The sequence below is a fragment of the Vibrio sp. nBUS_14 genome (assembly GCF_051201655.1).
Taxonomy (GTDB): domain Bacteria; phylum Pseudomonadota; class Gammaproteobacteria; order Enterobacterales; family Vibrionaceae; genus Vibrio.
Map to the genome: position 1 here is coordinate 1,556,392 of NZ_CP179206.1, position 57,671 is coordinate 1,614,062.

Here is a 57,671-nt window from a genome sequence, read left to right on the forward strand (position 1 = left end):
AGAGCCTGCTGGTGGTTACTTCGTGTGGGTACGTTTCTCTCCTTATTTCGATAGCCAACAATTCCATCAATTAGCGATTGCTCAAGGTATTAGTGTCGCATCTGGCGATTTGTTTAGTGAGCAGGGCAGAGTAGACAACGCGATTCGATTGAACTTCTCTTATGAACTTACAGCAGAGAAAGAGCAAGCGCTGATCCTACTTGGCAAACTCGCGTATCAACTGATGCACTCTTGAAACAGATTCTCTAACGGCTTATCTCGTTTAACTGTGAGAGGGTAAAGGTCGAAGTTGTTCATAAAATCTTAAGTCACTCATAAAAAAGACAATGATTCCAACTGTACGGATTGTTTCCGGCGTAACTGTACACCTAATTGACCAGATAGTTGTGGTTTAATAACGATAGACCAAATATTGGAGATACCGTTATGTTGAAAATGACTGTGGGTAAGGAAGTTAAGCTGATCATAGTTGCTATTGTGTGTGCACTTCTGTTAATCCTCGGCCACGTATTATTGGCAAAAACATTCGCTGATATGGCTTGGGCAGAATACACCACTGCCGCAATCCCATTTGTTATGATGGCAATCTGCGGTCTCGCGATAAAATACGCTATCGACCGAGATGTCGATTAGCCTTTGAATAATGAGTCTCGGCTGGTGGTACGCAGAAGTATCTGTAGTCTCGTTTTATTCCGAATATAAAAAAACCTCCGCAAGTGCGGAGGTTTTTATTTGTTCTTAACTTTTAAATTCGATTAAGGTTCGAATTAGAAGTTCGCAGAGCGTGGTGTACGTGGGAACGGGATAACGTCACGAACGTTGCCCATACCTGTTACGTAAGACACTAGACGCTCAAAGCCAAGACCGAAGCCAGCGTGAGGTACTGTGCCGTATTTACGTAGGTCCCGGTACCAGCTCATGTGCTCAGGGTCAATACCCATACCAATCATGCGCTCGTCTAGAATGTCTAGACGCTCTTCACGTTGTGCACCACCGATGATTTCACCGATGCCAGGTGCAAGTACGTCCATAGCTGCAACTGTTTTGCCGTCGTCGTTTAAGCGCATGTAGAAAGCTTTGATGTCTTTCGGGTAGTTCTTAACGATAACAGGAGCTTTAAAGTGCTCTTCTGCTAAGTAACGTTCATGCTCAGAAGACATGTCGATGCCCCACTCAACGTCGAATTCAAATTTCTTACCAGAGTCTAGTAGGATTTGGATTGCGTCAGTGTAGTCAACTTGTGCGAAATCAGCGTCTACGAATTGCTCTAGACGAGTGATTGCTTCTTTGTCGATGCGAGAAGCGAAGAATTCAAGGTCATCACGGCGCTCTTCAAGAACAGCAGCGAAAACGTATTTAAGCATGTCTTCAGCCAGTTTCGCTACATCGTCAAGATCTGCAAACGCAACTTCAGGCTCAACCATCCAGAACTCAGCTAGGTGGCGGCTTGTGTTTGAGTTTTCAGCACGGAACGTAGGACCGAACGTGTAAACTTTGCTTAGTGCACAAGCGTAAGCTTCAGCATTAAGTTGGCCAGATACTGTTAGGAAAGTTTCTTTACCGAAGAAATCTTCGTTGAAGTCAACTTTGCCTTCGTCAGTGCGAGGTAGGTTTTCCATGTCTAGCGTAGATACGCGGAACATTTCACCAGCGCCTTCTGCATCAGATGCAGTGATAAGCGGAGCTGAGGTCCAGAAGAAACCTTGCTCGTGGTAGAAACGGTGAATCGCTTGGGATAGACAGTTACGTACACGTGCTACTGCGCCGATCACGTTGGTACGTGGACGTAGGTGAGCAACTTCACGAAGGTATTCGATAGAGTGACGTGTCTTAGCCATTGGGTAAGTGTCAGCGTCTTCAACCCAGCCTACAACTTTTACGTCAGTTGCTGCTAGTTCGAAGTCTTGACCTTTCGCAGGAGACTCAACAATCTTCCCCGTTACTTCAACAGAGCAGCCAGTTGTTAGCTTTAATACTTCGTCTTCGTAATTATTAAGATTATTAGGAACCACGGCCTGAATCGGGTCGAAACAAGAGCCGTCATAAATGGCAAGGAAAGAGATTCCAGCTTTGGAATCACGACGTGAACGGATCCAGCCGCGAACAGTTACTTCACTGTCTACCGCTAGCTTGCCGCCAAGTACGTCTGTTACAGGCGCGTAAGTCATGTTGATTTCATTCTCCATTGAGGGACAAATTCAACTCAAAGTCTCTAGCATTGCAGCAAATAAACCGTTATTTGAACAATAATTAGCCGAAACATTGAGTTGTATAAACTTTTAAATCGATTGAACATATTACCTGTCATACAGACAGCTTCAACCTTTATTCTTGCTCGGCGAAAGAAATATTTTGTCTATCGAGGATAAAAACCAATAAGGGCTGATTTTTTACTCTATTTTCTGCATTTCAACGAAGAGTTGTCCCTTTGGTCTCTCAGTTGAAGACTAACTCTTACGGCTTTCAGAATTGGATAGCGTGAACTGATTAATCAGCGACTCGAGATGATCAGACAGCTCTTCCAAATCATGACTGATCCCGCGCGTCTCTCCGGCTGATTGCGAAGTATTATTGGCATGAGAAGTAATGGTTTCGACTTTGTATTGAACATCTTTAGTTGCGAGTGTGGTGGATTGTGTTTGCTCTTGGATATTTTGAGCATGTGCTAGCACTTGCTTCATCTCTTCGACCACTCCATTCATGTCATGCGACAGAGCTTCAACATCTGTTGAGCTTTGATGAGCTTGCGCGCAAACACGGTCGGCAGAAGTTAGAGACTCCTCACTGCCTTGTTGGAATTGGTGAATAATCGATTCAATGTTGCTAGTGGCTTCAGCCGTTCGTGAGGCGAGGTGACGAACTTCATCGGCAACGACAGTAAAACCTCGGCCTTGTTCTCCTGCTCGAGCGGCTTCAATAGCAGCATTTAAAGCAAGAAGGTTGGTTTGATCGGCAATGCCTCGAATCACACTCAGTATAGAAGACACTTCACCCGTTTGTTCATTGAGTGTCAGTATTTTGTGTTTTACTTCTTCAATACTACTAACCAAACTTTTGATTTCGCTACTCGCATCGTGTGCTTGATTGGCACTTTTACACGCGACATCGGCGGTGTGATTGATCAATTCGGATGCTGTTAACGTTGCTTGCTCCACATTCACTTGTTGAGCCTGTATCCCTTCCACATTGTGCTGTACTTCAGCGGTTTCACTTTGTTGATCGCTGGCGGCTTTTTCCGTGATTTGAGCAACGTTGGTTAACTGGTTGGCAGAAGCATTGAGCTTATGTGAGGTGTCTTGGACTTTGACCAAGCTGTCTGAGACTGTCCCCATAAAGGAATTAATCGAGCTGGCTAAGGTGCCAACTTCATCGTTACTTTGTTCAGGCAATCGAGTGGATAGGTTTTTATTCTCGCTGACCTGTGTCATGAAGTAGGAAGTCCGTTGAAGAGGGCGAACAATAATTTTACGAATTAAGCCCATCGTCAGTACAAAACCAACGAAGGAAATCACCGCCATAATGCCAATGGCCGCGATGGTTTGAGTGTCAATCAAAGAATTGACATGGTTTAGATTGTATTCAAGACGTATTGCGCCAAGTACTTCACCTTCAGAAGCCATATGACAAGCGACACAATTAGTTCCACGGTAGTTTTCACTCGACTTCATCGGTAGGGCGATAACCAAGCCTTTACCCCATTCGGCAGAGAAAGGCTCAATAATGGTTTCGCCAGCTAGTGCCCGTTTATCAATATCATCAACTGGTTTCTGATTTTCGTTACCCGGCCCGTAGAGCTTACTAACCGCATCAGCACGTAATACACGTACGTTTTCAATTCCTTCTTGAGCTAATGCTTTCTGACGTAAGGTTTCTTTTTGCGCCATCGTGCCAGTGAGCATCATCATATTGAGACTATCGAAATAGTTGCTGGCTTTATCATGAAGTTGTTCACTCAATACTGAGTTAACTAGTTGTTTTTGTTGTGAGTATTGAAAATACGTCGATATGACGAGCAGGAATGTGAATACGATGGCGAGAGCCACTAGGATTTTGACGGTGATTGTTGAGCGCATAGGGTAGTCGGTTTTTATTATTTATAATGACGCGCATACTTTAACGGGAAGAACATCTACTCCCTATGGGGTATAACGAATTGTGTGACCACACTCCGGTTGTGGTTATGTTTCTGTGATGTAGCGAGTTTGTGACCCTGTTCTTTAGGGTTTGAACTGGAGTCTATCTTTAAATTTGAAGGGTAGAGAAGCCGAATAAAATACATGACTTAAATAAACATATTCAGCGGTCTGTCTTTATACTGGGCCAGCGCTAATATTAAAATCCACCTGCCAGAACAGGTGGATTTTTACTTTTACTTTTACTTTTAGTTTCAGGCGTCGATTGATAGTTAGCTGACGGTTGAAAGGGGAATGGCGTCAGAGGTTGATTTCTCTAATCTGATGGCGATAAATTTCGAGGTAGGGGTATAGGTTCGTTCACCATAGCTGTCTAGAGGAACCAAAGGGTTTGTTTCAGGATAGTAAGCGGCCGCCTGACCTTGTGGAACGTCATAAGCCACCAAGGTAAACCCTTTCACTTTTCTTGTTACACCATCTTCCCAAAGTGACACCATATCGACCTTGTCATTCGGTTTAAAACCTAGCTTCAATATATCAGCCTCATTGATAAACAAAACTTCGCGCATACCAAAGACACCGCGGTACCGATCATTCAAGCCATATAACGTGGTGTTGTATTGGTCATGGGAACGTATGGTTTGCAAGATCAAATCGGGTTTATTGGCACCTTGTAACACCGCTTCATTAATTAGCTGTTTTGGCAGTTCATTGGAGCCAAATTGCGCTTTACCGCTGAGGGTGTTCCATTGACGATTTGCGGCAGGGTTGACTAAATGAAACCCACCCGTTTTTTCCAGCTTCTGATTGAAGTCAGTAAAGCCCGGAATCGTATCTGCAATGAGATCTCGAATATGCCCATAATCTTGAATGACCCAGTTCCAATCTATTGGATGGCTGCCCAGTGTGGCATTGGCAATACCCGCGACAATGGCTGGTTCAGACCGTAAATGCTCTGATCGAGGTTCGAGCTGTCCGTAAGAGATGTGAACCATGCTGAAGGTATCTTCGACGGTGATGCCTTGTGGCCCATTAGCTTGAGTATCGATTTCTGTACGTCCTAAACATGGCAGAATCAGGGCATCTTGACCGGTAACAAGATGAGAGCGATTGAGTTTGGTTGAGATATGAACGGTTAGGTCACAATTTTTCATCGCCAGATGCGTGCGAGGAGTATCGGGTGTGGCTTGCGCAAAATTACCACCTAAACCAATAAAGACTTTAGAGCGTTTTTCTTCCATCGCTTTAATCGCTTGTATGGTGTTGTGGCCTGCATCTCGTGGGGCATTGAAGTTAAAGCGGCGTTCAATGCTATCAAGAAATTGGCTTGACGGTTTTTCATCGATACCCATCGTACGATCGCCTTGGACATTACTATGTCCCCTGACAGGTGATAGCCCAGCACCTGGCTTACCGACGTTGCCGCGCAACAATTGCACATTGGCTACTTCTTTGATGGTTTGTACTGAATGACGATGTTGTGTTAGGCCCATAGCCCAACACATAATCACTTTTTCTGAGCGGCGGTACATGTCAGCGACCATTTCTATTTCGCTTAAAGCTAACCCCGATTGTTCAGCGATATGCTCCCATGTTGTCGCATCAACTTCTGCTAAGTATTCATCAATACCTGTGGTGTGTTCGCTGATGAATTTACGATCAAATATGGCTTTTCCTTCGGTTGCGAGCGCATCACGCTCCCATTGCAGCAAATATTTAGCCATCCCACGAAAGACCGCCATATCACCACCTAATGCTGGTCGTAAATAAGCGGTATTGGTTGGTTTTGAACCATTGCTTAACATTTCAACCGGAACTTGAGGATTTTGGAAACGTTCAAGTCCACGTTCTTTCAATGGGTTGAAACAGATCACTTGCGCACCGCGTTTTACCGCTTCACGCAAGGGTTCAAGCATGCGGGGGTGGTTAGTGCCTGGGTTTTGCCCGAGCACAAAGATTGCGTCTGCTTTTTCAAAGTCGTCAAAAATCACGGTTCCTTTGCCTACACCTACCGTATCTTTCATGCCAATTGCACTTGCTTCGTGGCACATGTTTGAACAGTCTGGGAAGTTATTTGTTCCAAACGCACGGACGAAAAGTTGGTACAAAAATGCCGCTTCATTACTGGCTCGACCCGAGGTGTAAAATTCGGCTTGATGCGGTGAGTTGAGTTGCTTCAAATGCTTAGCGACCAGCGAAAATGCTTCGTCCCACGCGATTGGAATATAGTGGTCAGATGCAGCGTCGTACTTCATCGGATGGGTTATTCGACCTTGGTATTCCAGCCAGTAATCTGTTTGTGATGACAAGGATGTTACGCTGTGTTCAGCGAAAAAATCAGGATCCACAACTCGATTTGTGGCTTCCCAGTTCACGGCTTTTGCACCGTTCTCACAGAAGTTTACTTTACTGCTGTGTGGGGATTCACCCCATGCGCATCCCGGACAATCAAAACCACCGTTTTGATTCGTTTTAAGCATTGTTCGAATGTTTTTGATGGCATTTTCGCTGCCCCACCAACTCTTAGCGACGGATTTTAACGCCCCCCAACCACCAGCAGGACCTTTATATTTTTTTATTTGTTCTTTTTGGCTCACAACTGCACTCCTCACACGTGGGAACGGCAGTAAACAAGGGAACCGGTAAAAACAGGCGCGTTATAAAAATAAGGCGGGAGTAAAACGGTTTTGATTATTTGATGTCGATACCTGTTTACTGCTTTGAATATTCAAAAATAGACCGGCTGATTTTTTGCCATGATCTAAATCAAAGGTTATGTCGCTAATGGGCAGTACGTCCAATTGATATTGCCGACTAAGTGATAAATAGAATCTATCATGGCGAATAAATATGGAAAGTGTCGCTTTTGTCACAGTGATAAATAGACTTGTCATAGTGATAAATAAAATTTATTAGCCAGTGCGATATGAGTTCTATTTTGTGAGAGATTCGTCGATCAGGCTTGGTATATCTGCGTCTCCATGATAGTTGTTGTCTATCACGCTATAGATATTTTAGATTTGACCTGTATTTAAATTAGGCATACTTTGATTTAAATCAAAAAATACCGTTTTATTTTAGCTGTAGCTTTACAGGTTGAGTTATTTCCCGTGATAGCTCTGTTCAATCACAGAGAACAGTGAATGTACGACGAACGCGAAGACGACGCTTCATTTCAAGGTTTTACTAATCATTCATGGATATAAAACAACTTAAGTATTTAATCGCTTTAGATCAAACGAAACACTTTGGTCAGGCTGCGACACTTTGCCATATTACTCAGCCTACGTTGTCGATGAGGATAAGGCGGTTAGAAGAAGAATTAGACCTCGAATTGATTTCAAGAAGTCAACGTTTTGAAGGGTTTACCGAAGCGGGTGAACGTATATTGGCTTGGGCAAAGACAGTTTTAGCGGCTCATGATGGTTTACAAGCTGAAGCGGCTAACTGCCGTGGTCAACTGGTCGGCTCGCTAAGAGTTGGCATGGTGCCTTTAGCCAGCCAAAACCCGATGCAGTTAATTAAGCCGTTAGCAGAAAAATTCCCTGAACTTCGTTTTCAAATTTTGTCGATGACATCAGAGCAGATCATAGACCAGCTCAATCGTAACCAACTTGATTTAGGTATGTGCTACACCGACCAGATCAATACGGCTTATTTTGACGTGATAGAAATGAACTCGACGGATTTAGGCATTCTGTATGACAACCGATTTTTTGATTTTGCTGAGTCGGAAGTCTTATGGGAATCACTGAATAGCATTCCTTTGGGGCTTTTGTCTAAAGGCATGCATTATCGTCATTCGATTGATTTGAGTTTCGGCAGTAAAGGCTTAGTTCCGCAGACTTTGATTGAAAGTAACTCTACGTTTCACTTGATCCAAGCCGTTACCAGTGGCTTGTGCTGTGCTGTTATGCCGCTTAACTCTGGATTGGAAGAGCTCAATGAACAACTGCGTATCGTACCGATAGAAAAAGCAGTGGTGCATTCGCCTTTGGGTCTACTTAAGCGAAAACAAGAACCTTATTCGGCACTCACTGATCAGTGTTTTGCTGAAGCAAAACATTTGTTTAATCAGTGATATTTGTTTAGTCAGTGGCGTTTTCAGTCTGAGTCGATATCGTCAAGCTGACCGTCTTTCCGGGTGATTTTATGAGATGTATAACTCAATCCTATATTGAACTGCCTGATTTTAATCAAGCGCCTCCACAGCCCAAGGCCATGAGCTATCGCGAGCTTACGGGCTATAGCATGGTGGTGGATGCACCTCTGGCAAACGAATCTGCATTGGCGATCAGTTATAACGGGATCAGTCAGGCGGTTATGATGGTGACGCCAGGCCACATGGAAGACTTTGTGCGCGGTTTTAGTTTAAGCACCGGTATCATAAAAAGATTCAGTGAAATTCGTGATATTGAGATTGGTGCTAATGGTAAATCTCATTTTGCGCAAGTAGAAATCTGCAATCGCGCTTTTTGGGAAATGAAAACTCAGCGACGTAACTTAGCTGGAAGCACAGGTTGTGGTTTATGCGGTGTTGAGGCGCTTGAACAAGCACTTCCGGATTTGGTTCCATTGCCATCGTCATTACCACCCAGTCCACTGGTTTTTGAGGGGTTGAGAGAGCGAATTGCCAAACATCAAAAAGCAGCCAAAATATCTGGTGCTTTACATGCCGCTTTGTTTGCGAACTCGAAAGGTGAAGTTTCACTTTGTCGTGAAGACATCGGCCGCCACAACGCACTGGATAAACTCATAGGAGCGATGGCCATGAATGAGATCAACCCTAAGTCGGGGTTCGCCATTATGACGAGTCGTTGCAGTTTAGAGCTTATCCATAAAGCCGTGCGTGCTGAAATCGCAACCTTGGTTTGTTTGTCGGCTCCGACCTCATTGACGGTCGAATGGGCAAGACGTAATCGCTTAAATCTGATTCACTTACCAAACAGCAGTCCACCTCGTTTATATAGTCCTGCGCCTTAATGTAATGTTTTCGTTTGGATAAAAAGAGAGACCATGTTTTCTCTCTTTGGTTTTTATTAATAATGATTATAGTTTTATGCAGTTTGGTGGTTAATTTATGATCAAACAGCTGTTTTGTTCAATTTAATAGCAGAAATTGTGGCTATAGCGTTGTGTTTCGAGGCTCATTCGATAAGATAAAAAGACCTCTAATGCTAGGGGTAGGGCAGCAACGGATACGCTGCTTCAAATACTATGGAATGTGACTCAATTATTGGACACATACATGAAATTCAAGATTACATCGCCGATTATTGAACCTACGGAAGGTTCACCACATCAGTTAACGCTCACTCACGCTTCTCGTTTTACCTCTTTTAAGACAAGCTCCCCTTTGAACGCCCTGTTCGACAACGTCTCTGCACGCTTCTTTACTGCTTATCGCTCCTATTGTTATTCGTTTTATAACTTTATTTCTATCTGAACTCCTTTGTCATCCGCTTGATGTATGAAGACTCACACCTATAAAAACTAAACAAATAAGTTAAAAATAATGAATATTAAAATGATGGGTAGCTCCCTAATTATCGCTGGTACCGCTCTCGGTGCTGGTATGCTTGCGATCCCAATGGTATTAGCTCAATTCGGATTGCTTTACGGCACACTGCTGATGGTTCTGATTTGTTTCGGTACCACTTACGCAGCACTATTACTTCTAGAAGCGACCATCAAAGCTGGTGGCGGTCTAGGGTTGAACTCTATTGCTCGAAAAACTCTGGGCAAAAAAGGGCAGTTGATTATCAACGGCCTACTTTACGCGTTATTGATTTGCCTTTTAATGGCTTACATTCTGGGCGCGGGTGATTTACTGAGCAAGTTACTGTCTAACTTTGGCGTTGTGATCACCGCGACCACGAGCCAAATCGTGTTTACCTTACTTGCAGGTGCCGTCGTCGCGAGTGGCACCGGTGTCATTGATAAACTGAACCGTGCATTGTTCTTTGTGATGCTTGCGAGCCTGTTTGTCACTATGGCCTTTTTAGCGCCGAACATGACTCAAGATAACCTTATGCAGGTGACCAGTCATGATCACGTCGATCTAATCAAAACCAGTGCAATCCTGTTTACTAGCTTTGGCTTTATGGTTGTGATTCCAACCTTGGTTTCTTATAACCACGAAGCGACAGACAAACAGCTGCGTAATATGGTGATTGTTGGTTCTTTGATCCCACTAGTGTGTTACCTGTGTTGGTTGTTTGCGGTAGTAGGTAACTTGAGTGAAGAGCAATTCAGAAGCTTCAAGAATGTCTCAGATTTGATGGCGGCGTTTGAGGCACAGTCTCCTTGGGTAGGCAATGTTCTTTCTACCTTCACAGGTTTGGCACTGTTAACTTCTTTCTTTGGTGTGGCGATGGCGCTGTTCAACCAGAATAGAGACATGTTCAACCAAAACACTGCGGTTACTTACTGCATTAGCTTCATCCTACCGCTGGCTGGTTCACTGCTTGCTGCAGATAAGTTCTTACAAGTGTTGAACTATGCAGGCATCATCTTAGTGTTCTTGGCTGTGTTTGTTCCTCTGGTGATGGTTCATAAACAACGCTTGATGAAAGTTGCTGATGATAGATACCGCACGGAAGGTGGTAATGCAATGATGGCATTCTCATTGCTATTTGGTTGCTTCTTGCTTATCTCACAAGTGATTTAATAAAACAATTTGGTCGGTTGAATAAATCAGTCACCAAACTTCAGCTACAAAAGCTTTAGATACAAAAAAAGGAACGCATCGGCGTTCCTTTTTATTATCTGCTTATTAAAAGCAGATTGATTCAAAGGCTATTAACAAACTAATACTAATTAACAAACCACCTTAACTGCCAAACCACCTTGAGATGTTTCACGGTATTTAGCGTTCATGTCTTTACCTGTTTCTAGCATTGTTTCGATAACTTTATCTAGAGAAACAGTAGGAGCAGAAGAGCGACGAAGTGCCATACGAGTTGAGTTGATTGCTTTCACTGCAGCAATACCGTTACGCTCGATACATGGAACTTGTACTTGGCCTGCAACCGGGTCACACGTTAGACCTAGGTTATGCTCCATGCCGATTTCTGCAGCCATACACACTTGCTCAGGACTACCACCCATAAGTTCAGCAAGACCAGCAGCAGCCATAGAACATGCCACACCAACTTCACCCTGGCAGCCAACTTCAGCGCCAGAGATAGAAGCGTTGCGCTTGTAAAGACCACCGATCGCGCCAGAAGCTGCGAAGTAACGGATGTAGTCTTTCTCTGTCACTGTTTGGATGAACTTATCGTAGTAAGCCAATACAGCAGGGATGATGCCACACGCGCCGTTTGTTGGCGCCGTTACTACACGACCGCCCGCTGCGTTTTCTTCGTTTACTGCGAAAGCATACATGTTCACCCAGTCAATTACGGTCATTGGATCGTTGGTTGTTTTTTCTGAAGTGATCAGTTGTTGTCGAAGTGCCGCTGCACGACGAGGAACACGCAGTGGACCAGGTAGAACACCTTCAGTATTCATACCGCGATCCATACACTCACGCATCGTTCTCCAGATATTTGCGAAGTACGTACGAGACTCTTCGTCTGAGTGGAACGCTGCTTGGTTTTTCATAACCAGTGTACTGATAGAAAGACCGCTTTCCTTACACTGATTAACGAGCTGTTCTGCTGTTGTGAATTCGTAAGGTGCTTTAATAGGGTTTTCTTCTTCTTTGCCGAAGTTCTCTTCGTCAACAATGAAACCGCCACCAATTGAGTAGTATGTTTTTGAGTATGCGACATCGTCATCAACCCAAGCATGAATGCTCATGCCATTTTCATGCAATGAAAGGTTCGAAGTATGGAAGTTCATTCCGCCATCTTTAGGGAATGAAACAGTATGACAGTGCATACCAACAGGTAGACGTTCAGTTTCTTCTACTCGAGTAATAAAGCCCGCGATAGAGTCGATATCTACTTTCTCAGGAGTATTGCCAGCAAGACCCATGATTATAGCGATATCTGTGTGGTGACCTTTCCCTGTCAGTGATAGTGATCCATATACGTCCACGGTGATTTTAGTGATGTCGCGCAATTTTCCCATTGAACGTAGGTCATCAATAAATTCTTTACCCGCTTTCATTGGTCCAACTGTATGTGAGCTCGATGGACCAACACCGATTTTATAGATATCAAATACACTAATCATTGCGATTACCTCAAAAAGAGAGCCTCCCAAGGGGAGTAGGGAGGCTCATTTATTATCATTATATTTTGTGTTTAATCTCACGATATAAGATGAAGATCATCTTATAAAAAGTGCTTTAGATTAAAGAGCGCCGTAGATTACAGAACTAATAGCCGCTAGACCACATAAAGCTGTAAAGATTTGCACAGGTGCTGATGTTTTGTACTTAGCCATTGCTGGTACTTTTTGCATCGCAAATACAGGCATTAGGAACAGGATAGCTGCAATCATTGGTGCACCCATTGTTTCAATCATACCTAGGATGCTTGGGTTAACTACCGCAACAATCCAAGTTGTAACAACGATGAACGCTAGAGATGCTTTCTCAATCGTGCTGATTGAAGAACCAGAGCGAGACTTGATTAGACCAACAAGGCCTTCATGAGCACCTAGGAAGTGACCGAAGTAGCTAGAAGTGATTGCTGCGAACGCTACTAGAGGACCCATGTAAGAGATAAGTGGAGACTCGTGAACGTTAGCTAGGTAAGAAAGTACCGAGATGTTTTGCGCTTGTGCTGTTTCTAATTGCTCTGGAGATAGAGAAAGCACTACAGAGAATACGAAGAACATTACAAAACCCATCAGCATCATTGCTGCGCCACCAGTGATCGCGTCAGTTTTTTTAACTGCGTCATCACCGTATACACGACGTTGCTCCTTAGAGAACTGAGAAATGATTGGGCTATGGTTGAAAGAGAACACGATGATTGGAATCGCAAGCCAGATAATAGAAGGCATTGAAGACCATTCTGGGCTTGTTTCCATCATTGAAGTGTTCCATTCAGGAACTAGGTAGAAAGACAGCGCTAGTAGGACGAATACTAGTGGATAAACCATTGCTGACGTTGCTTTAAGCATCAGTTCTTTACCGAATACAACACCTGCTGTCATAGCAAGGATCAGTGCACCAGAAAGAAGAGGACGTGGAATAGATTCCATACCCATTTGGTTTACCAGGAAAGAATCAACCGTGTTGGTGATACCAACACCGTAGATAAGAACGATTGGGTAGATAGCGAAAAAGTAAGCAAAAGTAATAAGGTTTGCGCCAGTCTTACCGAAGTGCTCTTCAACTGTGTCTGTAATATCAGCTTCAGGGTTTTTAGCCGACAGTACGAAACGAGCTAGAGATTTGTGTGCGAACCAAGTCATTGGTGCCGCGATTAGAGCTAGGATAACTAATGGCCAAAAACCACCCGCACCAGCTTTGATTGGAAGGAATAGTACGCCAGCACCAACTGCTGTACCGAATAGTGATAAACACCAGGTAAAATCTTTATAGTTAAACTTGCTTGAATCTTTAACGGCATTTACCGAAGAAGTTGTTGTGTTCATGTTAAATTACTCATTTTTTGGGAACAGGAAATAAGTTGGGGCTAATTCTGCAGAATTTTCTTCTACAAAAAATAGATCTTAATCATGTAATGAAACGGCGTGTCACATGATATGCGAAAAACGGATTTTTGATCACGAAATTGGCGTGCTACAGCTGATTTATGTTTATGCTATATATTAGTTTTTTTTATGCGAAAGGCGGAGTTGTTCAGATTTATACCAGGGAAACGTTTGCGTAAAGTTGCATTAATAAATCTGTTCCATAGAAAGGTTGGATTTTGTTAACAGAGATTAAAAAAAACATAGTTGCTATGTAGATTATTGCACAACATGCTGCTGCAGTGATTGGATGATTTGAGCCGTAACGCCCCATATTAGGTGCTCTTCGAAGGGCATGGCAAAAACACGGTGTTGGATTTTCTTGAAATTAACGGTGTGGCTATGAAGCTTGGCTTGGTCCAAAACATAGGTGGCAGGAACCTCAAAAATAGAGGCAACTTCGTTCTGATCAATAACCGCTTTGTAATCAGGATCGACCATTGCAATAATCGGTGTCACAGAAAATTTACTAATGGTGCTCAATGCTGGTAATTGCCCAACAATTTTAACCTGATCCGATCGAATTCCTACTTCTTCGTGCAGTTCTCTTAATGCAGTAAATTGCATAGAAGGGTCCGATTGTTCATGTTTTCCTCCAGGAAAGCTGATTTGGCCAGGGTGGTGCTTAAGATGTACTGCTCTTTTAGTAAAAATGACATGTAAACCGTCTTCTCTTTCAACCAAACCGACCACTACTGCCGCTTTGCGTAGTTGTTCCCCACTAATATGAGAAATACGCCTTACAGATTCAGGGTGGTAGCCAACTGTTGGGTTAAGTTGGAACTGTTGAAGGAAGTTATCTCGGTTCATATCATGCCAATATATTGATTATTATGCCTTTAAGTATAGGCATAACCCGTAAGCTAACGCCAATCTTGGTGTAAATCGGGTCTAATTAGTTAACAAAGCGTGTCTGTTTGAGTCTCAAACCTGTCTATCTTGGAAGTTAACCGCTTATGAGTCGGGCTTTTGGTTTCAAATTCTTGCTTTTTGCTATATTCAATATGGGCATATGAGTAGGTAACCGTTATCAATGTCATAAAGTTAAGTGATAGAGCCAATAATTTTGATTAAGAAATTGATAACAAGAACTTAGTGACTCATTCTAAAAAGAAACAGATCAAAAGGTATGAAATGAAAGGAATCATATTCACTGAATTTTTAGAGCTTGTTGAAGATAAGTTCGGACTAGAGCTTTTAGAAGAAGTTTTACAAATGTCTGAAGACGAGGGGATTTATACGTCGGTAGGTAGTTACGACCACAAAGATCTCGTTAAACTCATCATTAACCTAAGTAAAAAAACAGATATTGATACAGCCACTTTACAACGCGTATTTGGCCAGTCCGTATTTAAGAATTTGTTGGCTTCTTTACCAGACAAAGCTAGCTTGGCTCACAGCAACACTACCTTCCAATTTATCCAACATGTTGAGCGTTACATCCACGTAGAAGTGAAAAAACTTTACCCAGACGCTGAACCACCTGAATTCAGTTTTATTTCGACAACAGAAGCTCAACTCGTCTTTGATTACAAAAGCGCTAGGTGTATGTCGCATGTGTGCCTAGGGCTAATAGAAGGGTGTGCTGAGCATCATGGTGAGTCTATTTTGGTAGAGATGACGCCACAGAATGATGATCAAAGTGTGGTTAGGTTCAATTTAAAAGTAGAAAAGTAATATGAGCTTGGCATCTGCTATAGAAAATAAGCTAAAGCGGCAAATTGCAGCAAGAAAAGAAGCTGAGAGGCTGCTGGAGCAAAAGAGCTTAGAGCTGTTTGAGGCGAATCAACAGCTTGAGTTAGCTTTGCGCCAGTTAGAGAAGCGTTCAAACGCCAATATACGTCGTATAGAATTCCAAGAACAAATCGAAAACCTGTTGATAGACTTCGGTCGGGCTTTCCTCAGGAATGATTTGGATGATGTTATGTTGTCTGAGTTAACGATGAACGTGACTAATAGCTACCTGATTGAAGCTAGCCGTTTGATATTACCACCTATGTTACTCCCAGAGCTTCAAACTTGTGATTACGGCGATGAATCGGTTGGCGAACTGGATCAAAACATTCAGGAGCCTCAATGGCAAGGTGATTTACTAATGGTGCCTTTAGAAGTAGAAAACGAGATTGTCGGTGCGCTGATTGTTAAGGTCAATTTATCCGACCAAGATTACGAATTTATTCAAAGCCAACTCTTATTGGTCACTGACCTAATTTGTAGTGCAATCACCCATCAATTAGCTATCAACCGAAATATTGAATCGCGTCAACGAGCCGAAGAGTCTGAAAGGGCAACGCGTGACTTTGTGGCGATGATCAACCATGAACTAAGAACCCCGCTAAACGGTTTATTAGGCAGTGCTGAGTTGATCAGCGATACCACACTGAACAGCTCTCAGCGTGAGATAGTGAATAACCTCAGTCAGTCTGGCGAGTTTCTGAGAACCATCATTAATGACTTACTTGATTACAGTAAGATTAATGCGGGCATGTTAGATCTTATACCGAAGAAATTTGCATTACATGATCTGAGAAACACGATTGAGAGTATCTTCGTCAATCGCGCCATTGAGAAGCAGCTTGAATTCAATATTAGTGTCGCTTCCAACATGCCTTCTCATTTCCAAGGTGATTTAGAACGTATCACTCAACTGTTTGTGAACTTAATCGGTAATGCGATTAAATTTACGGAAGAAGGCCATGTGAATGTTGATATTGAATGGGACAAAAACCAATTTGTTTTCTCTGTTGAAGATACTGGGGTCGGGATTGCCGAGTCTGCATACAAAACGTTGTTTGAACCGTTTACGCAGGCCGATAATTCAAGTAGCCGAAATTATGAAGGTACTGGACTGGGTTTAACGATTTGTCGCAAGTTAGTGGCTCTGATGAACGGCGATATTGGCGTTACCAGTGTGGTGGGTACAGGCACTCGATTTACCATTTCAATTCCTCTTCAAGTTGTCGACATGCCAACAGAGAGTGATCGAGTCGCGATAGGATTCGAATCAGAGGGCGAACTGTCTTTACTTAAAGTCCTAGTGGTGGACGATATTAAGATGAACCAAATCATCATCCAACAGATGCTGAGTAAATATGAGATAGAACCGACCATTGCAGGTAATGGAGTCGAAGGACTGGAACTCGCCTCAGATAATGAATATGACATCGTGTTTATGGATTGCAGGATGCCAGTCATGGACGGTTTTGAAGCGACACAAAAGCTCAGAGAGAAAGGTTACACCAAGTCTATTGTGGCACTCACTGCCGGAACGACGCTTGAAGAGCGTGAGCGTTGCATTAAGTCTGGAATGGATGACATCCTCAGTAAACCCTACACCTCGAATGATCTTAAAGACATGCTCAAGAAGTGGGGTATTGCACCAACTGCCGTTGTTTAGTGTTAATACATCCGTATTGGCTCTTATCCAAAAACAGAAAACCCTAAGCTATCTTGGATGGCTTAGGGTTTGTTTTATTTACGGTCTTAGATTGGCTAACACGCCACAAAGTTGCGTTTGGGTGTTTACCGATTTAGATCAGTACTCTTCAAGTACAGGTAAGATACGACTCAATTTATCGAGTGTTTCTTGATACTCAGAGGCACAATCACTATCAAATACCACGCCACCGCCAGCCCACGCATAGAGGGCATTATCTTCCGCCACTAACGTTCGAATCGTAATACTGGTGTCCATTCTGTCATTCCGGCTGATATAGCCAATACTGCCACAGTAAGCTGAACGTCGATGGGGTTCTAACTCTTCAATGATCTGCATTGCACGAACTTTCGGAGCACCCGTAATCGAACCTCCAGGGAAGCAGGCTCTCAATAAGTCAGTCGCGGAGTACTGAACATCCAGCTCTGCTCTAATGGTACTGACTAAGTGGTGCACGGCAGGGAAGCTTTCGATATCGAACAATTTAGGGACGTTAACTGAGCCTGGCTTTGCGACTCTACCGATGTCATTGCGCAGTAGGTCGACGATCATCAGGTTTTCAGCCTGATCTTTTTCTGCTGCTGTTAAGTCTTGAGCATTGGCGTTATCAATCATAGGGTCATCAGAACGAGGGCGTGTGCCTTTGATCGGCTTAGTTTCAATGGTGCCACTATTGAGCTCTAAGAATCGTTCAGGGGAGACACTTAAGATTGCAGCGTGTTCAAGACGAATAAAACCAGAAAACGGCGCCGAATTGTATTGCTCTAACTTTTCATAAGCGAGCCATTCGCTGCCTTGGTAATCGGCACGAAAACGCTGAGCAAGGTTTATCTGATAACAATCACCCGACAACAAGTACTCTTGAACGTTATCGAACTTATTGGCATAAGTCTGCTCTGTCATGTTGGATTGCCATGGGGTGGTTAATCCAAACTTCTGATGAGCTTGTTCGTTTTGCGATGGTTGCTGAGTTAACCAATCCCAATGGGTATCAATGTTTTGCCCAACAAGGAACGCAGCTCTATGTTTATGATCAACAATCACAGCCCATTCATACAATCCAACCGCCATGTCTGGCGCAGAAATATCACGCTTAGCAAGAGAGGGTAGAGCTTCTACTCGTCGCCCTAAATCGTAACTAAAATAGCCTAGAGCGCCGCCAATGAAAGGCAGTTCAGGATGCTCACTGGTTGCGGGTAGCAATTGCTGTTGGTATTGGTCGAGTAGTTCGAAAGGGTCTGACTCTGAAACCTCGCACGTCTCATTAACACTAACGGTCGTTTTTGCACCGATTGTCTCGAAGGTGGCGATGGGTTGAGCAACTAAAATGTCGTATCGACTATCGACGTGGCTTTCTGAGGCAGAGCGTAATAGCATTGCCCACGGCACGCTTTGAATATGAGAAAACAGCTGTTTAGCTAAAGTTGATTGATATTCAAGCGGCTTGATTTGGATAGAGCGAAATTCGTTGTTATTCATTTGTTTAATTTGTGACAAAGAGTTCGATCACTGCATGGCGTGTGAGAGAAAGCAAGAGTATCATAAATTGAAAATAAAATGGGTTCTTGATTAGAACGGTGCAAACCACATGGCTTAGTTTAAAGCTATGCAAGCGATTGCTAAAGCAACTAAATACAGCTCAACATAATAAAAAGCTAAGCCAACTAATCCTGTGAGACAAAACAGTCAAACCAAGAACCCAAATAGAACCAGAACAATAAAGAGGCATGCAATGACGGTTATTCGTAAGCAAGATGTGATCAGCAGTGTCGCTGACGCACTTCAGTACATTTCTTATTATCACCCTTTAGACTTTGTCCAAGCCCTAGAAAAAGCGTACGAGAAAGAAGAGAGCCAAGCAGCAAAAGATGCGATCGCTCAGATTCTGATTAACTCGCGTATGTCTGCGGAAGGCCATCGGCCAATTTGTCAGGATACGGGTATTGTTACTTGTTTCGTGAACATCGGTATGGATGTTAGGTGGGAAACGGATCAAACAGTACAACAAATGGTTGATGAAGGCGTTCGTCAAGCTTACAACAACCCGGATAACCCATTGCGTGCATCTGTCCTAATGGACCCTGCAGGTAAGCGTATTAATACTAAAGACAACACGCCAGCGGTTGTTCACATTAATATGGTTCCTGGCAACAAAGTTGAAATTCAAATCGCAGCAAAAGGCGGCGGTTCTGAGAACAAAACTAAGATGGTTATGCTGAACCCTTCTGATGATATTGCAGAATGGGTAGAGAAGACGCTACCAACAATGGGCGCGGGCTGGTGTCCACCGGGCATGCTAGGCATAGGCATTGGTGGTACGGCTGAAAAAGCAGCGGTACTAGCAAAAGAATCTTTGATGGAACACATCGATATTCAAGAGCTTATCGACAAAGGTCCAGAGAACGCTGAAGAAGAGCTTCGTTTAGATATCTTCAACCGTGTCAACAAACTGGGTATTGGCGCACAAGGTCTTGGCGGTCTAACGACTGTGGTTGACGTGAAAATCAAAACAGCACCAACTCACGCTGCATCTAAGCCTGTTTGCTTGATCCCGAACTGTGCGGCAACGCGTCACGTACATTTCACATTAGATGGCAGCGGCCCTGCAGAGCTAACACCACCTAAGTTAGAAGAGTGGCCAGATATTACTTGGGAAGCTGGTGCAAATACACGCCGTGTTAACCTTGATGAAATTACTAAAGAAGACGTTCAAGAGTGGAAGACTGGCGAAACGGTTCTTCTATCAGGCAAGATCTTAACCGGTCGTGATGCTGCTCATAAGCGTATTCAAGGCATGCTTGAAAGTGGTGAAGGTTTACCAGAAGGCGTCGACCTAAAAGGTAAGTTCATTTATTACGTAGGCCCTGTTGATGCAGTCGGCGATGAAGCGGTAGGTCCTGCTGGCCCAACAACGTCTACTCGTATGGATAAGTTCACCGACATGATGCTAGAAGAAACCGGCATCATGGGAATGATTGGTAAAGCAGAGCGTGGTCCTGCAACCGTTGAATCAATCAAACAACATAAATCGGTTTACCTAATGGCCGTTGGCGGCGCCGCTTATCTTGTTGCAAAAGCAATTAAGAAAGCACGTGTTGTTGCGTTTGAAGATCTCGGTATGGAAGCAATCTACGAATTTGAAGTTGAAGACATGCCAGTAACGGTAGCGGTTGATTCTAATGGCGTGAACGCACACCAAATCGGTCCTGATACCTGGAAAGTGAAAATTGCAGAAGCTGAAAAAGCCAAATAAGAATTGTCATCAGCGTTTGAATTCACGACTTTTCATAGAAAGTTAAATACAAACGTGCAGCATTATCTGCACTTTTGTCTTATTATCAATGATATAGTTATAAACACATCGTTTGATATAAGAACATAGGAGAAAGGAATGCCTCGTTTTATTCAGATCCTACAGATTATCTTGGCAGTGGTGATTGGTAGTTTCATTGGTTACGATATGATCTTGCACGGAATCAGCATCTTTAACGAAAAGTATGTAACCATCACATGTGTATTATGGTTGATTGCTGAGATAACATTATTTGTTATCTACAAGCTGATTGAAGACGATTAGTCCGACATCGTATAAAAATTTCAAAGCCCCTGATTATGAATGTAGTCAGGGGCTTTTATTCATCTAGCATTAAGAATGTGTATTGCATACTAATCACATAAGCAAAACTATCAATATTTAAACTATCCCAACAGGGAAAGAACATAGGCTTGCCTCTTTATTATCATAATCAGCCAGCCTAACTATCACGGAGTCGTTCAAATGAAACACCTAACTCAAGAAATGAGTGACTTTATAAGCAGAGGAACGGATTCTCACATTAGAGTAGCGGTCACGGGGCTTTCTCGTGCGGGTAAGACAGCCTTCATCACTTCGCTGGTTAACCAACTTCTTCATACGTCTACTCACAAGAATTTACCGCTCTTTTCATCGATGAGAGATGGAAGGATTATTGGTGCTAAACGTATCCCACAACACAACATGATGATCCCGCGCTTTTCGTATGATGAAGCGATGGAGTCGCTAAACGCGCAGCCACCAGAATGGCCAGTACCGACGCGTGATGTCAGTGAAATTCGCCTAGCCATCAAATATAAGCCTGCCAAAGGCGCGAAGAAGCTGCTGAGTAAAAACAGCACTCTTTATCTCGATATTGTCGATTACCCGGGAGAATGGCTGCTTGATTTACCGTTATTGGATATGGACTTTGATACGTGGAGCCAATCCCAATTCGCAGCATTAAAAGGCGGTCGAGAAATCTATTCACAAGAATGGAACGCGATGCGCGGTGATATCGATTTGTTGGCCGGTGCTGATGAAAAGAAACTGGTCACCATTGCCGATAGTTATACCCAGTATCTGCATACTTGTAAGAGTAACGGACTGCATTGGGTACAACCGGGGCGATTTGTATTGCCGGGTGAGCTTGAAGGCGCGCCTGTCCTGCAATTTTTTCCGTGTACTGCTCCTGAGAGTAAGTTCTCTAAAACGAGTAACTACGCAGTGCTAAAAGCGCGTTATGAAGAGTATCAACAGAAGGTTGTGAAAGCGTTCTATAAAAATCATTTTTCTACGTTCGACAGACAAATCGTGCTGGTGGACTGCTTGCAGCCACTTAACGCGGGTTATGACTCTTTCATGGACATGCGTGGTGCGTTAGAACAGTTATTGAAGAGCTTTAAGTACGGTCGAAGCAATATGCTAAGACGCTTATTTGCCCCGAAGATCGACAAGATTTTGTTTGCTGCAACCAAGGCCGATCATGTGACTCCGGATCAGCATCCGAACTTGGTCTCACTGTTACAGCAGATGGTCCACCCAGCTTGGCAACAAGCGGCGTTTGAACATATCGACATGAGTTGTATGAGCATCGCATCTATTCAAGCAACGAGCGCGGGTTATATCTCGTCAGGTTCAGGCAATGTTCCAGCGTTGCGAGGCGTAACCTTGGATAACGTGCCTCAAACCATGTATCCGGGTGAGGTGCCGCGTAAACTGCCAAACAAACAGTATTGGGAAACCAACCAGTTTGATTTCACGAGCTTTAGGCCAATGGAGCAACACTCCGATGAGCCTTGTCAGCATCTAAGAATCGACAAGGTCTTAGAGTATCTCATTGGCGACAAGTTGAAGTAATTGAGGCAATCAGTATGAGTGAATTAAAAACGAAACAGGTCTTTGATGAACCGTTGAAGACCTCGTTCGATGAGCCGGATAATAATGAAGTGAGTCCAGACTTAGGCGCTCAACAGCTGTTTACGGAACAAGAGAAGTTTGTGCCTGTTGCCCCACAAGTGGAAAACGACCTTGATGGTGACACTGAGCTGCAACTGGAACAAGTGATTCGACCCAGCAAAAAGAAGAAGTGGTTTGGCACGGGCTTACTTGTCGCTTTCACCGGTCTGGTAGGTTGGCAGGCGATTGACTCTGTCATTACTGCTATTCAAACCGCTGATTGGCTCGCTTTAGGTTGGGCAGGCTTTATCGCAGCTATTGCTTCATTGGGTTTAGGCGCAATAGGCAAAGAGCTGTGGAAGCTGCGTTCTCTGAAAGACCATTTCAGTGTGCAAGAGCAGAGTGAAGAGTTGTTACAAAGCCAAAGCGTTGCTAAGGGCAAAGCATTCTGTGAAAACATTGCCAAGCAGGGCGGTATAGTTGCTGAGTCTCCTTCGTACGATAATTGGAGAAACAGTATTAATCCTGCGCACAGCGATGCTGAAGTGTTGGATATGTACGATGCGTTGGTTGTGAGTCAGCAAGATAAGGTCGCGACTCAAATCGTCACTAAGTTCTCGACGGAATCCGCCGCCTTGGTTGCGGTGAGCCCATTAGCCGCAGCAGATATGTTGCTGGTGGCGTGGCGCAATTTCACCATGATAGACAAGCTTGCCAACGTTTATGGTATTGAGCTTGGCTATTGGTCTCGCATCAAGCTGTTCAAGTTGGTGTTAATCAACATGGCTGCGGCTGGTGCGAGTGAGCTGGCGATTGATGCAAGCATGGATTTAGTCTCGATGGATCTTGCTGGTAAAGTATCAGCAAGAGCAGGTCAAGGCCTTGGTGTTGGTATTCTTACTGCACGACTTGGATTAAAAGCGATGTCATTGCTTCGACCTATGCCTTGGCACAATGATCGAAAAGTAAAACTATCCGACCTCCGCAAAGCCGTTCTTGCTGAAATAAAGCGTATTGCTCTCAAATAAAGCATTGAAAGCTCAATAGTTTGAGAAGAAGAGTAAACATATGTTTACTCTTCTTCTTGACTGAACTCAGAGCTTAATCCACACTACTGTCAACTTATCCTGACACCTAAAATAGGACTATTTGTGCGTCTTGAAGTATTGTGTGAAGACAGACTCGGCTTAACGCGTGAGTTGCTCGATATCTTGGCCTCAAAAAGCATTGATTTAAGAGGAATCGAAATTGATGTTAAAGGCATAATTTACCTAAACTGCCCTGATATTAATTTTGATGCTTTTAGTGAACTTATGGCTGAAATTCGCCGAATTTCAGGTGTGAAGGATGTACTTAAAATCCAATTTATGCCGAGCGAAAGGCATAATACTGAACTGATTGCTCTGCTTGCTAACCTGCCAGACCCAGTGATTGCGATTGACCTTAAAGGTTCAGTCGACATGGCGAACCACGCTGCATTGAACCTATTCGGCAAGCAAGAAGACGAAGTCATCGGTGAGCCGTTAGCGACGTTTGTTCCTAGCTTTAACTTTGCTCGCTGGATCGAAGGTGATGTAACGCGTCATCGTGAAGTTGTAGTGTTAGAAGGTTTGGACTTCTCTATTGAGATTCTGCCGATTTATCTTGGCGGTGACGTTAACGAAGCAGTACTGGCGAGCGCAGTAATGACGATTCGTTCTTGTAATCAAGAGATGAACTCGCCAGATTCAATCCCTGAGCAGAACAACCTAGGTTTTGAACACTTTGTTGGTGTCTCTAATCGCCATAAAGCCTTGATCAGTCAAGCTAAGAAATTGGCTATGCTGGATCAGCCTCTACTTATTGAAGGGGACACAGGTACGGGCAAAGAGATGTTGGCTAAAGCGTGTCATAACCGTTCGAACCGAGCGTCCTTCCCATTCTTGATTCTAAGCTGTGCATCAATGCCTGATGACGTGGCTGAAACTGAATTGTTTGGTCATGCACCGGGTTCATTCAATCATGAACAAGGTCATAAAGGCATTTTTGAACAAGCGAATGGTGGTACGGTATTTTTAGACGAGATCGGCGAAATGAGCCCTCATCTTCAAATCAAACTGCTGCGTTTCCTGCAAGACGGTTCATTCCGACGCGTAGGCGAAGAAGAAGAGATGCACGCTGATGTTCGTATTATTGCATCAACGCGCCATCGTCTTTCTGAATTAGCAGACTCGGGTTCGTTCCGTGAAGACTTGTTCTACCGTTTGAATGTACTGACTCTGTCTATCCCTGCATTGCGTGAACGCTCAAACGACGTAGCGCCACTGTTGGAAATGTTCGTTGCGAAATACGCGCAGCAATTAGGTATGTTAAAACCAAAACTGAATCAAGAGTTGATCGACCAGCTTGGTAATTACCAATGGCCGGGCAACATTCGTCAGTTAGACAACATGGTTCTACGCGCACTAACAGAGTTGGATTCGGACACGTTAACTGTTGAGCAATTCCACTTGCCTCAACTTGAAACCATGGCGGCAGGAATGGCGAATCTAAGCTTAGATGGCTCTCTAGACGAGATCATGAAAGACTATGAATCTCAGATTCTAGAGAAGCTGTATCAGTCGTTCCCATCGAGCCGTAAGCTAGCAAAACGTCTTAATGTTTCTCACACCTCAATTGCCAACAAACTTCGCGACTACGGTATCAGAAAGAACTGATTGAATGAGAACATGATTATGGAAGATTTGAGCACACCAGAACGCATTTATAAGCGCGACGGAAACCTGATTCTACGCACCGCTGAAATAGACGATGCGAACATGATCAGTGATTACTTTCAAACTAACCGAGATTACCTTGAGCCTTGGGAACCGATTCGTGAAGATGCGTTTTTTGATAGAACGGGTTGGGCTCAACGTCTGATTAAGTTGAATGAGCTTCATAAAATGGGGCTAGGCTATTACTGTTTGCTTGTTAATGATGACACCAACGCAATGTTGGGCACCATTTCATTCAGTAATCTATCTCGATTCCCTTTCTATGCGTGTAACGTTGGCTATTCACTGGCTGAAAGTGCACAGGGCCATGGCTACATGCGCAGAGGCTTGAGCATGGCCAAAGACTATATGTTTGATGTTCAGAACATGCATCGTTTGATGGCCGGTTATATGCCTCATAATGAGCGTAGCGCTAGTGTGTTGGAACATTTAGGTTTTGTTCGTGAAGGTTTTGCCAAAGATTATTTGCAGATCAACGGTAAATGGGAAGACCATATACTGACTGCACTCGTTAACCCGAACTGGAAAGATAGACGCGCTGTTTAGAGACCAATAGTCATTAAGCGTAAGTATCAATTAAACGTAAATACAGATTTAGAGGCAGTGACGAACATAGATAAAATGAAACCGTCACTGTATCAAAAAGAGCATATAGGCATGGAAATCCATAAGCCTAAGAAGAAATTTGAGGAATTTTGATGTCATATACAACTTTGGACGAATACCAAAGAAAATGGATTTTTACTCACCAGTCGATGCCATTACCAGCAGAGGACTTGGAAAAGATTAAACCAATGACACAGGCAAGGGCATCTCAGTTTTGGAAAGAGAACGTAAGCCCTCAAAGTCCTGATGCTGAGAGACTAAGTTCGCAAGACTGGCCAAGTAAGGCATCCAATTGGAACGAAGAGATCAGCTGGATGGCAAATTGGGAAGCCGATGAGCCTGAAATGCCAGAAGAGATTCTTAACTTCATTGATTGGCAAGATGACGTAACTATCTATTTTTGTTATGAAAAATACAACATTCTTGAAACTAAGTGGTCGGTTTTTAAGAAGCACTGGAAGAACTTTTTATTCTACGATGATGGCCCAATTTTGCTAGGTCGCCGTCGTTCAGAAGCACTTTGGTTTGCAACAAACGGTACCGTTAAAATTGGTAACCGAGCTTAAGTAAGACATTACTTAATCAAGCCAATGTTAGATAAACGATTGATAATAAGCGAGCTCTGAGCTCGCTTTTTTTGTACCTAAAGATCGCCAAAGATCATTGATAAATACACGCCATTTGAAGCCGATTTCTGATGAGGGTTTTCGTTAGCTTAGAACTGATATTTTACGAAATTGAGATCGCTATCTCATTGGGTTGGTTGATGTTTTGTGGGTTTGGGGTATCTTTATATTACTGCCTTAGTGGAGGTGAAGTATTATGATTTGGGATATTCTCGAACGTGTAAATAAACTTCGCAAGGAAGCAATGGAGGATCCGGATTTTCTGGATTCGGCAAAAATGCATGAGCAATGGCTTTTAAGCGAAACTCATAATCAATCTAAGAATGGAGAAAAAGAGAAGAAACCGAAAAAGTTATCAGATATCTATGAAAACACCGAATTTCCTATTAACCCAACCGGAACAAAACATTAATAATGATTAACTGCAATATGGCTAAGGCTCTTAACCAAAAAGCGATAAGTCGATTAAACATACCAGCCTTAAGCCACCAATAAAAAAGCCACTTTCAACGAACCGAAAGTGGCTTTTTTCTTTCTCGTTAGCTTTTTACTCATTAACAACTAAAGCTAATCGTTTCAAAGCTAGCTATTGATCAGGCTTAAGCCGCTTGGTAATGCATCACCAAACACACGCTTAGACTCGCTCTCAGAAAGCTCAGTGACTTCACTTACTAGCGTTAGCCATGAATCAGGTACCTTGCTTTGCTTGAGCTTCTCAAGAACTTGAGCACGGTAGTCATCAGAGATATCGAACTGTCGATCACCCGTCTTACGACAAATCATCACAGCCGCGAAGCCAATCATCTGCTCTTTCTGCCAATTCTGATCAAGCAGCTTTGGTAACCACTGTTCTGCTTGCTCTCTTGGGATTACGCTGTGTTGGCTTCCGTATAACGGTGTACGAGACGCTAAGCGACCCAGAGCCCACCAGTGAGCCTGTTCGAACTGATTATGGTTAATCGCTTTGCTTAAGAACCAAGTTGCTAATAGAACCTTGTCTTCTACTTCAAGTTGCTCAAGTGATGCTGCCAATCTAACCATGGCCTCGTAACCATTGTCTTGTGCATCTTTAGCCGTTTTAGGGTTCTTCATTGCACCTGGGTGAAGGTACTTCGCGATATCAGCCAAGATGGTCTCTTGCTGCTCTTGATTCAGGCCACCCGCAACACGACGCCAGAATACCCACCAATCTGTCCAACCTTGATGGTTCTGGAATTGGATGTTTTGTTGGTAGAGCCCCCAAATTTGTTCAATACGCCATGAGTCGGTTGGATCACCAAAGCCAGGTCGCAAAGAGTAACCCGCTAAACGGAGCCAGTTCTTCTCGTGTGCTTTAGAGCGACGACGGCGTTTACGACCTAAAGATAACGAATCAAACAGGTGACGGAGAGTAGTAAAGTCCCACTCTTCGCGCTTGCCAAGTCGCTTCTCGAGATCTTTGGCCAGTGTTTTGATCTCTTTAGATTCAGCACTTTTCTTGTTGCCGCTGTACAGGCGAGAAATCAACTCCTTACATTCGTAGAGCCTTGGATGAAGTTTAGAGTTATCGGATTCATCGCCTTGCTTGTTTCTGACTTCGAACTCAAGCAACCAACGCTTGGTGTCATCTTCCGTACTTACACATTCCATTTTCAATGTGCCGACTTCGGTTAACTGACAAGCGAGCAACACTTCAACACGCTCTTTTTGGTTGGCTTGAAGCTCTGCGGTGCCTGACCCTTCCAGCGTTGAAAGATAAGGCGGGAGAGGGGAGAACAAATCAGCGTCGACATTGACCATCACACCATTTTGAATGGCGGTGTCGTGAGCAATTTGATCGTGTGTTGAAGTCAATAGATTGAAACGTACCGGCTCACCTAAAGTCAGTGAGAAACGACGGCTGTTCAAACGTATTTCTTGGCCTTCTTCTGTCCCTTTGGCAAGCAGACAAAGTGCTTTGCCCATCTTGTTCTTTTCTTGTAGATGTAAGAAGTAAGAACGAGCCGCACCGCCACCGATTTTCAGCTGTGCACCACGGCGAGCTTTACCAAAGGCTACTGCACCAAGGGCTACAGACCAGTCAGGGTGAGGGTTATCTAAGACGGTGATTGGCGCACCGTTCCAATTACCAAGTAACTGAGTAATACGTTCAGTGACAAGCTCACTGTTGAACACACCACCGTTGAGTAGTACACCAACAGGTATCGCTGGTTTTGTCTCATCAAACTCGATTGTGCCAGATTTCTCTAGTGCCGCTTTTGATACTTGCTGGTGTGTCGCTATGAATTCGGCAACGTGCTTACTTACCGCAGGATCTGCTGCATAGGGTAGGCCGAACTCTACAACCGCGCTACGGCGTTTGTCTGGCACTTCAGTGAACTCAGAAAGTGGGAAGAAACCTTCCAGTGCAATCTGATGAACTTCTTGTTTGGTTAAACCAATACTCTTGGTACCGCCAAGCAGTTTTGACCCGCTACCCAGCATGGTGATCTTCACATCGTCTGGTGCATTAGCAGAAAGCAGACTCTCTTTTGCGGCGCGAGTTTGTTGAATAAGCTTGGTTAAGCTTGAGGCATTCAACTTTTTGTTTTGATTGAAGCGTTGCTCTGCAAGGTGAGCAAGGGCTAAATCGAGGTTATCACCACCGAGCATTAAGTGTTCACCAATGCCGATACGGTCGAGTGCGAGTTCTTGGTCATCGCCATTGTTTGCGTTGAAACTTGCTTCGATCAAACTTAAATCGGTGGTACCGCCACCAACATCACACACTAGAATTAGCGGGATCTGTTGAAGTTCGTTTGCAGCTGTTTGTTGGTGACGTGCGTACCAGTCATAACAAACGGCTTGCGGCTCTTCGAGTAAAAGAATCTTACCTAAGCCCGCCAGTTCTGCTGCTTCGAGTGTCAGCTTGCGTGCTGTCTCATCGAATGAAGCGGGAACGGTGATTACAACATCTTGGTCTTCAAGCTTGTTGCTTGGGTTACGGTAGTTCCATGCTTGGCGGATGTGGTTCAGGTAGCTTGCGCTTGCAACAACAGGAGACACCTTAGCGACGTCAGTTGCGCCTGCCCAAGGCAGAATGTCGGAGTTACGATCAACCGCTTGGTGAGATAGCCAGCTCTTAGCACTGGATACTTGGCGGCCTTCAACCTTAGCACCAAGTTCGCGCGCCCATTCACCTACGATGACGTTTTGGATATCGCCTTCAACCAAGATCGGTTCCCAAGGCATAGTGAGATCGGAAGGAGAGATCTGACCTTGTGCCGGGTGGTAACGAAATGAAGGAAGTAGCGGTTTACGAACCACTTCACCGGGGCCGATGAGTTGGTCAATATCGAAAAGAGAAACGGGAGCATGTTGTAGGTCGTCGTTGATTTCACAGTAGGCAACCACAGTATTGGTTGTGCCTAAGTCAATGCCGACTAAAAAACGAGGAGATGCCATACAAAACCTTATTCTGCCAAAGTGATGACCAGTTAATGGATAGTCTTGGTCTTATTATTGTCTTTGGAATGTTTTTAATACAGGGCTAGGGAATCGCATTGATAAAATAACGGCACCCGTTAAGGTGCCGTTGATTCATTATGCTTGTTCGTTTGAGTCGTTATTCGAGTCTTCACGAACATCGAACTCAACATGCCACTTCTGACCATTGTCAGTGGCAATCGCTTCTAGATATAACGTACCTAATTCAGTAACACGAGACGCCAAAGTCACCGGAACCACTTCACCTTCGCGACGACCTTCAGAAACAGGCAGTGTCACTTGGATTTCAGGAAGCTCATCAAGATCTTCTGGAGCCCAGTGATCAAGGTGCGTCCCCGCTTCATCTTCACGACGTGTTGTTGAACCGAAGAATTGGAAGTGAACAGGCTGACCAATCACGAGACCGAACTCTTGGCTAGGAACTTGAACGCTTGAGCCTTCCTCCATACCAAATGGTGCAACACACAAAGCTTCCATTGGAGGAGCCATACCAGGGATAGCTGGCATCGCGCTTTCAATTCCTACGTAGTAAGAAGAAGCGATACCACCGCGGATACGAACGCCTTGACCACGACGTACTGCCCCGTAGTAAGAAGCGCCACTTGCAACGGCTAGGTCCAAGTCTAAACCTGAAAGCTGTTTAGCGAATTCTGCGTCTGCATTAATTAGCCATTCATTGATCGTGTCTGAAAGACGATCAGCAAGCAGGTTCGATTTTAGAACACCACCATTGAACAGTACCGCTGTTGGTTTGATGAAGTCTGCTGCTGGCGCTTCTGTACCTGACATACCGGGCATGTTTGCAAACGGGTTGAAATCTTGCTGAGCCGTTTCGCTGTTTCCAGAAAGCGCATTGGCTTGCTTAGAAAGGAACGCGGCAATATGACGAGTGATACCCGCGTCTTGAGCGTAAGGCAGACCCATTTGAGTCAGTGCACCACGTGTTTTTTGTACGGGATGATCCGTTACCGCCACTTGTGGGAAGAAGCCATCCACCAATGTTTGTTGTACTTCTTGTTGAGTCAGTTCTGTTTTCAGTGTTGCGCCAAGTAGCTTAGAGCCACGGCTTGGAACAACGATTGGCACAGATTGAAGCTCAGCATCGTTAAGCAGTGCTTCTTTCGCATCGCGACACGCGTGAGTCATCGCTTGAACCTGCCAAGGAGCCAGTTCTTTGCCTTCTTGAGCCAGTTTCATTTTCAGACGGTAAGCGAGCGCTAAGTCCATGTTGTCGCCGCCAAGTAGGATATGTTCACCTACAGCTATGCGGTTCAGACTTAGGTTACCTTCATCTTGGGTTACTTCAACTAACGAAAGGTCAGTTGTACCACCACCGATATCAACAACAAGAACGATGTCACCAACGTTCACTTCATCGCGCCATGTGTCGTTGCTGTTATCAATCCAGCTGTAAAGAGCCGCTTGTGGTTCTTCTAGAAGTGTTAGGTGAGTGAAACCAACATTACGTGCAGCTTCAGCCGTTAGGTCACGAGCCGCAGGATCAAACGAAGCTGGAACGGTGATCGTTACATCTTGGTCTGCCAGTTTGTGTTCTGGGTTCGCGTGGTTCCAAGCATCTTTAAGGTGCTCAAGGTACAACTCAGTTGTCTTAAGCGGAGATACTTTTTCAACTTCTTCAGGGCTACCTGCAGGAAGGAACGCATCACGACGGTTCACACCACCGTGGCATAGCCAAGATTTTGCACTTGCTACCAAACGGATAGGGGTTTTAGAACCAAGGTTACGAGCAATAGCACCAACCAGTGCTTTAGGCTCAGAAGACCAAGGCAGAACACGAGAACCCGCATTCATTTCATGTTCGTGTGGCTGGTATAGAAACGAACCAAGTTGGCTGCGAGTTTCTACTGTACCAGGTGCCGTTAGTTGAGGGACTTGCATCACCTCTACGCGAGCGTCCTCATTGGTTGTGTCGATGTAAGACAAAACGCAGTGTGTGGTACCTAAATCGATACCAACACTGAACTTCGGCGCCTGATGTTGCTCTTGAGAAGATAGCTCTTGTGAATGCGTCTGCGCAGATGACTCGTGCGATGATGGCTGACTTTGGTGTTCCATTATAGCTCCACCTCTGCCGGTGCAATCACAGATGCATCGTAGTTCTCAGCAAGCTTAGGCAGGTTCATGTCAGTTGCTTTCCAACCTTTGTGAACCAATGTGCCATTGAACGGTGCGTTACCCGTTACATTGCCTGTTAGGCGGATTTCTTGCGGGTTGAAGCCTTCAACAACCGTGATACGCGTTTCTTCATCTTCAGTGCGAATGTGAGAAAGCGTTACGTAATCGGCTAGTACTTTTTTACCACCAGTGTGAATAACACGTGCTGCTGCGCCAACTTCTTCATCAGAGAATGAAGTTAGGTCTTCTTTTAGGAAGTCGATTAAACGCGCTTCTTGTTGCATGATAGACAGAAGTTGCATTGCAGAATCCGTCGGTGCTGTTGCCAGCTTAGATTCAACTTCAACGACTTTCTCGATCACTTTTTCAACTTCAACAACTTTTTCAACTTCGACAATTTTTTCAACTTGCTTTTCAACTTCAACGATTTTCTCTACTGGTTTTTCTACGACTTTCTCAACCACTTTGGTTTTACGAGAAACGGCAATTAACAGTAGTAAAACGCTTGATGCAGTTAAGCCTGCGTGAAGCATATCAAACGTCTGTGGGATTAGGTTCAAATCAACGATCATAGTGATTTCTCTTTAAAATTGATTTAACGGTGTATTCGTCGGTTTAAAGGAATATACAGGTTGGAAAGAAACACGATGGCACAAGTCCGAAACGGTCACTTTCAAGCTATAAATATGAGTGGATACTAGCATATTGAAGGCTTAAGAGTGGTATTTAATGTTTTCAATCAAGTGGGTTTTTAGTGTGTCAGCTTGAAAATTAGTCGAGATTTGTCTGAATATTGGTCGCTGATATAAGCAAGAGGTAAACAATGCCCGTTTATGTCAGTTTTAAGACCAAACAGAAATGGAGCATGATTCCCTTCCGTTATATACTTTTAACTCATTAGAGACTATTTGGAACCCATATGCCTCACACTACCGACCCATTAACAGGGTTGAAGAGACGAACTCTCCCATTGGTCGTATTTGCGATCAGCTTTTTGATTACAGTTTTGTGTTTTATATTAGTCGCGCTTAACCAAAACCGTGCGTTGAACATGAATTTGGATAGCTTCGCGAAGCACCAAACACTGGGCTTGGAAGCGTTTATCGATAATGATGTGGCTTATATAGGATCCGGCGCTAACTTCTTTTATTCAAATGATCCTGAAAGCTGGGATAACTTTGACCGTTTTGCAGAGCAAACCATTAACGGTTCAACAAGTTTAATTGGTTTGCAGTGGATGCAGAAAGTCACGGTAGATCAGATTCCCAAACATACTGCACAAATGGAGGAAAAGTACCCATTTTACCAACTGTTCACCATCCCTAAACATGAAGCCAAAACCTATGGTTACCACCTAGATGGCGAGCCTGCTTTTATTGCTACTGATGTTTACCCAAATACTGAAGCGAACGATAGAGTGATTGGATTCTACTCTTCACGCGAGCGATTTAAGCGTATTGTCGAAAATATTAAACATACACGCGAAGCTAATATCTCGGACAAAGTGCGCCTTATTCAAGATGGTCTAACTCAAGATACGCCCAAGACAGGCATGTTGGTTTATCACCCGGTGTTTGAAGGCGAAAGTGACAATCTACTGGGTGTCGTGATTGGTGTGGTTCGCACCACGTATTACTTTGAAAATCTGCTGGCGTCTGCCGTGGGTGATATGGATGTTTATGTTCGTGTTACCGATACTGGATTCGAAGCGGAAGATTCGCCAATTTTGTTCGAAACTGATGGCTATTACGCGGTTTCTGGGCATCACATAACTAAGACAATCGTACTGACTAACCGTGATTGGAAAGTCGATTACAAAATAGATTCATGCATCTCTTTTTATGGTTATTTGGTGTTAACAGGCATCGCATTGGTCGGTACAACCATCTCATTGTTGTTGGCGTATATCGTTAACATGCAAATCAGAGAGAAAGAGCGTTTGTATCGGATGCTGAATAAGCGAACTGAAGAACTTCGCTTTTTAGCTGATCACGACAGCCTGACTGAAATTTATAACCGACGCGCGTTCAATAAGAAGCTAGACAAAGCCATTGAGCGAAACCAGCCCTTTAGTCTCGTTGGGTTTGATATCGATAAGTTCAAAGGCATTAATGACCAATTTGGCCACCCGGCGGGTGATGCCTTGCTCATTCATGTCATCAAGTTGATCTCGGTGAACCTGAAAGAGGGGGATGACCTGTTCCGCTTAGGAGGTGATGAATTCTGTATTATTTCTAGCATCTCAAACCATGAAACCCTGAATCGTTACTTAGAGTGCATTATCAACACCGTAAGTCACTCTCATTGTGAGCACAAAGGTCGACAGTTAAGTTGTACTTTGAGTATCGGTGCAGCCATTCGTGACAGCGAGGACTCTGAAGAGATCATGCAAAAAGCGGACAGTATGCTCTACCAAAGTAAGTCTAATGGTCGAAATCGAGTCACAATTGCAGGCTAAATGAGCACTTGATACAACTGGGGTCGAGTTATTTATTGGGCTCATGTACAATTTCAAAAAACTTTTGATGAAAGAATTGGGCGACGTATGAATCACAATCGAGTCGTATGTTTCGATTTAGAAATGTGCTGTTGGAGCAAAGACGGTGTAGGAACAACAGGAGAGATCATTGAAGTGGGTCTTGCTGAGATCGATCTTGTATCTGGAACCATCGTGAAGCGCGCGCAATATTACGTTAAACCCGAAAAAGACGAAGTCTCTCTGTTTTGTGCAGAGCTAACAGGCATTACACCTCGCAAGATAGAAAAGCAGGGTCGCCCTTTAGAATCCGTGATTAAATCGATGATCAAAAACTTCGGTGGCCCAAAGAAAATCTATGCCGCCTGGGGACGTGATGACCTTATTTTACACAAAGAATGTATAGAGAAAGGCATTGAACCGCCATTTGGCGAGTTCTTGAACATCGCCACACTTTATCGTATTCAAAACCGTCTTAAAGAGAAACGCATCGGACATCGTGCCGCTCAAGAAGCTAAGAATATTGAGTGGGAAGGTCGTCAGCACTCTGGTTATGTTGATGCTTATAACCTGGCGAAGCTTGCTCTGACGATGCTTTAGTAGTTGGCGAAGGCGTTGTTGATCAAATCAAGCAGAAGATCAACGACGCCATGTATAACTTACCGTTAGTTTCTTACGGGCATACCTAGGGCGTGTTGATCTTTGCTGTACATTCCGTGTTCAACAATACATCGGTAGCCACATTAACATGAATGCCAGTGATAACATGCTGGCATAATTCCTTTCTAGCTTGTCATATCTACTTGAAATAGCTCGATAATGCTTAATTCTCCCAAAGGCATTTTCGACCAAGTGACGATACTTGTATAGACACCAATCCATACTGTCTTTGTCTATATCTTGTCCGTAATTGCGTTTAGCAATTACTGTTTCTCCGCCACGTTCCTTAACAAAAGTACGGAAAGGTTCGCTGTCATATCCTTTATCACAAACGATGGTATTAACTTCATCGAGTTGCTCAACTAAGCTTTCGGCATGCACTATATCGTGGCGTTGTCCCTCTGATAAATCAAAGCAAATCGGCAGGCCACCACTATCTACAGCTAAGTGAATTTTGGTTGAGTTGCCCCCGCGACTTTTTCCTATTTGCTCTGAACTTTCAGTAGCTGCACCTGTACTATGCTGATGCGCTCTAACTATAGAGCCATCAAGAAATACCCATTCAAAGTCAGCCATGCTAGATAAGCTTTTGAAAAGATTATCTAAAATCCCTTTCTTTGACCAAAGATTAAATCGTCTGTAAACGGTACTCCACTCTCCGAACTCAGAGGGTAGATCTCGCCAAGGAATACCTGTTCTCATTCGATAAAGTATTCCTTCAAATGTCATTCGATGTTCAGTTTTATCGTAAATACGACCTGTACTTTTCATAACTTGGAGTAGCAGTTCCCAGCGAATATCAGTTAGCATTGTTCTTGGCATGGTATTGGTTATGGTTTTACTTTTGGCGAAGCAAATTATAACTCTTTACCATGCTGTTCAAAAAACACTCACGAAAGATCAACACGCCCTAGTCCTATGACTTTGTTTATGGCTTTAACATTCGCCATGATTTCACCAACTTGAGCGTTGTAACATCTCAAGCTCAATTTACCGCTTGTTAGTCCTTTATATCGAGACATTGCAGTCTCAGATATTGAGCGATAGTGATAACCAGATTCGGCTTTCCACTTTGTTATTGTGCCATTTTTCAGAGCTATTACCGCTTCGTTTCTGGGATGGCCATCTTCCTGAAGTGCTGCATTCTTTCGAGGCGGGATCAACGGAGTACAACCTTTCTTTTTCAAGATCTCATGGCAATTTTTGGTGTCATAGGCTCCATCTGCGGATACGGCAACGATCTTTCTGCGTAGTGGATTGAGCAGCGTCGGTAACACTTCACTATCGCCAACATTTACAAGGCTGACTTCCGCACTAACAGCTTCGTGAGTATCCACATCTACAGCTAAGTGCAGTTTACGCCATGTTCTGCGTTTTTCTGCGCTATGCTTTTTCACTTTCCACTCACCCTCGCCAAAGACTTTGAGGCCAGTTGAGTCAATAGCTATATGCCGAATGGCTCCTCTAGATTTATTGCGATATTTAACCTGAACCGTCTTCGAACGTTTACTGATACAGGTGTAGTCAGGGGACGTCAGTGGAACATCCAGTAGCTCGAAGACCGAGTCGATAAAACCTTGAAGTGCACGCAATGGCAGAGAGAAGATACCCTTGATCATCAAGGCAGTTTCAATCGCTGTATCTGAATACTGGAAGCCTCTACCACGTTTACCATGATGGGTTTTGCATTGCCATGCATCTATGGCGGAGTCATCTATCCAAAACGTAACTGACCCACGCTTGCACAGTGCTTTATTTACTCTGCCCAGTTAGTTATCTTCTTTTTTGCTTTACCCATATTACCAACGTCCTAACCATCACAAAGGATCAGATCGCAGGACTTGGAAAAGGTTCAATGGATATAGGCAACAACGACGTTGGCGAATATTAATATTTGCTCCGAAATGTAAAAAGCCACCTAACCTTGATCGGGCTTGGTCGAGGGATGAAAAATACCAAAACTAAGGTAAAGCACTGTATTAAGAGGGTCTGTCGCCTGCTAGGTAACCCACATCTACATCGTGAGCGTACCGGTGTTTATGCATACATAACCGACTTCCTACTCAAAAATTTAAAGCACCCTATCATTATCGTTGATTGGTCACCGGTGAATCACGTTTACAAGCAAATCCTACGAGCTACGATTCCCATTGGAGGCCGAGCCTTCACAATGTATGAAGAAGTCCACCCAGAGTGCAAACCTGGCTCGTTAGCTGTTCACAAAGCTTTCATTCGACGTTTAGCCACTATGGTCCCAAAGGGGTTATACCCATAGTCACCACTGATGCTGGGTTTAAAGTGCCTTGGTTCAAGCCTATTGAACAATAAGGCTGGTATTGGCTAGGTCGCGAACGAGGCAACAGCAAGCTTAGGGTAAATGACCGCTGGTGCAGTGCAGATGAACTCTTTGTTCAAGCGCAATATAAGCCCCAGCATTTGGGAACAGCAGAGTTAACTAAGCAGCATCAATACCCTTGTCAGGTATGTCTCTACAGAAAGAAGTCCAAGGGGCGTAAAGCTAAAAACTGGAGTGGTTCTCCCCAGAGAAATACGTTGAGCTTATCCCATGCCAAAGGTGAAAGAGAGCCATGGTTGCTCGTCTCTAATCTGCCGGGAGAAACCTGGTTTGCAGAGCGTGTCGTAGCCCTATATACCCAACGGAACGGATGTCGATTGAAGAGAGCTTTCGGGATACTAAAAATGAACGTTATGGGTTGGCTCTTAACTTCAGTGGTAGTGAATGTCCCACGCGTATTGATATCTTATTGATGATAGGCATGTTGACTCAATTTGCTTTGTTGGTAGTAGGTAAAGTCGCTTATAGGCTTTGTTACTTAATTCAGAGAGAAGGCATACCTGTCCCATCGAGCTTAATTCTTAATCGATATGCTGTGTTTCAGGCATACCAAGTCCTGTAAGCTTATTCAAGGCTTTGTTCATAGCGTAAGTCTCGCCAACTTGAGCGTTGTAGTTCCTCAGGCTTAATGTCCCACCTAGTAGCTGTTTTACTCGGTACATTGCGGGCTCTGATAGAGAGCGCTTATGATAGCCATACCGCTTTTTCCACTTCTTGATGGAGCCGTAGAGCTTCTGGCAACCTACCGCTAAGTTACGATGATGCCATTGTTCCCAGAAGGCAGCCCCTTCTCTTGGCGGGATGAGCGGAACAGCTCGCTTGATCCGTATGGCATCAGGCAATTCCTTGTGTCATAAGCGCCATCACCTGATATCTCAATGATTTTCCGACGTGTCTGATTGAGTAAGTTGGGGAGCACTTCAGCATCGGTTACGTTAGATAAGCTCAGCTCTGCTGCGACTATTTCGTGGGTGCTTGTATCTACTGCGATGTGCAGCTTACGCCAGACTCTGCGCTTCCCATCAGTTTCATGCTTCTTGACCTTCCATTCCCCTTCGCCATAAACCTTGAGACCAGTCGCATCAATGGCTAGGTGTTGTATCGCACCTCTGGTTTTAGTTTTAAATAAAACCTCAACATCCTTAGAGCGACGGCTTATACCGATGTAGTGTGGACAAACCAGATGGATATTAGCCAGCTTAAAGACGGAGTCTAGAAAACCTTGCAGCGCTCTCAATGGCATAGGAAAAAGGCGTTTCACCATCAGAGCGGTAGTAATTGCTAAGTCGCTGAATCGGCGAGGTCTACCACGCTTGCCTTGTTTGTTTTGCTTCCACTCGGCTATCGTCTCCTCATCAATCCAAAAGGTCAGAGAGCCACGGTTGATTAAGGCTTTATTCTGTGGATACAGAAAACCACGGGTTTACCCGTGGATGAATGCCTTTGGAGACGGTACGATGGATAAATGCAATATTACACCTCATCCCATAGTGTCTACTACACGAAGTATCACGTAGTTTGGGTAACTAAGTACCGTCGGAAAATCCTGAATCCTGGTATGTGCAGCTACCTACGGAAGGTTATGCCAAAGTTACTGCGAAGTTTACCTGGCGTTGAGATTGAGACGATAGGCTTTGATGAAGATCATCTGCATATGATGATGCTTATCCCACCGAAATACAGTATTTCAGACGTCATGGGTAAACTAAAAAGCCAATCGTCGCACCACATGCGAAAAACGTTCAGTTGGCTAAGTAAGGTTTACTGGAAAGAGAACATTGTGTGGTCGCCAGGTTACTTTGTCAGTAGCGTAGGCGTGAATGAACAAGTTATAGCGAATTACGTTAGACTCCAGGGCGAAAAGGATTCTGGTCAACTCCGCATGGAGTTGTAACAGTAAGTATCCCGTGCATGCACGGGGGTATCTACTATACTGCTTCCAGTTAGTTGTTTTGTAACGAGGTTTAGGCATGAGACTACGACGATTGATGGGTGTATCCGATCAGATCGTAGCTGCCTGCTTTAGTTCCATCGATTTAAGCAACAAGGCCTACTGGGTTAGGTATGCCTGAAACTTGTCGTATTGACTAAGAAACACACGAAAATGGTGGCTCTGTCTCTAAACTGAATTACGCAACAAAGCCAGAGTCAGGTCGAAAACTGCTGGTGCGAATTATGCTCGAAATACTGAAATATCATACACTTAAAAAATATTTAATTGATGGAGAATCAATGTCAAGATCAAAAAAATAACATAAAGATCAAAAAATTAACAATGTTGCATTTTTTTGATAAACATCACAATAAAATATACTAAAAGTGAGTACTTTATCAAGAAGCTCAGTAAGAGAAGCTTATTTGAAACATATAAAGATAGATTAATTATCTTAGGAGTGAGTTAAACTTAATTGCATTCAAGCTCAGTAAACTGAGATTTTTAATTTCTTATTTACTAATTGCTATTGCAAGTGAAACATTAACTTTATTCTTTGTCTCGGTAAGTACCCCGGTCAAGCTCGGGGGAATCTCATTAAAGAACTAAGTGTTGACAATGTATACACACATTCATATGACGTACTAACAATAAGAACAATAAGAACAATAAGAATAATAAGAAGAATAAGTGCAGAGAGTTTTTAGTAAAAATTTGTACCGGGTAACTGTTTAAAGTTTACAGCCTCGGTATGATAACTAAGGAGCACAGGGTGAGCGCATAAGTTAAATGATTGTTAATTTTTTACATCTTCTTAATCATAAGATATTTTTTCGGAGATGCTTTTAGTTAAGACCTGGTTGTTTTTCGAGCGAGCGGTTTATTACTAATATTCACCACCATAAAATTAACAACAAGGAAGCTTATTAATAATAAAATTTCTATTCATGCGCTTGCCCTACTAAGGGGCATTTATGAAAAAAAATGAAATAACTTTAGCAATTCATAAGATGATAATTACATCATCAGTAATATCCTCTTTCTCTTTAATGGCTAATGTCATTATTCCCGACAAAAATGTTCCGATCGCAGATAGGCCTATCCTATCAGAGTCTGGCAGTGGTGTCCCTGTAGTCAACATTACCAATCCAAGTGCACAAGGTGTCTCTAGAAATCGATTCACAGACTTCAACGTCAATGCTCAAGGTGTGATACTCAACAATAATGCTAGCAGCGAATATTCACATGCTGTGAATGGTGAACGAATTCAAAAAAATCATTTACTCAGAAAAGAAGCCAATATTATACTTAATGAAGTAACGGGTTCAAATTCATCCAATTTAACAGGCCAACTAGAAATTGTGGGAGGAGAGGCTGATATTATACTGGCCAATCCGAATGGCGTGACGTGTGATGGATGTAAGTTTATAAACACTAATAGGACGACTTTAACAACAGGGCGTGTGGATATTAACAATGGCGGCATCAATACTATTTTATTAAAAGACGACTCCGGCATAATAACGATAAATGGACAGGGTTTGAAAGGTGGCAATGTAGATATTGTCGATATTATTTCAGGTGAAATATTAATTGATGCCAACCTTGAATCCAAAGAAAAGTTAAGATTAATTTCTAGCACTGGAGTCGATGTTGACTACGAAACGCTTGAACTCAATAATGTAAGCTCTAGAAAAAATAGAGAAGGTATAAAGGTCAATATCAGTAGTTTAGGCTCGATGTATTCGAATTCTATTTATATATTGAGCAATGACACTGGCTCTGGAGTTTATTCAAAAGGGCATATAGCATCTCTTAAAAATGATGTGATTATCGACTCAAATGGAGATGTTATTTTTGGTTCAGACTCGGTCACAACTGCGAAAAATGACGTGTCCATCAACAGTGGTTCTGACATAATTTTAAATGACAGCGATGCTGGTTTTATTCTTTCTGAGTCGGGGAATATACAACTAAATTCAGAATCAAACATTGATATCAATAAAAATCTATTTGCAGAAGAAAATATCGATATTAAGGCGAGAGAAATTACCATAGATTCAGCGGTCGTATCTGGTAATGATATAACCTTAGGAGCATCACAGGTTACTGCCGAAGCGGGCTCAGTTATTGAATCTAATGGGACACTGAATCTAGAAGACAATAACACGTCAGGCTCATCCTATGTGTTAGAAGGCACAACGATATTGGCCAATGAAATCAATGCCGATATTGATGGTGTTCAATTGGATGATAAGACAAGTCTACTAGGCAGAGACAACGTCAATTTAACAATTGATGAAATAACCAATCGAGGTGACATACTGTCTGGTGGTTCGATTGAAATTACTTCCAATCACCTTCACAATATCAATACTGACTCATCAAGTGCTGGAAATATAAGTACACTCAATGAGAATGGCGATCTTACTATCGAAAGTGAGATTTTAGTTAATTCCGGTATTATCCATTCTGAAGGCCGTTTAACTTTAAATGATTCTAATCGTGTTACTAATCAGAGCGATGGTGCACTAACAAGTGTTAACAAGTTAGCACTCAATGACATTGAAAATTTAGAAAACACTGGTTTGATTTTAAGTACCAGCGGTGAAATAGAAATAAAATCGAACAATTTTATAAACAACGGGAGTGTCACCACTTTAGATTCAGACCTAGGCAATGTAAAGATAGAGTCAGAAAGTATTGTAAACAATGAACTTTTAATCTCATCAGGTGCTTTTTCGATTGACTCTGAAAGATTGGAAAACCATTCAAGTATTATATCTGGTAATGATTTGAACATTGTAAGTGATGTGGTTAACAATCAAGGTGATATTCTTTCAGAGGGAAAGGTTTTTATTGATAGTCATAGTCTTTCTAACCTTTCATTTATTAGGGCTAGAAATGATTTATCAATAAAAAATACAAGTGGAACGACAAGTCAATGGGATTTTTCTGATGGCTCTGCTTTAGTCTCATTCGATGGTTTATTAAAGATCCTCTTAAGTGATAACCTTATTAACAATGGTATTTTGTATAGTGGCCATGATATTGCCCTGTTAGCTGATCTAGATAATGAAAATAGTCTTTTTACCATTACGAATGAACAAAGTGGATCCATTGAAGCTGGTAACTCAATCAGCCTAGGTTACGATTGTACCAGTGTGTTGTTTAATGACTGTTTCTATAATGGCAGCAAAACGACTGAAGTGGTCAATAAAGGGGTCATAAAAAGTGGTAACGAAATCAATATTGTAGCAGACGCTTTCCACAATTTAAGTGCTTTTGAAATAAACCGTTCCTCTAGAATCGAAATGAGCGAGGTATACTCTGTTCAGTGGGGACTGTTGAGTTTCCTTAGAGAAGGGAGGAGGGATGTTACTGAGTACGATGAATTTGAATATTTTGAGCAATCTGAGATAGTTTCAGATGGTGCAATAAATGTAAAAGCTAATAATATCTACAACAATGGTCTTATATCAACTTCTGGAGTCCTTAATGTATCTAGTTTAAGAAATGACATAGATTCTAAGTTCGTCAATCAATCTATCAATTTAAATGCGACCAGTAGAATCGATGTGTACAGGGACGGGTTAGGTATAGGCTCAACAGCATTCGGTATATTGGGTGGACGTTGGCATAACGGTGATGCGGGAGTTAATAATTATGTGTACTCTTCGAAAGGCGGTGTGATTGAGTCAAGAGAATTTAACCTGCTTGATGGTAAATTTGACTTTACAAACAGAGGTATTAACAGTCGATTTGAAGATTCTTCGCATTGGAATGATGAGCTAAATACTGCTTTTCAGGGTAGACTAGATGCTGAGCGAAGACGAGACGAAGCTCAATCTGAATTAAACAGTTTGGCTACTCAACATACTGGCTCCGGCCATGATCAAGGTCATGATATTGCATCAGATAATATCATCGAATCGAATTCAGTTGGCGCAGATTTAGCAGTAAATAGGGTTTCGGATTTAGTCGAAGATGTCAACATTGCCGAAGATTTTCAAAGTGGCTTATCAGACATCATTAATGAATTAGATACTTTATTAACGACAGAAACAACCTCTCTAGTCAATATTGATAATATTCAAGATTTTGGTGATGGCGATATTTTTGAATTGGTTAGAGATGAGAACGCTTTAATTGTAAACTCAATTGATGAGTCTTCGAATTATCTTTATCAATTTAATTCAAAATTTAGGGATACGAATTATCAGTCTCCATTTTCCGACCCTCTAGAGTTGTTACACTTACCTAGCAATACCATACGTTTCGGCTCTGCAGAAGTTGAACTGAGATACATCAATGATCAAATAAAGGCTAAAATTGGCAGAGAAAGATTAAATTTAGGGAAAACGTTTCTCAATAGCCATCAACAGACCGAAACGTTAGTGGCTAATGGCCTTTCTTTGCTTTCTAGCAGCGGTTATCAGTTTGGTGCTCCTCTACCAATTGAGGCATTAAACAATTTAGAAAGTGACATTGTTTGGTACGAATATCAGAATGTTAATGGGGTTATTGCTTTAGTCCCTAAGGTTTACCTGACTGAAGAAACGCTCAATCGTAGCTCTGGTGGTCTGATTTCAACTGAAAACTTCAACATTTATGCCAATTCATTTAACAATTTTGGTGGAACCTTGGAGGCTAGCTCAGGCATAAACCTCATATCTAATCACGATGTCAACAACATATCGGGTACCATCAAGGCGAATAATGTATCTATTCAATCGCTATTGGGTAAATTTAATAACATTTCTAATCTAGAGAGACACAACATTCTTGATAGTACGATTGACACAAGGCGTTCTTATCAGGACTTAGTATTTAATTCTTCTGTTATAGCTGAGGACACTATTGATATTAATGGTCAGAGTGGCGTGAATAACATAGGTGCATCCATTGTTGCAGGCTCTGACGTCAATATTAACGCCAAGAACGGTGACTTGAATTTTATCTCATTTGCGAAAGAGTTGTATACTGAAAAACATTCTAACTCATGGACGGCTAGTGCCATTAGTTTCCGTTTTGAAAAGAATAAATTACAATCATCGGTAGATTCACTGATTTCAGCCGAGGGTAACATTTCGTTAAAAGCTGACGCCGGAAATATACTTTCTAGAGGCGCCCAGTTCTCTTCAGATGATCTTACCATGGATGGTGATAATGTCTATTTGACGGCATTGACTTTAGACAGTGAGGAGTCATTGTGGTCAATGCAAGCTTCAATAGGTGGTAATTGGGGTTTCACTGGCTATTCAAATATAGAGGAAATGTCTCAAGGTGTAGGCAACACTATTCAAACCAAAGATCTCAAAATTGGAGCGAAAGATAATATTCTTCTCGAAGGTGGTACTTTTACTACTGATTCGCTATCGGCGAGTGCGAAAAATATAGATATAGTGGCAACTAAAAATGTTTTCACCAAGGAGGAATCGAATTTTTCTCTCGGATATCATGGTAGCGGAAGAGCCACCTTAGCGGCTCATACTGCCTCATTTAGTTATAACTCCGCAGGGGTAAACTTTAATGACAATGGTGATTTTATTGGGTTTGGCGGTCAATTCAATGCTTTTGCGGGTTATGAAGAAAACCTGTACCAAGAAAAGAAATTTCAAGGCAAATATAATAGGGGTCGTTACTTGGAAGACGGTTTAACTTTTGTGAAAAGTGGAACTGGATTCGAGTACACAAAAACTTTTTATGGTAAGACTTTTCACGAAAATGCAATCTTCAACATTTCTGATTCACTTTCCTTAGACTCTAGGGATCGACTTGATATTGGTGGCTCTACCATTAATGGCAGTGAACGTTCCGATATTAGCTTGTCCGGAGGTCATATTCTCACATCTAAGTACGTTGATAAAGAGTATGAAGATACTTATTCAGAGAGCTTTTTCATAGGTACTAGGACTGCAACAGCAAGTGGTATTACCGATATGGCTAATAGGGTAGCCTTTAATATAATGGAATCCCAAAGAGGAAAAGAGATAGATCCATTAATGGTAGCGCTTCAGGCTTCAGCTGAGGCGGTAAATTTAACAAATGGAACTCTTGTCGGCGAAACGTGGGGGTGGATGTTAGAAAAGTCCTCTAGTGAAAACCATTGGGTCAAAAGGTCTCATTCATTGAATGCCTTAAATGGTGGAAAAATATCTATAAATAGTCGGTATGGTGATATCTCACTGGCAAACACGACCATTGACGCCCATAACCAAATCAATATTTCAAGTGCGAATGATATTAATCTTCTTGCGGGGAGGGAAGATTATTCACAGTGGGGTATAGAGCAAGCGACAGGTATGATGCTTTCAGCAGAGAAAGGTGTCGATATGGATGGCACCGTTGGTATGGCTGTTAATTTTGGTATTAATCACCAGGTAAATACCGATCAGTCTGAAACAATTACCTGGAAAAATACTGAGCTAAAATCCTCTACAATCAATATATCGACAAACAATCTTAATTTGTATGGTGGGAATATAGGAGGAAATAATACAGATTTAAATATACATGCTGATGAGAACTTAAATATAGTGAGTTTGCAAGATTCAGTCACTTCTTCAGCATCAAGAGGTGGGTTTGGTTTTTCCTTAGGCGCTGGTGTTAATAGCGGGACTTTAGTCAGCCCATCATTATCAGTTCAAGTCGATGGCGGTCATGGTTGGGACAACTCTGTATTAACGAATCAACGCTCGGGTATTATTGCTAACTCAATATCTGGAGCCATACAAAAGAATGTCACACTTGAAGGTGGGGCGTTAGTAAGTTTAAAAGAATCGGATTTCTCTATAAATGGTGCGATATCAAAAAGGTCATTGCATGATTACAGAAACAAAGATGGCCTTTTCTTTAGTGTAGGAGGAGGTATTGATGGAAATGCCAATCTTAATGCGAACCTCGAGTTCGATAGGCATGAGAGGTTTATCTACAAAGCAACCCAAAGCAGTGATATAGATTTTTCGGGTAATTTTAATTTTAATGCATTGACGACGGTACATGAAGATAGAAACATTGCAGCGAACAGAATTGTGCTCAATGACCCATCCTCTTTTTTGAAAAAGAAGAAGGCCTCTAAAGCCTCTAAAGTAAGTAACAGTAATAGAGCCAAAAGTAAAAATGCTGGTTTCTTTGATAACGTTGGAAAGAAGGCTCTTTATTATTTGGGGAAAGAACCTAGTCAGTTTAAAAAAATTAAGTTTTCTGATTTGAGTTTTACAACAAAATATTTAGCGAAAGCGTTTAAAAAGGCTTCAAAGGTTGGTGAGCTGGATTCTAGTACTAACAGTACTTTAAGAGCTGAAAGCACAGATTTTACTATTCCAGGCACTAGATTGTCGGTTGATTCAAATAGTCCTGCTCTCGTCTCAGCATTAGGTATCATAAAAAAAGTAGTAGGTTCAAAAAAATCTGGTAACGTAATTAGCTCCGATACGGCATCAAATGTTAATTCAATCATGAATTCTTCCTATACCTATAGCCCTAGCCCGAATATTTCTTCGACGGTATTTTCATCGCCTAGTGATTACTCGACGGTGTTTACAACATTCAGAGATAACACCCAAGATTTTGTTTCTGCAGAAGCTTCGTTGTTCACTTCATCAGTGGGCTCCAGTTCAAATTTACCTAGCTCCTCTCAGACTTCGGTCACTCCAAAGCGTGATGTTGGGGCTAGTCATTTAATAGCATCGCCGTTTGATACCGCTATCTCTGGAAGTAAAGGTGCTCAATCACTGACGGAGTTTCGTCACTCTGTAACGAATAATTCTTTGAAGAATGACAATCAACCAAGCACCTCATTTAGTACGTCAACAACTAGCCATACTGCTACACCTTTAATTAACTCGAATTCAACAGCGACTGTAGAGTCGATCTCATTGGTCAGCAAAGACTCTGACATTAATCAAGCCAGCATGTTGGACGTTCTCGTTAACAGTGATTTGCTAAATAAAGCTGCGAATAATGTCAAAATCGGTAATCACGAATTAAACAATAATACCTATAGCATTGTTCAATATAGTGCTGATGCTTCTTCAACCAGTATTGGCGTAACAACGAATAGAGGAACGCACTCATCAGTTAGAACTGGCTCTGGCCAAGGGAGCATGTCGGACAATTACGTTAATAGTGATTGGCTAAACCAAGTTGCGAGTAACGGCAAAAGCGGTAGCCATGATTTAAACAATAATATCGATAGCGTTTTTCAAAATAGTGATTCTGCTTTAACCAGCATTGGCGTAACAGCGAATAGAGGAGCGTACTTATCAGTTAGAACTGACTCTGGCCAAGGGAGCATGTCGGACAATTCCGTTAATAGTCATTGGCTAAATCAATTTGTGAGTAACGGCAAAAGCGGTAGCCATGATTTAAACAATAACAGCGATAGCGTTTTTCAAAATAGTGATTCTGCTTCAACCAATATTGGTGTAAAAGCGAATAGCGGAACGAACTCATCAGGTCACACTGATTCTGTTATCGGCCAGGCCAACATATTGCATAATTCCGATAGCCATGGGGCAAATCAAGTCGCGAATAATGTCATAAGCGGTAGCCGCGAATCAGAAGACAGTTCAACAGATGTTTATGTGAGAGTTAACAGTAATAGCGATAGCGTTGTTAAAAATAGTGCTGATGTTTCTTCAGCTAATACTGGCGTAACAGCGGAGAAAGGGACGAACTCATCAGGTCACACTGATTCTGCTATTGGCCAAGCGAGCATGTCGGACAATTCCGTTGATAGCCATGGGCCAAATCAAGTCGCGAATAATGTCATAAGCGGTAGCCGCGAATCAGAAGACAGTTCAACAGATGTTTATGTGCGAGTTAACAGTAATATTGATAGCGTTGTTAAAAATAGTGCTTCTGCTTCTTCAACTAATACTGACGTAACAGCGGAGAAAGGGACGAACTCATCAGGTCACACTGATTCTGCTATTGGCCAAGCGAGCATGTCGGACAATTCCGTTGATAGCCATGGGCCAAATCAAGTCGCGAATAATGTCATAAGCGGTAGCCGCGAATCAGAAGACAGTTCAACAGATGTTTATGTGAGAGTTAACAGTAATAGCGATAGCGATAGCGTTGTTAAAAATAGTGCTGATGTTTCTTCAGCTAATACTGGCGTAACAGCGGAGAAAGGGACGAACTCATCAGGTCACACTGATTCTGCTATTGGCCAAGCGAGCATGTCGGACAATTCCGTTGATAGCCATGGGCCAAATCAAGTCGCAAATAATGTCATAAGCGGTAGCCGTGATGCAGATGACAGTTCAACAAATGTTTATGTGCGAGTTAAAAATAATAGCGATAGCGTTGTTAAAAATAGCGCTTCTGCTTCTTCAACTAATACTGACGTAACAGCGGAGAAAGGGACGAACTCATCAGGTCACACTGATTCTGCTATTGGCCAAGGGAGCATGTCGGATAATTCCGTTAATCGTGATGGGCTAAATCAAGTCGCAAATAATGTCATAAGCGGTAGCCGTGATGCAGATGACAGTTCAACACTGCAGGTTTCAAATGATAATACTGTAAAAGCAACATCGAATAAGAATACTTTAAAGCCAATCAATACACGTACTCCAAGCTCAGGTTTAATAAGTGTGGCGACAGCAGTAAAAGGGCTTAATAATAACATCAGAGATGTCATGAATAGCGTTTCCGGAAACAGTGAGTCTCAGTTAAGGAAAGGCTTCGCGAAACTAAAAACAAAGACTAAAGGCTTAAGTGAAGGTGAAGAACCATACATCTTTAAAGTTAACCTAGGCGGTCAGGTTGGTGAAAAGTATATTCGTTCTTATGATGATTTGGTCAGCCTCAACGGAAAAGAGGTTAAGGCGAGTCAAATAATCAATGGCAAAGTACGAACACAAAAGGCAACATTGCGTATAAAATACGATAAGGTTGATTCGAATAGAGCTGATGGAAACATCATCTATAATATTTCATTTACATCATGGAAATCGAAAGCGGTTCCTCTCAAACCGACTATATCTTCAGGTTTAAAACAACGGGTATTGTCAGATTAGAGCCAGGTCAATCAGTTAAGACATCTGCTGAACTTCTAGCGGCTAAACATTCTGATTCGAAATTCATTAAGCTTAAATCAGATGGTACTCTGCCGAAGGTACAGTTGGATAAATCGGGTAAACCGTTAGAAGTAGTTCTCATTGGGCATGGAAATGCTACAAAAGATGGAAAGCCTTCAGCTATTGGAGGAAAAAATGCAAGGGAAATAAGTTCCTTGGCTCGAAAGTTAGCAGTAAAAACAAATCAAACAGATGGCATCCCTGAGAAAATCTCTTTAGTAGGTTGTAACACTTGCAACTTAGCAAAAGAGGTTGGCGGGCTATTACCCGCTTCTATAGTTAAAGGGCAGAATAGTTCCGTTAAAGTAAATCAATATGGGAAAATAGTAGGTGCAGATACTCTGGACTCAAACGCATTACCTCTGCGAAGAAGGAATATTGTTACTCAATTATCCAACAATAGTCATCAGAGTAACGTCGGTCTTCCACCTATAGCCATTAGGTCGTATGTATCTCAGACCCCTAGAGTCCCAGAATCGAACTTGACAAATAGTTACAACAAACAGCCTTATAAATTTAAAACCGCAAAATTAGAATCAAAAGAAAAAAGACTTTTAAATCGCAAATTGCAGGAAAATAGTGTCCTATACCCAGAGATACTCGTAAAAAGGCAGGAATATAAGAATAAGAAATTGCATAAGAAGAAATGGGAGCAGGTCATGGTCCAAGTTGAAAATATGGGGCCATATGTTGAATATAGACGGGAAAACAAACTTAGAATGGATTCAGTGAAAAATATGGTTATCTTAAAAGATGGACTCGAAAAACATTTCGGGAAAGGAGCTGTTGAGATTAATGATAATAATAACTTTTTTGTTAATTCTTATTCTCCTGAAAAATGGACAATGTTAAGTAATTATAAAGATGATAAAAATGTTGGCTATTTTATGTCCGATGTCGTATTGGAGCAATATAGAGTAATTGCTACAAGAGATAAGTTTTTTGGTAATTTACCGTCGAGTATCATTAGTTCGTCAATTGCTAATACACAGTCACAAAATTTCCTTAAGAAATCGCAGTATTTTCCATCAAAAGAAAGACTTAAAGGTTTTTTAGGTGAAACCCCTAATGGGAAGTATACTCAGCGTATACTAGATGCTTTTGGAATGAAAGCTATGCGTATGAAGGTTGAGAATCTTTATAGTAAAAAGCCAAAAGTAAAAATTTCGATTCAAAAAAAATAGGCTTGGTGGAAATTAAAATATGGTAAAGTTGATTCGAATAGAGCTGATGGAAACATCATAACGATAATGATAGGGTGCTTTACATTTTTGAGTAGGAAGTCGGTTATGTATTCATGAACACTGGTACGTTCACGATGTAAATGTGGGTTGCCTAGCAGTCGACAGACTCTCTTAATACATTGCTTAACCTTAGTTTTGGTATTTTTCATCCCTCGACCAAGCCCTGTCAAGGTTAATGTGTCTTTCTCGTTAAGCGCATTGATACAGTCAAGAGCGGCTGTGATACGTCTCTTACCTTTGATAGCGGAGAACGCTGACATTAAGAAAAAAGTATTCAGGATGGTGGATAGGTTCATGGGGCTCGCCGGGTCATGTCTTTTCAGTTGATACTATGATCGCCGATCAAAATGAATCTGCCTACTTTTTCATGCCATCTACATGATTCTTCTATGCTAGTTGTGGGGAGCCCTCAGGGTTTAAGTCTTGAACAAATAGCTAAGTGGATTAATCCAATGATAAACGGGTGGATAATCTACTATGGCAGTTTCTGTCGTTCAAAGCTGTATCGAGTCTTCCGTAAGATAAACAAAGCGTTGATCTGGTGGGCAAGACGCAAATACAAAAAGCTGCAACGACGTAAAACGAGAGTGGGTATATTTATAGATAAAATTGCTGAAACTCACCGCTATCTTTTTGCTCACTGGCGAATAGGTATGAAAGGGTCGATGGCTTAATGGGAGCGTTATGAGTCAAGAGGCTCACGTACCGTTCTGCGAGGGGCTGCAGGGGATTCAGCGTCTAATATGGCTCGTTGTCGTCGCTTTGTGCAGAACTTATTTATAAAATCAGTGGGTAACTTGTCTGTACCAAGCGAAATGAACAAAGCCGCGTGGAATAAAGATTACAGGGAAAAAGTCTTTTTACATCAGATTAACAAAGTATATTCGCGCCCTTTGGCAAACGAAAGGGTCAAGATTTCAACCGTAAGCGCCCCATAAATCCCGCATTCTAATCGTCTAGCGCGAAGTATAAGTTCAAGACTCCGACCATGAGGAGACTTGAAATGGGAAACGACACACTCATCAAGAATGGTATACGCTGGATTGTGCGGTGTCATGTACTAGACTTAAAGTCATCGAATTAGATTAATGAAATTAAAGTAGCAAAAGGGCAGGACAACCGCATGAGTAGAAATTTTATGATCACTAAGCTTCCTCCTCGTCAATTTTATGGTGGTGGAGGATGTTAGTATTAATCCGTGTGCTCGAAAAACAAGCATATCAAAACAAAAAGAATCTCCGAAAAATAGTTTACGGTTAAGAAGATGTAAAAATTAACAATGATTCAACTCTTGGGCTCGTCCTGAGTTAAGGTTTATATGTATCTAACATTTTTTTTGAAAGTTATGTTTTTAACGATCCTTGCTATCAAATCTGTATATGCAGACAGCACTCCCCTTTTGAATAATGAAGCTTATGATAAGCAAATTGAGAATAAAATTAAAAAAAATGAAAACAAAGCAAAAAATAAACCCACAAAATTAAATGATTCTAACAATGTTACAAAATTTACTGGTGATATAGATTGTGATCGATATATACTTGATATTGATGTTATATCAATAAATCCTCTTGATGTGGAATTAAACAAAAAAGTTAATTTCGATAATGTTACTTCACAATATATTGAGCAGTGCTTATCTTCAAAAAATCTCATTAATATTCTAAACGAATTGAATAGCTATTTATTTTTAAATGGTTATGTTACTTCTTTTGTCACATTACCAAAACAAAACACCAACGATGGAGCTTTAAGATATGAGTCAATATATGGGAGGGTTGATAATGTATATATAAATGGACGTAATGATGCATTAAGAAATTTTTTACCAATTAAAAATGGTGATATACTGCAAGTCGCTTTTTTAGACCATACACGTGATATAATTAATAAAGGAATTGGCACCATAGCTCAGTTTTCGGTTGAACCATCGAATAAAGAACTATATAGTGACTTATATGTTTCTTTTGAAGAACCAGATTCAGTCTTTGACAGTGCTATTTCAATCGACAATTACGGCAATCTAAGTAACCCATATACGATTAATTTCACCAGTAAAATAAGTAATATTTTGGGTTTTGCTGATTTGTTTTATTTACGATTAACAAAGGATTTAAAAAGTGGTGAGGCGGAATTTGTTTCTAATATTTATGTTTCATATGTCCAGCCTTTCGGACGTATTGAGATGTCGACATTTTTTTCTGCTAGTGAGACTAGGTCGTTGTTAATAAACCAGGCATTCATAAACAGTTCATCTCAGACATATAACTTAAAGCTTGATTACTTACTCAACAGAGATAGTGACAGTATAACTAAAGCATACTTTAACGGCAGGCGATACAATTCAAAATCTTTTTTGAATGATATTGAGTTAGAAAGCAGTAGAAGAAATACTTTAAGATTAACTTTTGGTCTCTATCATATATTATTCCTAGAGGACGGTTGGTTTGACCTAGACTTTTCTTTAAGTAAAGGTACTTCTTTATTTGGATCTCAAGAAAAACTATATTCTTCAACTGTATCTAATGATTCTGAAAGTGAAAAGTTTAGTGCTAAATATCTGAGTTTTAACTTTTCATATAATAAATTAAATAGCTTTAGTGGGTTGGATTTATCTTTTAATTTTAGTCTAAATTCTCAGATAAGTTCTGAGTTGCTATTAAGTCAAGAAAGATTTGGTTTTGGTGGGCCATTTACTGTTCGAGGTATCAACAACAATCAATATGTTTCTGGTGATTCTGGGTTTTACTTAAATTCGAATCTATATTTAGATAATTTCTCGTATGTCAAACCATTTGTAGGATTTGATTATGGAACAATATGGAATAATGATGATTTTATAAGGCAAAAAAAAGAAAGCCGCTCTAGTGTGTCTTTTGGTCTAGATTTAAGCTATACGAAAGTTACATCTTCACTAACTCTTAGTTTCCCTCTTGATTTTGTTGATGATAATTTCAATGCTGCTGATGATCTGATTAGTTATGTTAATTTATCGTATAAATTCTAGTTTTTATCCAGGGCTACCGGCCAAGGCGGGATTCCACTTTGAATAAATATTAGCCAAAAATATTTTTGAGCGATTTTCACCAGACCAACCTGACTTTCTACGTTTGGCAGCCTTTGTTGCGTAATTAAATTTAAAGATAGAACTACCCCGTTTCGCGTATTTCTTAATCAATACGACAAGTTTCAGGCATACCTAACCCAGTAAGCTTGTTCAACGCTTTTATCATCGCGTAAGTTTCACCCACCTGTGCATTGTAATTTCTTAAGCTCAATCGTCCTCCTAGCAACTGTTTAACTCGATACATCGCTGTTTCTGACAATGAACGTTTGTGGTATCCATACCGCTCTTTCCAATACTTATTTGAGCCGTATAATTTCTGGCAACCCACGGCGAGGTTTCGAGGGTGACCACGTTCCCAGAATGCTGCCCCTTCTCTTGGGGGAATAAGCGCAATGGCTCCCTTAATCTTAATAACAGCGTGACACGCTCTCGTGTCGTAAGCGCCATCACCAGACACCTCAAGGATACTTCGGCGTGTTTGTTTCAGTAAGTTCGGGAGTGCTTCACCATCTGTAACCGTCGATAAATTTAGCTCGGCGGCAATGATCTCATGAGTGTTCATATTTCGGAGCTATCCGACCGCCTATTTCGGTTTTAATCGACCACCAAATCCGTTTTTAACCGACCACTCATTTCGGTTTTAATCATCCACTTTTCGGTGTGTTTCCGAAATCGATGGTCGATTTACCGAAATAAACCTCTTTTCTCTTTTAAATCAATAGGTTTAACCTGAGTCTTTCATGTTGAGAGCACTAAGGATAAATCATGCCGAAAAAGAGAATGCCAATGAATAAAATTAAGGAAATATTACGCCTCCGATACGAGTGCAATCTTTCTAATCGACAGATCGCCGCTTGCCTCAATATTGCTCATTCCACTGTATCCCAGCATCTATCCCGATTTAAATCCAGTGGCCTCACGTGGCCACTGGAAGAGACTCATCATGAAAATCAAGTCACCCAAGCTTTGTTTGATGGTCGCTCATCTTCTCAGCATAAAGTGATGCCTGATTTCACTCTCTGCTACTTAGAATTGAAGCGTAAAGGGATGACTAAAGCTTTGCTTTGGGAAGAGTATTGTCATCAGCATCAAGACAAAGCCTATGGCTATACACAGTTCTGCGAACTGTATAGACGTTGGCTAAAGACACAAAAACGCAGTATGCGCCAACTTCACCATGCTGGTGACAAGCTCTTCATTGACTACTGTGGCCCAACGATCCCTGTTGTGAATCCAGATACAGGAGAATGCAGACATGCTCAGGTATTTGTCGCCACTTTAGGGGCGTCAAATTACACCTATGTCGAGGCGAGTGAGAGCCAAGGGCTTGAACACTTCCTCATGGCTCATGTGAATACCTTTAATCACTTTGGTGGTGCTCCGAATCTACTTGTACCTGATAATCTGAAATCTGCTATAACGAAAGCAGACCGTCATAGCCCTATCCTCAATGAGAGCTACCGAAAACTGGCACAACATTACGGCGTTGCTGTGATGCCAGCCAGGCCCTACAAGCCTAAAGATAAAGCCAAAGCTGAGAACGCAGTTCTCATCGTAGAGCGCTGGATAATGATGCGCCTTCGCCACCAAGTGTTCTATACAATGGCTGAGCTGAACCTGGCTATCCGAAAGCTGATGCATGACTTAAACCAACGAGAGATGAAGCAGCTTGGTGTCAATCGACATGACTTGTTCAACAAAGTTGACCGTCCAGCGTTAAAACCACTGCCATCGCAACCATATGTGTATATCGAAACTAAACGAGCAACCGTCTCCCCTGATTATCACATTCAATATAAAAAGCACTTCTACTCTGTGCCGCACCAACTTGTTGGGCAACAAGTTGAGCTTGAAGCAACGCATCAAATAATACGTATCTACCACAAAGGGAGCATTGTTGCTCACCACTGCACAAGCCAAAAAGAATATGGTCTCTCTACCGTTTACGAGCATATGCCAAGCAACCATCAATACCAATCATGGACACCCGAGCGTTTTATCCGTTGGGGAAAATCTATTGGGCCAGCCACAGGTGAACTGACTCAGATGTTGCTCAAACGCCCAGAGCATGAAGCATTGGCCTTTAGAAGTTGCTTTGGGTTACTAAGTCTTGCCAAAAAGCACTCAGACGCACGGTTAGAACAAGCTTGCCGAGATGCCTTAGTGACAGAGAAGCCATACCTTGGCTTCGTCAAAAACTTATTGAAGAACCATCGTGAAGGCACTCTCTCTCAGCCTTCCACTGATACACCAAACCTTAAACACACTAATGTTCGTGGTTCCAACTACTACCACTAGGAGAAACAATATGGACGCAATAATCCAACAGTTAAAATCACTACGCCTAAGTCATGCTTCTGATGCACTGGAACAGCAAAGAATACACCCCGCGACCTATGCTGAACTTGGCTTTGAAGAAAGGTTAGGACTCATCCTTGATCATGAGATAGTGAACCGAGATCAAACCAAAATCCAACGACTTAAACGGCAAGCCAAGCTGCGCCTAAGCGCTAGCGGTAATCAACTGGACTACCGCCCAGAACGAGGCTTAAAAAGAGCAATGATGGGAGAGTTATTATCAGGCACTTATTTACAAAAGCGACAGAATGTCCTGATTACAGGTGCAACAGGTGCAGGTAAAACCTATGTTGCTTGTGCGCTCGCCGAGCAGGCGTGTGAGCAACACTGCCCAAGTCGTTATTATCGCCTAAATCGTTTACTTGATGACCTGAGTAGTAGCCGCCTTGATGGCAGCTATCAAAAGCTACTACTGAGCTTGTCTAAGAAAAAACTGTTGGTTATCGATGACTGGGGAATGGAAAAACTCAGCCAAGAGCATGCAAGTAATCTTCTCGAAGTGCTAGAAGATAGATACCAAGAGTGCAGTACGATCATTATCAGCCAACTACCTGTAAAAGAATGGCACGAGATGATCGACAACTCGACGATCGCTGATGCGATCTTAGATAGGTTGGTTCATCAAAGTCATAGAATCGAGTTACGAGGGGAATCAATGAGAAAACTGGCTTAAATCGACCACTTGGAGTAAAACTAAGGAAGAGAAAAGAGAGGCTTAAAAAGGTGGTCGATTAAAAACGAAACTAGGGGTCACATCAGCCGAAATACGCAAGTGTTGGTATCGACGGCAATATGAAGCTTTCGCCAGACTCTACGCTTGCCATCCGTACCGTGTTTTTTGACTTTCCATTCACCTTCGCCATAAACCTTAAGGCCAGTTGCATCAATGGCTAGGTGTTGTATCGCTCCTCTCGTTTTAGTGTAAGCGTCTACGAACCGACTCATTGACTTTCTAATATCTACGCAGATACCGCCAACTAAGGCGGTATCTGTCATTCTGAGCGGTATTCTGTAGGGGCGGACTATTCCGTCTTTGGCATGTTCCAAGGTAGAAGATGACCATGGTCATCCTCACTCTTCAGTTTCGGGATTTCTCGTAACACGTATTCGAGGTACTCATACGGCTCACAGTCGTTAGCCTTCGCGGTTTCGATAAGACTGTACAACACTGCACTGGCGCGGGCTCCATTATGAGTCTTTGAGAACAACCAGTTGTTCCGTCCTACCGTGAACGGACGTACTGAACGTTCCGCTCGGTTATTATCCATGCTTAACCGGCCATCATCGATAACTCTTACTAGCTTCGACCATTGATTGAGACTGTAGCTAATCGCCTCACCCAATTTACTTTTAGGGGGCACCTGAGTGACCGATTTATCTAACCACGCCTTGAATTCATTGAGCAGAGACTGAGTCTTTGACTGGCGGGTAACATATCGCTCTTCCCTCGTCTTATCTTTGAGTGCTTGTTCAACACGATAGA

The 57,671-nt window shown here is 42.4% G+C and carries 35 protein-coding genes and 6 pseudogenes (2 of these 41 only partly in view); 25 read left to right on the forward strand and 16 right to left on the reverse strand.

Annotated features, from left to right (window positions below; translation table 11 throughout):
• Both ACMAZD_RS07340 and ACMAZD_RS07345 read left to right on the forward strand, forming a co-directional pair.
• Positions 1-235: the 3' portion of a PLP-dependent aminotransferase family protein gene (locus tag ACMAZD_RS07340; RefSeq protein ID WP_435249116.1), read on the forward strand. The gene continues 1,169 nt to the left of window position 1, outside the view; 235 of the gene's 1,404 nt are visible here — the last part of the coding sequence; its start codon lies off the left edge, out of view; it ends in the stop codon at positions 233-235.
• A gap of 191 nt (positions 236-426) precedes the next feature.
• Entirely contained in the window at positions 427-633 is a 207-nt protein-coding gene (locus ACMAZD_RS07345) for a hypothetical protein (protein WP_435249117.1), read from the forward strand.
• A 134-nt stretch (positions 634-767) separates the two neighbouring features.
• Here ACMAZD_RS07345 and asnS read toward each other — a convergent pair whose 3' ends face one another.
• The 3 genes from asnS to ACMAZD_RS07360 form a co-directional block, all read right to left on the reverse strand.
• Positions 768-2,168, reverse strand: a complete 1,401-nt coding sequence (gene asnS / locus ACMAZD_RS07350; protein ID WP_004734710.1) for an asparagine--tRNA ligase — start codon at positions 2,166-2,168, stop codon at positions 768-770.
• A gap of 279 nt (positions 2,169-2,447) precedes the next feature.
• Positions 2,448-4,073 carry a methyl-accepting chemotaxis protein gene (locus tag ACMAZD_RS07355; RefSeq protein ID WP_435249118.1) on the reverse strand — a complete coding sequence of 542 codons (1,626 nt, stop codon included), beginning with the start codon at positions 4,071-4,073 and terminating at the stop codon, positions 2,448-2,450.
• Positions 4,074-4,405: 332 nt separating this feature from the next.
• Positions 4,406-6,730, reverse strand: a complete 2,325-nt coding sequence (locus tag ACMAZD_RS07360) for an FdhF/YdeP family oxidoreductase (protein WP_435249119.1) — start codon at positions 6,728-6,730, stop codon at positions 4,406-4,408.
• Positions 6,731-7,329: 599 nt separating this feature from the next.
• Here ACMAZD_RS07360 and ACMAZD_RS07365 point away from each other — a divergent pair.
• The 3 genes from ACMAZD_RS07365 to ACMAZD_RS07375 all read left to right on the forward strand — a co-directional run bounded on the left by ACMAZD_RS07365 (position 7,330) and on the right by ACMAZD_RS07375 (position 10,803).
• On the forward strand, positions 7,330-8,214 hold the full coding sequence (locus ACMAZD_RS07365; protein ID WP_122053739.1) for a LysR family transcriptional regulator: 885 nt from the start codon (positions 7,330-7,332) through the stop codon (positions 8,212-8,214).
• 71 nt (positions 8,215-8,285) lie between these two features.
• Positions 8,286-9,116 carry a formate dehydrogenase accessory sulfurtransferase FdhD gene (gene fdhD, locus ACMAZD_RS07370; RefSeq protein ID WP_435249120.1) on the forward strand — a complete coding sequence of 277 codons (831 nt, stop codon included), beginning with the start codon at positions 8,286-8,288 and terminating at the stop codon, positions 9,114-9,116.
• 544 nt (positions 9,117-9,660) lie between these two features.
• The gene (locus ACMAZD_RS07375) at positions 9,661-10,803 is read left to right on the forward strand and encodes an amino acid permease (RefSeq protein WP_435249338.1); all 1,143 of its coding nucleotides are present in this window, start codon (positions 9,661-9,663) and stop codon (positions 10,801-10,803) included.
• Between the two features lie 149 nt (positions 10,804-10,952).
• On the opposite strand, the gene ACMAZD_RS07380 is transcribed toward ACMAZD_RS07375, so the two are convergent.
• From ACMAZD_RS07380 to ACMAZD_RS07390, 3 genes are all read right to left on the reverse strand, one after another.
• Positions 10,953-12,314, reverse strand: a complete 1,362-nt coding sequence (locus ACMAZD_RS07380) for an L-serine ammonia-lyase (protein ID WP_435249121.1) — start codon at positions 12,312-12,314, stop codon at positions 10,953-10,955.
• Between the two features lie 120 nt (positions 12,315-12,434).
• The gene (locus ACMAZD_RS07385) at positions 12,435-13,688 is read right to left on the reverse strand and encodes an aromatic amino acid transport family protein (protein ID WP_435249122.1); all 1,254 of its coding nucleotides are present in this window, start codon (positions 13,686-13,688) and stop codon (positions 12,435-12,437) included.
• Positions 13,689-14,006: 318 nt separating this feature from the next.
• On the reverse strand, positions 14,007-14,597 hold the full coding sequence (locus tag ACMAZD_RS07390) for a CoA pyrophosphatase (RefSeq protein ID WP_435249123.1): 591 nt from the start codon (positions 14,595-14,597) through the stop codon (positions 14,007-14,009).
• A 324-nt stretch (positions 14,598-14,921) separates the two neighbouring features.
• Here ACMAZD_RS07390 and ACMAZD_RS07395 point away from each other — a divergent pair, with 324 nt between their 5' ends.
• Both ACMAZD_RS07395 and ACMAZD_RS07400 read left to right on the forward strand, forming a co-directional pair.
• Positions 14,922-15,464 (forward strand): heme NO-binding domain-containing protein, encoded by a 543-nt coding sequence (locus ACMAZD_RS07395; protein WP_435249124.1) that lies wholly within the window; start codon positions 14,922-14,924, stop codon positions 15,462-15,464.
• A 1-nt stretch (position 15,465) separates the two neighbouring features.
• Positions 15,466-17,184: an ATP-binding protein gene (locus ACMAZD_RS07400; protein ID WP_435249125.1), complete on the forward strand. Its 1,719-nt coding sequence runs from the start codon at positions 15,466-15,468 to the stop codon at positions 17,182-17,184.
• A gap of 138 nt (positions 17,185-17,322) precedes the next feature.
• Here ACMAZD_RS07400 and pabB read toward each other — a convergent pair whose 3' ends face one another.
• Entirely contained in the window at positions 17,323-18,702 is a 1,380-nt protein-coding gene (pabB, locus tag ACMAZD_RS07405; RefSeq protein WP_435249126.1) for an aminodeoxychorismate synthase component I, read from the reverse strand.
• Positions 18,703-18,955: 253 nt separating this feature from the next.
• On the opposite strand from pabB, the gene ACMAZD_RS07410 reads away from it, so the two are divergent.
• From ACMAZD_RS07410 to ACMAZD_RS07445, 8 genes are all read left to right on the forward strand, one after another.
• Positions 18,956-20,476 (forward strand): fumarate hydratase, encoded by a 1,521-nt coding sequence (locus ACMAZD_RS07410; protein WP_123287010.1) that lies wholly within the window; start codon positions 18,956-18,958, stop codon positions 20,474-20,476.
• Between the two features lie 138 nt (positions 20,477-20,614).
• Positions 20,615-20,800, forward strand: a complete 186-nt coding sequence (locus ACMAZD_RS07415) for a hypothetical protein (RefSeq protein ID WP_435249127.1) — start codon at positions 20,615-20,617, stop codon at positions 20,798-20,800.
• A gap of 201 nt (positions 20,801-21,001) precedes the next feature.
• Entirely contained in the window at positions 21,002-22,375 is a 1,374-nt protein-coding gene (locus tag ACMAZD_RS07420) for a YcjX family protein (protein ID WP_435249128.1), read from the forward strand.
• A gap of 14 nt (positions 22,376-22,389) precedes the next feature.
• Positions 22,390-23,442: a YcjF family protein gene (locus tag ACMAZD_RS07425; protein WP_435249129.1), complete on the forward strand. Its 1,053-nt coding sequence runs from the start codon at positions 22,390-22,392 to the stop codon at positions 23,440-23,442.
• A 123-nt stretch (positions 23,443-23,565) separates the two neighbouring features.
• The gene (gene tyrR, locus ACMAZD_RS07430; protein ID WP_435249130.1) at positions 23,566-25,110 is read left to right on the forward strand and encodes a transcriptional regulator TyrR; all 1,545 of its coding nucleotides are present in this window, start codon (positions 23,566-23,568) and stop codon (positions 25,108-25,110) included.
• A gap of 18 nt (positions 25,111-25,128) precedes the next feature.
• Entirely contained in the window at positions 25,129-25,716 is a 588-nt protein-coding gene (gene rimJ, locus ACMAZD_RS07435; RefSeq protein WP_435249339.1) for a ribosomal protein S5-alanine N-acetyltransferase, read from the forward strand.
• Positions 25,717-25,868: 152 nt separating this feature from the next.
• Entirely contained in the window at positions 25,869-26,342 is a 474-nt protein-coding gene (locus tag ACMAZD_RS07440; protein ID WP_435249131.1) for a DUF2947 domain-containing protein, read from the forward strand.
• 256 nt (positions 26,343-26,598) lie between these two features.
• Entirely contained in the window at positions 26,599-26,814 is a 216-nt protein-coding gene (locus tag ACMAZD_RS07445; RefSeq protein WP_435249132.1) for a hypothetical protein, read from the forward strand.
• A gap of 170 nt (positions 26,815-26,984) precedes the next feature.
• Here the strand turns inward: ACMAZD_RS07445 and ACMAZD_RS07450 are convergent, their stop codons facing one another.
• From ACMAZD_RS07450 to ACMAZD_RS07460, 3 genes are all read right to left on the reverse strand, one after another.
• Complete coding sequence (locus ACMAZD_RS07450) at positions 26,985-29,825, reverse strand: Hsp70 family protein (RefSeq protein WP_435249133.1); 2,841 nt, start codon at positions 29,823-29,825, stop codon at positions 26,985-26,987.
• Positions 29,826-29,963: 138 nt separating this feature from the next.
• Positions 29,964-31,943: an Hsp70 family protein gene (locus tag ACMAZD_RS07455; protein WP_435249134.1), complete on the reverse strand. Its 1,980-nt coding sequence runs from the start codon at positions 31,941-31,943 to the stop codon at positions 29,964-29,966.
• The gene (locus tag ACMAZD_RS07460) at positions 31,943-32,575 is read right to left on the reverse strand and encodes a DUF2760 domain-containing protein (RefSeq protein WP_017108190.1); all 633 of its coding nucleotides are present in this window, start codon (positions 32,573-32,575) and stop codon (positions 31,943-31,945) included. The genes ACMAZD_RS07455 and ACMAZD_RS07460 overlap by 1 nt, the downstream gene beginning before the upstream one ends.
• 347 nt (positions 32,576-32,922) lie before the next feature.
• On the opposite strand from ACMAZD_RS07460, the gene ACMAZD_RS07465 reads away from it, so the two are divergent.
• Both ACMAZD_RS07465 and ACMAZD_RS07470 read left to right on the forward strand, forming a co-directional pair.
• Positions 32,923-34,461 (forward strand): sensor domain-containing diguanylate cyclase, encoded by a 1,539-nt coding sequence (locus ACMAZD_RS07465; RefSeq protein ID WP_435249135.1) that lies wholly within the window; start codon positions 32,923-32,925, stop codon positions 34,459-34,461.
• Between the two features lie 87 nt (positions 34,462-34,548).
• The gene (locus ACMAZD_RS07470; protein WP_435249136.1) at positions 34,549-35,079 is read left to right on the forward strand and encodes an exonuclease domain-containing protein; all 531 of its coding nucleotides are present in this window, start codon (positions 34,549-34,551) and stop codon (positions 35,077-35,079) included.
• 120 nt (positions 35,080-35,199) lie between these two features.
• Here ACMAZD_RS07470 and ACMAZD_RS07475 read toward each other — a convergent pair whose 3' ends face one another.
• From ACMAZD_RS07475 to ACMAZD_RS07485, 3 genes and pseudogenes are all read right to left on the reverse strand, one after another.
• A complete protein-coding gene (locus ACMAZD_RS07475) occupies positions 35,200-35,961 on the reverse strand; it encodes an IS5 family transposase (protein ID WP_102276546.1) in 762 nt (253 codons plus the stop codon).
• A 68-nt stretch (positions 35,962-36,029) separates the two neighbouring features.
• A pseudogene (locus ACMAZD_RS07480) lies at positions 36,030-36,937 on the reverse strand (IS5 family transposase).
• 1,079 nt (positions 36,938-38,016) lie between these two features.
• Positions 38,017-38,906 (reverse strand): annotated as a pseudogene (locus ACMAZD_RS07485) (IS5 family transposase).
• Between the two features lie 54 nt (positions 38,907-38,960).
• Between ACMAZD_RS07485 and tnpA the strand changes: the two are divergent.
• The 6 genes and pseudogenes from tnpA to ACMAZD_RS07515 all read left to right on the forward strand — a co-directional run bounded on the left by tnpA (position 38,961) and on the right by ACMAZD_RS07515 (position 53,770).
• Positions 38,961-39,389, forward strand: a complete 429-nt coding sequence (gene tnpA, locus ACMAZD_RS07490; RefSeq protein WP_435249137.1) for an IS200/IS605 family transposase — start codon at positions 38,961-38,963, stop codon at positions 39,387-39,389.
• A gap of 1,013 nt (positions 39,390-40,402) precedes the next feature.
• Positions 40,403-49,459: a hemagglutinin repeat-containing protein gene (locus ACMAZD_RS07495; protein ID WP_435249138.1), complete on the forward strand. Its 9,057-nt coding sequence runs from the start codon at positions 40,403-40,405 to the stop codon at positions 49,457-49,459.
• Positions 49,387-50,703: a C80 family cysteine peptidase gene (locus tag ACMAZD_RS07500; RefSeq protein ID WP_435249139.1), complete on the forward strand. Its 1,317-nt coding sequence runs from the start codon at positions 49,387-49,389 to the stop codon at positions 50,701-50,703. Before ACMAZD_RS07495 ends, ACMAZD_RS07500 begins: the two co-directional genes overlap by 73 nt.
• Positions 50,704-51,215: 512 nt before the next feature.
• Positions 51,216-51,437, forward strand: a complete 222-nt coding sequence (locus ACMAZD_RS07505) for a group II intron maturase-specific domain-containing protein (protein ID WP_435249140.1) — start codon at positions 51,216-51,218, stop codon at positions 51,435-51,437.
• A 48-nt stretch (positions 51,438-51,485) separates the two neighbouring features.
• Positions 51,486-51,637, forward strand: a pseudogene (locus tag ACMAZD_RS07510) (ISAs1 family transposase); the annotation flags it as partial.
• Positions 51,638-52,108: 471 nt separating this feature from the next.
• The gene (locus tag ACMAZD_RS07515) at positions 52,109-53,770 is read left to right on the forward strand and encodes a ShlB/FhaC/HecB family hemolysin secretion/activation protein (RefSeq protein ID WP_435249141.1); all 1,662 of its coding nucleotides are present in this window, start codon (positions 52,109-52,111) and stop codon (positions 53,768-53,770) included.
• Positions 53,771-53,933: 163 nt separating this feature from the next.
• Here the strand turns inward: ACMAZD_RS07515 and ACMAZD_RS07520 are convergent.
• A pseudogene (locus ACMAZD_RS07520) lies at positions 53,934-54,389 on the reverse strand (IS5 family transposase); the annotation flags it as partial.
• A gap of 206 nt (positions 54,390-54,595) precedes the next feature.
• On the opposite strand from ACMAZD_RS07520, the gene istA reads away from it, so the two are divergent.
• Both istA and istB read left to right on the forward strand, forming a co-directional pair.
• The gene (gene istA / locus ACMAZD_RS07525; RefSeq protein ID WP_435247818.1) at positions 54,596-56,128 is read left to right on the forward strand and encodes an IS21 family transposase; all 1,533 of its coding nucleotides are present in this window, start codon (positions 54,596-54,598) and stop codon (positions 56,126-56,128) included.
• A 10-nt stretch (positions 56,129-56,138) separates the two neighbouring features.
• The gene (gene istB / locus ACMAZD_RS07530; RefSeq protein WP_286291966.1) at positions 56,139-56,861 is read left to right on the forward strand and encodes an IS21-like element helper ATPase IstB; all 723 of its coding nucleotides are present in this window, start codon (positions 56,139-56,141) and stop codon (positions 56,859-56,861) included.
• A 98-nt stretch (positions 56,862-56,959) separates the two neighbouring features.
• On the opposite strand, the pseudogene ACMAZD_RS07535 reads toward istB, so the two are convergent.
• Positions 56,960-57,109, reverse strand: a pseudogene (locus tag ACMAZD_RS07535) (transposase); the annotation flags it as partial.
• A gap of 101 nt (positions 57,110-57,210) precedes the next feature.
• Positions 57,211-57,671: pseudogene (locus tag ACMAZD_RS07540) on the reverse strand (IS66 family transposase) (its annotated part continues 100 nt past the right edge of the window); the annotation flags it as partial.

Excerpts from the sequence above, each read along its gene's own strand:
- ACMAZD_RS07465 (WP_435249135.1), top strand. The coding sequence starts at position 32,923 with ATGCCTCACACTACCGACCCATTAACAGGGTTGAAGAGACGAACTCTC.
- istB (WP_286291966.1), top strand. The coding sequence starts at position 56,139 with ATGGACGCAATAATCCAACAGTTAAAATCACTACGCCTAAGTCATGCT.
- ACMAZD_RS07460 (WP_017108190.1), bottom strand. The coding sequence starts at position 32,575 with ATGATCGTTGATTTGAACCTAATCCCACAGACGTTTGATATGCTTCAC.
- ACMAZD_RS07445 (WP_435249132.1), top strand. The coding sequence starts at position 26,599 with ATGATTTGGGATATTCTCGAACGTGTAAATAAACTTCGCAAGGAAGCA.
- ACMAZD_RS07425 (WP_435249129.1), top strand. The coding sequence starts at position 22,390 with ATGAGTGAATTAAAAACGAAACAGGTCTTTGATGAACCGTTGAAGACC.
- ACMAZD_RS07470 (WP_435249136.1), top strand. The coding sequence starts at position 34,549 with ATGAATCACAATCGAGTCGTATGTTTCGATTTAGAAATGTGCTGTTGG.
- ACMAZD_RS07385 (WP_435249122.1), bottom strand. The coding sequence starts at position 13,688 with ATGAACACAACAACTTCTTCGGTAAATGCCGTTAAAGATTCAAGCAAG.
- ACMAZD_RS07475 (WP_102276546.1), bottom strand. The coding sequence starts at position 35,961 with ATGCCAAGAACAATGCTAACTGATATTCGCTGGGAACTGCTACTCCAA.
- ACMAZD_RS07375 (WP_435249338.1), top strand. The coding sequence starts at position 9,661 with ATGATGGGTAGCTCCCTAATTATCGCTGGTACCGCTCTCGGTGCTGGT.
- ACMAZD_RS07440 (WP_435249131.1), top strand. The coding sequence starts at position 25,869 with ATGTCATATACAACTTTGGACGAATACCAAAGAAAATGGATTTTTACT.
- ACMAZD_RS07395 (WP_435249124.1), top strand. The coding sequence starts at position 14,922 with ATGAAAGGAATCATATTCACTGAATTTTTAGAGCTTGTTGAAGATAAG.
- ACMAZD_RS07505 (WP_435249140.1), top strand. The coding sequence starts at position 51,216 with ATGATAAACGGGTGGATAATCTACTATGGCAGTTTCTGTCGTTCAAAG.
- ACMAZD_RS07455 (WP_435249134.1), bottom strand. The coding sequence starts at position 31,943 with ATGGAACACCAAAGTCAGCCATCATCGCACGAGTCATCTGCGCAGACG.
- ACMAZD_RS07500 (WP_435249139.1), top strand. The coding sequence starts at position 49,387 with ATGGAAATCGAAAGCGGTTCCTCTCAAACCGACTATATCTTCAGGTTT.
- ACMAZD_RS07515 (WP_435249141.1), top strand. The coding sequence starts at position 52,109 with ATGTTTTTAACGATCCTTGCTATCAAATCTGTATATGCAGACAGCACT.
- ACMAZD_RS07400 (WP_435249125.1), top strand. The coding sequence starts at position 15,466 with ATGAGCTTGGCATCTGCTATAGAAAATAAGCTAAAGCGGCAAATTGCA.
- ACMAZD_RS07345 (WP_435249117.1), top strand. The coding sequence starts at position 427 with ATGTTGAAAATGACTGTGGGTAAGGAAGTTAAGCTGATCATAGTTGCT.
- ACMAZD_RS07410 (WP_123287010.1), top strand. The coding sequence starts at position 18,956 with ATGACGGTTATTCGTAAGCAAGATGTGATCAGCAGTGTCGCTGACGCA.
- ACMAZD_RS07415 (WP_435249127.1), top strand. The coding sequence starts at position 20,615 with ATGCCTCGTTTTATTCAGATCCTACAGATTATCTTGGCAGTGGTGATT.
- fdhD (WP_435249120.1), top strand. The coding sequence starts at position 8,286 with ATGAGATGTATAACTCAATCCTATATTGAACTGCCTGATTTTAATCAA.
- ACMAZD_RS07420 (WP_435249128.1), top strand. The coding sequence starts at position 21,002 with ATGAAACACCTAACTCAAGAAATGAGTGACTTTATAAGCAGAGGAACG.
- ACMAZD_RS07365 (WP_122053739.1), top strand. The coding sequence starts at position 7,330 with ATGGATATAAAACAACTTAAGTATTTAATCGCTTTAGATCAAACGAAA.
- ACMAZD_RS07380 (WP_435249121.1), bottom strand. The coding sequence starts at position 12,314 with ATGATTAGTGTATTTGATATCTATAAAATCGGTGTTGGTCCATCGAGC.
- rimJ (WP_435249339.1), top strand. The coding sequence starts at position 25,129 with ATGGAAGATTTGAGCACACCAGAACGCATTTATAAGCGCGACGGAAAC.
- ACMAZD_RS07390 (WP_435249123.1), bottom strand. The coding sequence starts at position 14,597 with ATGAACCGAGATAACTTCCTTCAACAGTTCCAACTTAACCCAACAGTT.
- ACMAZD_RS07355 (WP_435249118.1), bottom strand. The coding sequence starts at position 4,073 with ATGCGCTCAACAATCACCGTCAAAATCCTAGTGGCTCTCGCCATCGTA.
- ACMAZD_RS07450 (WP_435249133.1), bottom strand. The coding sequence starts at position 29,825 with ATGGCATCTCCTCGTTTTTTAGTCGGCATTGACTTAGGCACAACCAAT.
- tnpA (WP_435249137.1), top strand. The coding sequence starts at position 38,961 with ATGCAATATTACACCTCATCCCATAGTGTCTACTACACGAAGTATCAC.
- istA (WP_435247818.1), top strand. The coding sequence starts at position 54,596 with ATGCCGAAAAAGAGAATGCCAATGAATAAAATTAAGGAAATATTACGC.
- pabB (WP_435249126.1), bottom strand. The coding sequence starts at position 18,702 with ATGAATAACAACGAATTTCGCTCTATCCAAATCAAGCCGCTTGAATAT.
- ACMAZD_RS07495 (WP_435249138.1), top strand. The coding sequence starts at position 40,403 with ATGAAAAAAAATGAAATAACTTTAGCAATTCATAAGATGATAATTACA.
- asnS (WP_004734710.1), bottom strand. The coding sequence starts at position 2,168 with ATGACTTACGCGCCTGTAACAGACGTACTTGGCGGCAAGCTAGCGGTA.